The 57671-nt window shown below is 49.4% G+C and carries 49 protein-coding genes and 4 pseudogenes (2 of these 53 running past the window's edge); 24 read left to right on the forward strand and 29 right to left on the reverse strand.

Annotated features, from left to right (window positions below; translation table 11 throughout):
* The 3 genes in view from AC07P6_RS15415 to AC07P6_RS15425 are tightly spaced (at most 26 nt apart) and all read left to right on the forward strand, a layout consistent with a single transcriptional unit that may run on beyond the window.
* Nucleotides 1-480, forward strand: partial view of a fimbrial protein gene (locus AC07P6_RS15415; protein ID WP_478316895.1) — the 3' portion only. The gene continues 6 nt to the left of window position 1, outside the view; only the last 480 of its 486 coding nucleotides appear in the window; its start codon lies beyond the left edge, outside the window; the stop codon is at nucleotides 478-480.
* A complete protein-coding gene (locus tag AC07P6_RS15420) occupies nucleotides 481-1008 on the forward strand; it encodes a fimbrial protein (protein ID WP_478316897.1) in 528 nt (175 codons plus the stop codon).
* A 26-nt stretch (nucleotides 1009-1034) separates the two neighbouring features.
* Nucleotides 1035-1892 (forward strand): hypothetical protein, encoded by an 858-nt coding sequence (locus AC07P6_RS15425; protein ID WP_434663824.1) that lies wholly within the window; start codon nucleotides 1035-1037, stop codon nucleotides 1890-1892.
* A gap of 37 nt (nucleotides 1893-1929) precedes the next feature.
* Here the strand turns inward: AC07P6_RS15425 and ttrA are convergent, their stop codons facing one another.
* Genes ttrA through ttrB form a run of 3 tightly spaced genes read right to left on the reverse strand, consistent with a single transcriptional unit; the run spans nucleotide 1930 to nucleotide 6739 of the window.
* A complete protein-coding gene (gene ttrA / locus AC07P6_RS15430; protein ID WP_478316898.1) occupies nucleotides 1930-4995 on the reverse strand; it encodes a tetrathionate reductase subunit TtrA in 3066 nt (1021 codons plus the stop codon).
* Complete coding sequence (gene ttrC, locus AC07P6_RS15435; RefSeq protein ID WP_478316899.1) at nucleotides 4988-6010, reverse strand: tetrathionate reductase subunit TtrC; 1023 nt, start codon at nucleotides 6008-6010, stop codon at nucleotides 4988-4990. Before ttrC ends, ttrA begins: the two co-directional genes overlap by 8 nt.
* Entirely contained in the window at nucleotides 6011-6739 is a 729-nt protein-coding gene (ttrB, locus tag AC07P6_RS15440; RefSeq protein ID WP_478316901.1) for a tetrathionate reductase subunit TtrB, read from the reverse strand.
* Between the two features lie 161 nt (nucleotides 6740-6900).
* Here ttrB and ttrS point away from each other — a divergent pair, with 161 nt between their 5' ends.
* The 9 genes from ttrS (at nucleotide 6901) to AC07P6_RS15485 (ending at nucleotide 17561) form a co-directional block, all read left to right on the forward strand.
* Nucleotides 6901-8691 carry a tetrathionate respiration histidine kinase TtrS gene (gene ttrS, locus AC07P6_RS15445; protein WP_478316903.1) on the forward strand — a complete coding sequence of 597 codons (1791 nt, stop codon included), beginning with the start codon at nucleotides 6901-6903 and terminating at the stop codon, nucleotides 8689-8691.
* Complete coding sequence (gene ttrR, locus AC07P6_RS15450) at nucleotides 8666-9250, forward strand: tetrathionate respiration response regulator TtrR (RefSeq protein ID WP_478316904.1); 585 nt, start codon at nucleotides 8666-8668, stop codon at nucleotides 9248-9250. The genes ttrS and ttrR overlap by 26 nt, the downstream gene beginning before the upstream one ends.
* A 164-nt stretch (nucleotides 9251-9414) precedes the next feature.
* On the forward strand, nucleotides 9415-10473 hold the full coding sequence (yncE, locus tag AC07P6_RS15455; RefSeq protein ID WP_478316906.1) for a 7-bladed beta-propeller protein YncE: 1059 nt from the start codon (nucleotides 9415-9417) through the stop codon (nucleotides 10471-10473).
* Between the two features lie 28 nt (nucleotides 10474-10501).
* Entirely contained in the window at nucleotides 10502-12481 is a 1980-nt protein-coding gene (locus AC07P6_RS15460) for a TonB-dependent receptor domain-containing protein (RefSeq protein ID WP_478317021.1), read from the forward strand.
* A gap of 259 nt (nucleotides 12482-12740) precedes the next feature.
* Nucleotides 12741-13412, forward strand: coding sequence for a helix-turn-helix transcriptional regulator (locus AC07P6_RS15465; protein ID WP_478316907.1), 672 nt, complete (start codon nucleotides 12741-12743; stop codon nucleotides 13410-13412).
* Between the two features lie 15 nt (nucleotides 13413-13427).
* Nucleotides 13428-14507 (forward strand): alanine racemase, encoded by a 1080-nt coding sequence (locus AC07P6_RS15470; protein ID WP_478316908.1) that lies wholly within the window; start codon nucleotides 13428-13430, stop codon nucleotides 14505-14507.
* A gap of 18 nt (nucleotides 14508-14525) precedes the next feature.
* A complete protein-coding gene (locus AC07P6_RS15475; protein ID WP_478316909.1) occupies nucleotides 14526-15686 on the forward strand; it encodes a M20 family metallopeptidase in 1161 nt (386 codons plus the stop codon).
* A gap of 17 nt (nucleotides 15687-15703) precedes the next feature.
* Nucleotides 15704-16165, forward strand: coding sequence for a RidA family protein (locus AC07P6_RS15480; RefSeq protein WP_182238673.1), 462 nt, complete (start codon nucleotides 15704-15706; stop codon nucleotides 16163-16165).
* A gap of 115 nt (nucleotides 16166-16280) precedes the next feature.
* Nucleotides 16281-17561, forward strand: a complete 1281-nt coding sequence (locus AC07P6_RS15485; RefSeq protein WP_182238675.1) for an MFS transporter — start codon at nucleotides 16281-16283, stop codon at nucleotides 17559-17561.
* 87 nt (nucleotides 17562-17648) lie between these two features.
* On the opposite strand, the gene AC07P6_RS15490 is transcribed toward AC07P6_RS15485, so the two are convergent.
* From AC07P6_RS15490 to AC07P6_RS15515, 6 genes are all read right to left on the reverse strand, one after another.
* A complete protein-coding gene (locus AC07P6_RS15490; protein ID WP_478316911.1) occupies nucleotides 17649-18701 on the reverse strand; it encodes a tyrosine-protein phosphatase in 1053 nt (350 codons plus the stop codon).
* A gap of 11 nt (nucleotides 18702-18712) precedes the next feature.
* Nucleotides 18713-19564, reverse strand: coding sequence for a PTS system mannose/fructose/sorbose family transporter subunit IID (locus AC07P6_RS15495; protein ID WP_110274618.1), 852 nt, complete (start codon nucleotides 19562-19564; stop codon nucleotides 18713-18715).
* Nucleotides 19561-20355, reverse strand: a complete 795-nt coding sequence (locus tag AC07P6_RS15500; RefSeq protein ID WP_478316913.1) for a PTS mannose/fructose/sorbose/N-acetylgalactosamine transporter subunit IIC — start codon at nucleotides 20353-20355, stop codon at nucleotides 19561-19563. The genes AC07P6_RS15495 and AC07P6_RS15500 overlap by 4 nt, the downstream gene beginning before the upstream one ends.
* A gap of 42 nt (nucleotides 20356-20397) precedes the next feature.
* Complete coding sequence (locus AC07P6_RS15505) at nucleotides 20398-20868, reverse strand: PTS sugar transporter subunit IIB (protein ID WP_182238683.1); 471 nt, start codon at nucleotides 20866-20868, stop codon at nucleotides 20398-20400.
* An 11-nt stretch (nucleotides 20869-20879) separates the two neighbouring features.
* Complete coding sequence (locus AC07P6_RS15510; protein ID WP_478316914.1) at nucleotides 20880-21311, reverse strand: PTS sugar transporter subunit IIA; 432 nt, start codon at nucleotides 21309-21311, stop codon at nucleotides 20880-20882.
* Nucleotides 21312-21518: 207 nt separating this feature from the next.
* Nucleotides 21519-22370, reverse strand: coding sequence for a MurR/RpiR family transcriptional regulator (locus AC07P6_RS15515; protein ID WP_478316916.1), 852 nt, complete (start codon nucleotides 22368-22370; stop codon nucleotides 21519-21521).
* Nucleotides 22371-22553: 183 nt separating this feature from the next.
* Between AC07P6_RS15515 and AC07P6_RS15520 the strand changes: the two genes are divergently transcribed.
* Nucleotides 22554-23114, forward strand: coding sequence for a nucleotidyltransferase family protein (locus tag AC07P6_RS15520; protein ID WP_478316917.1), 561 nt, complete (start codon nucleotides 22554-22556; stop codon nucleotides 23112-23114).
* 135 nt (nucleotides 23115-23249) lie between these two features.
* Here AC07P6_RS15520 and AC07P6_RS15525 read toward each other — a convergent pair whose 3' ends face one another.
* From AC07P6_RS15525 to AC07P6_RS15565, 9 genes and pseudogenes are all read right to left on the reverse strand, one after another.
* On the reverse strand, nucleotides 23250-24566 hold the full coding sequence (locus tag AC07P6_RS15525; RefSeq protein WP_434663784.1) for a fimbrial protein: 1317 nt from the start codon (nucleotides 24564-24566) through the stop codon (nucleotides 23250-23252).
* 31 nt (nucleotides 24567-24597) lie between these two features.
* Complete coding sequence (locus AC07P6_RS15530) at nucleotides 24598-25362, reverse strand: fimbria/pilus periplasmic chaperone (protein ID WP_434663782.1); 765 nt, start codon at nucleotides 25360-25362, stop codon at nucleotides 24598-24600.
* 5 nt (nucleotides 25363-25367) lie between these two features.
* Complete coding sequence (locus tag AC07P6_RS15535; RefSeq protein WP_434664088.1) at nucleotides 25368-27884, reverse strand: fimbrial outer membrane usher protein; 2517 nt, start codon at nucleotides 27882-27884, stop codon at nucleotides 25368-25370.
* A gap of 43 nt (nucleotides 27885-27927) precedes the next feature.
* Entirely contained in the window at nucleotides 27928-28686 is a 759-nt protein-coding gene (locus AC07P6_RS15540; protein WP_434663780.1) for a fimbria/pilus periplasmic chaperone, read from the reverse strand.
* Nucleotides 28687-28741: 55 nt separating this feature from the next.
* Nucleotides 28742-29275 (reverse strand): fimbrial protein, encoded by a 534-nt coding sequence (locus AC07P6_RS15545; protein ID WP_434663777.1) that lies wholly within the window; start codon nucleotides 29273-29275, stop codon nucleotides 28742-28744.
* A 247-nt stretch (nucleotides 29276-29522) separates the two neighbouring features.
* Nucleotides 29523-30077: a helix-turn-helix transcriptional regulator gene (locus tag AC07P6_RS15550; protein ID WP_434663775.1), complete on the reverse strand. Its 555-nt coding sequence runs from the start codon at nucleotides 30075-30077 to the stop codon at nucleotides 29523-29525.
* Between the two features lie 836 nt (nucleotides 30078-30913).
* A pseudogene (locus AC07P6_RS15555) lies at nucleotides 30914-31072 on the reverse strand (4-hydroxyphenylacetate permease); the annotation flags it as partial.
* Nucleotides 31073-31098: 26 nt separating this feature from the next.
* A pseudogene (locus AC07P6_RS15560) lies at nucleotides 31099-32325 on the reverse strand (ISNCY family transposase); the annotation flags it as partial.
* Nucleotides 32326-32653: 328 nt separating this feature from the next.
* A complete protein-coding gene (locus AC07P6_RS15565) occupies nucleotides 32654-33268 on the reverse strand; it encodes a TIR domain-containing protein (protein WP_044715444.1) in 615 nt (204 codons plus the stop codon).
* A gap of 218 nt (nucleotides 33269-33486) precedes the next feature.
* On the opposite strand from AC07P6_RS15565, the gene AC07P6_RS15570 reads away from it, so the two are divergent.
* Complete coding sequence (locus tag AC07P6_RS15570) at nucleotides 33487-34680, forward strand: toll/interleukin-1 receptor domain-containing protein (protein WP_044715445.1); 1194 nt, start codon at nucleotides 33487-33489, stop codon at nucleotides 34678-34680.
* Nucleotides 34680-35492, forward strand: coding sequence for a hypothetical protein (locus AC07P6_RS15575; RefSeq protein ID WP_044715446.1), 813 nt, complete (start codon nucleotides 34680-34682; stop codon nucleotides 35490-35492). Before AC07P6_RS15570 ends, AC07P6_RS15575 begins: the two co-directional genes overlap by 1 nt.
* Before the next feature lie 38 nt (nucleotides 35493-35530).
* Here AC07P6_RS15575 and AC07P6_RS15580 read toward each other — a convergent pair whose 3' ends face one another.
* Both AC07P6_RS15580 and AC07P6_RS15585 read right to left on the reverse strand, forming a co-directional pair.
* Entirely contained in the window at nucleotides 35531-35926 is a 396-nt protein-coding gene (locus AC07P6_RS15580; protein WP_044715447.1) for a helix-turn-helix domain-containing protein, read from the reverse strand.
* 52 nt (nucleotides 35927-35978) lie between these two features.
* Nucleotides 35979-37376, reverse strand: a complete 1398-nt coding sequence (locus tag AC07P6_RS15585; RefSeq protein ID WP_044715449.1) for an ISNCY family transposase — start codon at nucleotides 37374-37376, stop codon at nucleotides 35979-35981.
* A gap of 343 nt (nucleotides 37377-37719) precedes the next feature.
* Here AC07P6_RS15585 and AC07P6_RS15590 point away from each other — a divergent pair, with 343 nt between their 5' ends.
* From AC07P6_RS15590 to AC07P6_RS15605, 4 genes and pseudogenes are all read left to right on the forward strand, one after another.
* Nucleotides 37720-39075, forward strand: a complete 1356-nt coding sequence (locus AC07P6_RS15590) for a site-specific integrase (RefSeq protein ID WP_478316921.1) — start codon at nucleotides 37720-37722, stop codon at nucleotides 39073-39075.
* Nucleotides 39035-39529, forward strand: a pseudogene (locus tag AC07P6_RS15595) (site-specific integrase); the annotation flags it as partial. The gene AC07P6_RS15590 and the pseudogene AC07P6_RS15595, both read left to right, overlap by 41 nt.
* Nucleotides 39513-41897, forward strand: a pseudogene (locus tag AC07P6_RS15600) (hypothetical protein). The pseudogenes AC07P6_RS15595 and AC07P6_RS15600, both read left to right, overlap by 17 nt.
* Nucleotides 41879-42313, forward strand: coding sequence for a hypothetical protein (locus AC07P6_RS15605; RefSeq protein ID WP_001214175.1), 435 nt, complete (start codon nucleotides 41879-41881; stop codon nucleotides 42311-42313). The pseudogene AC07P6_RS15600 and the gene AC07P6_RS15605 overlap by 19 nt, the downstream one beginning before the upstream one ends.
* 204 nt (nucleotides 42314-42517) lie before the next feature.
* On the opposite strand, the gene AC07P6_RS15610 is transcribed toward AC07P6_RS15605, so the two are convergent.
* Complete coding sequence (locus AC07P6_RS15610) at nucleotides 42518-42850, reverse strand: helix-turn-helix domain-containing protein (protein WP_024189840.1); 333 nt, start codon at nucleotides 42848-42850, stop codon at nucleotides 42518-42520.
* Nucleotides 42851-42947: 97 nt separating this feature from the next.
* Between AC07P6_RS15610 and AC07P6_RS15615 the strand changes: the two genes are divergently transcribed.
* On the forward strand, nucleotides 42948-43508 hold the full coding sequence (locus AC07P6_RS15615) for a hypothetical protein (protein ID WP_478316922.1): 561 nt from the start codon (nucleotides 42948-42950) through the stop codon (nucleotides 43506-43508).
* A gap of 308 nt (nucleotides 43509-43816) precedes the next feature.
* Complete coding sequence (locus AC07P6_RS15620) at nucleotides 43817-44083, forward strand: helix-turn-helix domain-containing protein (RefSeq protein ID WP_226489521.1); 267 nt, start codon at nucleotides 43817-43819, stop codon at nucleotides 44081-44083.
* Between the two features lie 137 nt (nucleotides 44084-44220).
* Here AC07P6_RS15620 and AC07P6_RS15625 read toward each other — a convergent pair whose 3' ends face one another.
* The 8 genes from AC07P6_RS15625 to AC07P6_RS15660 form a co-directional block, all read right to left on the reverse strand.
* Nucleotides 44221-44976: a M48 family metallopeptidase gene (locus tag AC07P6_RS15625; RefSeq protein ID WP_001459733.1), complete on the reverse strand. Its 756-nt coding sequence runs from the start codon at nucleotides 44974-44976 to the stop codon at nucleotides 44221-44223.
* Complete coding sequence (locus AC07P6_RS15630) at nucleotides 44973-48257, reverse strand: type I restriction endonuclease subunit R (RefSeq protein WP_001741679.1); 3285 nt, start codon at nucleotides 48255-48257, stop codon at nucleotides 44973-44975. The genes AC07P6_RS15625 and AC07P6_RS15630 overlap by 4 nt, the downstream gene beginning before the upstream one ends.
* Nucleotides 48258-48309: 52 nt before the next feature.
* Entirely contained in the window at nucleotides 48310-48993 is a 684-nt protein-coding gene (locus AC07P6_RS15635; protein ID WP_001752616.1) for a YecA/YgfB family protein, read from the reverse strand.
* Complete coding sequence (locus AC07P6_RS15640) at nucleotides 48990-50177, reverse strand: restriction endonuclease subunit S (RefSeq protein WP_048324215.1); 1188 nt, start codon at nucleotides 50175-50177, stop codon at nucleotides 48990-48992. The genes AC07P6_RS15635 and AC07P6_RS15640 overlap by 4 nt, the downstream gene beginning before the upstream one ends.
* Nucleotides 50167-51690: a type I restriction-modification system subunit M gene (locus AC07P6_RS15645; protein ID WP_097509507.1), complete on the reverse strand. Its 1524-nt coding sequence runs from the start codon at nucleotides 51688-51690 to the stop codon at nucleotides 50167-50169. Before AC07P6_RS15645 ends, AC07P6_RS15640 begins: the two co-directional genes overlap by 11 nt.
* A gap of 805 nt (nucleotides 51691-52495) precedes the next feature.
* Complete coding sequence (locus AC07P6_RS15650; protein ID WP_478316924.1) at nucleotides 52496-52735, reverse strand: hypothetical protein; 240 nt, start codon at nucleotides 52733-52735, stop codon at nucleotides 52496-52498.
* A gap of 227 nt (nucleotides 52736-52962) precedes the next feature.
* The gene (gene nqrE / locus AC07P6_RS15655; RefSeq protein ID WP_228725746.1) at nucleotides 52963-53574 is read right to left on the reverse strand and encodes an NADH:ubiquinone reductase (Na(+)-transporting) subunit E; all 612 of its coding nucleotides are present in this window, start codon (nucleotides 53572-53574) and stop codon (nucleotides 52963-52965) included.
* 133 nt (nucleotides 53575-53707) lie between these two features.
* A complete protein-coding gene (locus AC07P6_RS15660) occupies nucleotides 53708-55228 on the reverse strand; it encodes an EAL domain-containing protein (RefSeq protein WP_182238717.1) in 1521 nt (506 codons plus the stop codon).
* A 272-nt stretch (nucleotides 55229-55500) separates the two neighbouring features.
* Between AC07P6_RS15660 and AC07P6_RS15665 the strand changes: the two genes are divergently transcribed.
* From AC07P6_RS15665 to AC07P6_RS15675, 3 genes are all read left to right on the forward strand, one after another.
* Nucleotides 55501-56823, forward strand: a complete 1323-nt coding sequence (locus tag AC07P6_RS15665) for a glycoside hydrolase family 10-like protein (RefSeq protein ID WP_478317023.1) — start codon at nucleotides 55501-55503, stop codon at nucleotides 56821-56823.
* A gap of 54 nt (nucleotides 56824-56877) precedes the next feature.
* Nucleotides 56878-57330, forward strand: a complete 453-nt coding sequence (locus AC07P6_RS15670; RefSeq protein WP_182238719.1) for a nuclear transport factor 2 family protein — start codon at nucleotides 56878-56880, stop codon at nucleotides 57328-57330.
* A 125-nt stretch (nucleotides 57331-57455) separates the two neighbouring features.
* Nucleotides 57456-57671: the start of a hypothetical protein gene (locus AC07P6_RS15675; RefSeq protein WP_478316925.1), read on the forward strand. 222 nt of this gene lie beyond the right edge of the window; the window shows 216 of its 438 coding nt (coding positions 1-216); its start codon is at nucleotides 57456-57458; its stop codon lies off the right edge, out of view.

Raw genomic sequence — 57671 nt, forward strand, 5'->3', positions numbered from 1 at the left:
CCCTTAAGCCTGCGTAATGTGTTGCTTCCCATTGGTTTTTTAATCAGCACCAGCGTTCTGGCTGATGCAACAGTGAACTTCAGCGGTATGTTGATCGAAGCGCCGCCGTGCGTCGTGCATAACAACAACGTCATCACCGTCAACTTTGGTAACGAGGTTATGACGACCCGTATAGATGGAGCACAGTATCGAAAGCTCATCGACTTCGATTTAGATTGCTCCATGGCGGTATCGTCAAGTCAGAAAGTGCGGATATCAGGCACTCAGGCCAGCTTTGACAGTACGGCGCTTGCGGGTGGTAAGACCGGGCTGGGTATCGCGCTGTACAACGGTAACACCCGCCTTAATGTGGGTTCCTGGGTGAATTTCACCGACCCCAATATTCCGAACCTGTACGCCGTCCCGATTAAACAAAGCGGTGTGACCCTGAGCGGCGGGCCGTTCAGAGTCGTGGCCTCTCTGGTTGTGGAGTATCAGTAAATGACGCAGAGAAACAAGTTAGTGAAACGCAACAGAACAAGGTATGTCCCGATTCTGCTGGCAGGTTTGATGACCGGTCCAGCGTTCGTTCAGGCTGCAGACCCGGAAAATCTCGAGTTTATCGGCACCCTGGTGACACCGCCGGCCTGTTCTATTAGCGAAGGGGGACCGGTCTATGTGTCGTTCGGTGATGTGCGGATAAAGAAGGTGGTGGAGGGGAATTACCGTGAAACCGTACCGTTATCCCTGAAATGTGAGGACACCACGCCGGCATGGCAGTTGCAGCTCAGCGTACGCGGCAATGCGGCTAGTTTTGACGCCGATAATGCCACCGTAGTGACCCCTGAACAGGCGAATCTTGGCGTAAAAATTTACCAAAACGGCCAGCCGTTTAAGCTGGGCGAGGCAATAAATATCAACAGCGTAACGTTACCGGGCATTGAAGCCGTCCTTGTTCAGCGCACCGGGGTGGAGTTAGTGGAGGGATTATTCAGCGCCACTGCGACCTTGCGGGCGGAATATCAATAACGCGATTGATGCACAGGAGAGTGCAGGTGAAGAAAAAGTTATTTCTGGCCGCGTTAGCGGCAGCCATGATACTGCCAGTGTCTGTCCCCGTGTACAGTGAAAACTATCGGTGGAAAACGATTACCAATGTAAGGTTAGTCCCTTTTGGTACGGGTGGTGTTGAGTGGATTATCACCACAGGCGATATTACTGTTAATTCAGGCAGCGTTAGTCTGGATTCTACAGTGAATTTTTTTGGAAATCATGAGGGTTTAATGATTGCAAATGCACTGACCTCCCAAGGCTATTTTTGGGGAACAGCGGATGTTGCCTCAAGTTATCCTCAACCGGCCCTCAGTGGAACCTGGCGGGAGGTACTCAACGCTAGCGTCGGCAGAGTTCGAAACCAAATTTCCATACGAAATTATGGTGTCGACGGAGGTTCTTCCACCGTCTGTTTCGGATATACGGATTTTGATCGCGAACTTGGTATCGTTGATTTTTCAAAAATTATTTATCCACCAGGTGCCGGTGCAGGAATAAATTGCGTTTCTGTACCACCATTGAACGAGTGGTGTGCCATGACCGTGCCCCGGGTGACGCTGAGCTTTGGTACGCTGATGCTTGACCAGGCGGTGGGGAAAACAGCGGACACCACGGTGGGCGTGTCCTGTACCTCTTCCTCGGTTAGTTATGTGCTGAAGCTACAAACGGGCAATACTTATATCCCGCTTAGCAACGGCATGCGTGCAAATCTGGGTCTCGGGACGACCAACTCGGCTCCAGGTAATACCACCTATTCCGGCTCCCAGTCCTCTCTGCGGTTAAGAGGAACGCTGGCGGGCACCCCGACTTCCGCAGGAGCCTTCAACGGAAACGGAGTGATGATGGTAGTTTATAACTAAGTCGGCCTTACGTTCCGGTGAGATTGAGTCGGATGCTCTACACCCGCTCAATTCTCGCCGGTAGCCCCTGACGTACCGCAGCGCCACTGACCCAGTCCAGCCAGGTGTTGCTGACCTCGCGCGTCGGATCGGCAAATCCCAGATCGTTAAGGTTAATCCCGGATTTTATCTGCGCTGCAAACGGCAGCGCTTCGCCGTCAAGCGTGTGCTGCGCCGCGCCCATTTCCCGATGCCCGTAGCCGTGCTCAACGGCAATAACCCCGGGCATTACGCCGCTTAACAGACTGATTTCCGCTTCGACCTGGCCGCCGGGCGTTGAAATACGCACTCTGTCGCCATGACTCACCCCGTAACGGCTGCCATCCTGCGGATTCAGCGCCACCAGGTTTGTCGGCTTGAGGTGATGCAAGCGCGGGATCACCGTCGAGGCACTGGCCATGGTGTTGGATTTAAACGAGATCAGCTTTAGCGGCCACTGCTGCGCTGGAAAAAGTTCATCTACAGAACGCCCGTCCGACAATCTGGCCGGGTACCATGCCGGGCAGCCGCTGTAGCGCTCGCCGGTGATGGCGTGCCGATGCGCCGCCACCTGCGCATTCCAGATTTGCAGCGGCTTTTCCCACTGGTTGCCGACACGACCATCAGTCCGCCCGCTTTTGTCGGGGGCGAAGCGCCCGCCGCGCGAATAGATAAAGGCCACGCGGCTGACTTCGTCTGCTTTCAACGCCTGGCTGATAACGGGCAGGATGCGCTGCACGCCGCTGAGCGTAAGATCCTCCGTGACGGCTTCAGCAACCGGCGCTTTACCCATAAACGCAATATTGGCGGCTATACGCAGATAATAGTCTTCAGCCCGGTTTAGAGGGTAGCGGTTACCCTGAGCATCGGTGATGGCGTTTTCGCCAAACCCCGGTAGATTCAGGCGCTTTGCCACCGCGATGCAAAATGACTCCATCGCCACCGGCTCACCGTCAGCGGTTCTGGCGGTGGCGGAAGGGACTATCGGCCAGCGAGCGGTGGTGGCTTTACTGGCGACCCCGGCCCACGGGGCGCTGAACCCCCAGCTTTCGAAATTGTGAGTGTCCGGAACGATATAGTCGGCCAGCGCGGTGGTCTCATTCATGAAAGCATCGATGGCGATAAACAGCGGCAAGCGTTGCGGATCTTTCAGTTTTTCTTCCGCCACCGCGCGGAGTCCCGGAACGCCGTACAGCGGGTTGGTCATATTGGAGATCCACGCCTTCAGCGGATAGGGGTAGCCCTCCAGCGCGGAGGTGAGCAATTCGGTCAACTGCCCGGCAACGAACGGATACCACGGCGCTTTGGCCGGGAAGGGCGAAACGCCCGCCGCCACCTTGTTGCGATACTCTTCGGAAGATTCATACGCCGTTTTACTGCGCGCAATACTCAGCCCTTTGGGCTTCACTTTGCCGGGAAAGCTCTCCATGTTGTAACGCGGTCCGTCTGTCGCGCCGTTAAACTTGCCGCCGCCGACGAACACGCCGCCTTGCAGGCTGAGATTGCCGATCAGCGCGTTAAGCATCATCACCGCCCAGGCATTATAAAAACCGTTCCCGGCCATCATCCCGCCGTGGGTGATCACGGCGGCCCGGCGTCCGTGAACGGTGAACGCCTGCGCCAGGGCGACAATTTTCTTCTCCGGAACGCCGCACTGCTGGCTGTACTGTGCGAGGGTAAGCTTTTCAGCCGACTCTTTGAGCAGCTGGAAGCTGCTTTTGACCGTGACCGTTTGTCCACTGACGAGCATGAGCTGGCGGGTAACAAAGAGTGCAGCGCGGGGGCAGTCGCTGGCGGCGACAAGTTCACCGCTATCACTGACCACCATCGGTTCGCTGGCAGCGTTCGCGTTCAGGTGGGCAAGGGTTAAATGCTGTCCAACGAGCTCGGGCAGTTCATCGGTAATCACCAGATGGGTGGCGTTGCTCCAGCTTTTCTCCCCAGCCAGCTGCATTGCCTGCGCGCCCGGTATCGCCAGATAATCGGCGTTGTAACGCTGGTTTTCGATAATCCAGCGAATCATCGCCATCGCCAGCGCCGAATCGCTCCCGGGGATCACCGGCAGCCAGCGTCCGCGATCGTCCGCCATCACCGTGGTGAGCGGCAAGGCTGGCGCGACAACCACATACTGAAAGTCATCGCGCAGGCGGGCGCTGGCGAGCTGTCTGGCCTGACGCTTAAACGGGTTGCCGGATTGCGCGGGCGAGGTGCCCATAAATAGCGCAAACTCGACGTTATCCCAGTCGGGCTTCACGTGCGGGTTTTTATCCAGATCGCCCATTAACGCCCCAGAACCTGCGCGATAGGCCAGCCCACAGTACGAGCCGTGTGCGCCGAAGTTTTTGCTGCCGAAGCTGTTCAGCGCAAAACGACGCAGAAAGGTATCGCGCCCGTCGTCGCTGGTATTGGTGACCAGCAGCTGGTTGGATTTCGGGCCAAACCCCGGATGCTTAGGGTCGATGGGCGTCGTCAGAGAATAAATCGCCCGCAGGCCGTCAACGAGCCCTTCACCAAACAGATCGCCGCCTTCGACTACCTCTTTTACCAGCTGTTCAAAACTGATGCGCTGCCATTTCCCTTCGCCGCGTTTACCGACGCGCTTCATCGGTTCAAGAATACGCAGCGGGCTGTACAGCCCTTCCAGCAGCGTCGCCCCGCGGGCACAGGCGGTGGAGCGGCCATCCAGGCCATTTTCACCCGCCAGCTGTTCCATCGCGGTTGAAAAAGGCACCGCCGAGTCGATGTGATGTTCATGGGAAAGCGGATGATAGGGATTGCCCGCAATGCGCAGCACTTTGCCTTTCTCGCTATCCACTCTCACCCTTACGCCGCACTGCGTCCAGCAGCCAAAACATTGGGTCATCGAAATGACCTGTTGTGGATTTTGCCGCCAGCCCGTATTGGCATTAGCCTCCGGGATCAGGGCGTTGCCGAAGAGCCGGTCGCGAGTGATTTTACCGGAAGTGCCGTTGAGCAGGCCATCGATAGCTCGCTTCGCCACATCACGATAGCTCAGGGCGAAGGTGGCCATTCCGCCTGCGGCGAGGCCGACTTTAAGCCACTGACGACGGGTTAAATTAGCCATGTTGCATTCTCCTTGCGAGTCCGTTCACGGTTTCACTAACGATAATAAGCAGCGCTATCCACAGGCCAAACGTCCCGAGAATAGCCAGCCAGCCATCGGTCCCGGCGGGCAGAGTGTAAGGGTTGAACTGGGCGTTAAATTTCGGCAGGGTCTGTACCTGAATCAGCAGCGTCCAGCGCATTAACCAGCACAGCGCCATGGCACTGAGGACCAGCACACTGCGCAGCGGCAACCCCAACGGGCGGCGCAACGCCAGTGTGCAAAAGAGCAGCGAAATCAGCCAGAAGGCCAGCCAGCCGAGTGCGTAATGGCGGGCGGAAGGCGAGATCGCCAGCCATTGCCGTATCGCGGTGCCGGACAGGGTATCGCCGCTGACCCACATCGCCACCACCGCGGCCAGCAGAATCAGCGCCGAGAGTTGCCACCGCGCCAGGCGTCGCTGAAGGGGAAAATCATCGCGAGTTGCCACAATCAGCAGGGCGAAAAAGGTTTGCAGCGCGCTGAAGAACATCGCCAGTGGGAAGGCATAGCTGAACCAGACCGGGCGCGCCTGGACAACTGAAACTTCACGTCCGGTGTAGACCAGCAGGCCAACCGCCGTGAGGGCACTGGCAAGAGCAATCCATTTGGTGACGCCGTAACTTTTATTGAAGAGCTGTTTGACCCACTGCGCCACAAACCACAAGCCTAAAAACAACGTGAACAGCGGCAGGAACAGCGCGCCCCAGGGCATCCAGGACCAGGGCGTGGGATAGGCGTAGAAATGCCAGAAGCGAGCGGTCTGATGCAGATCCGCCGTCAGCGCCAGCGGGGCGGTAATGGCGCAGGTCAGGGCGATCAGCAGCGTCAGGTTTTCCAGCTTCGGGTTCTGATTTTTACGCCAGTGGAGCGCGCAGCCAAAGAGCGCAGCGCAGGCGGCAATGCCGATAAAAAAGAAATATTGCACCGCCCATGGTAACCAGCTCACCTCCTGCGGACGCGCCAGCACCTCTTCGATGATCAATGCGTGTGTCATTCAGACCTCCTGCCAGAGTGCGGGTTGGGCATGGCCCATCAGAGGCGTCACAAACGCCTCATCCAGCCCGAGATAGAAAACGTGGGGCAAGGTGCCGTTTTCCGGCTTCAGTACCTTGATGGCGTCATGGTGCAAGGCGAGCATCTGTGAGATGCGGCTCTGACTATCGTTGATATCACCGATGACGCGCGCACCGCCAACGCAGGACTCCACGCAGGCGGGAAGCAGCCCGGCTTCCAGACGGTGCACGCAGAAAGTGCATTTATCGGCGGTCTGCGTTTCATGGTTGATAAAACGCGCATCGTAGGGACAAGCCTGCACGCAGTAGGCGCAGCCCACGCAGCGGGTGTTATCCACTACCACAATGCCGTCTTCACGCTGAAAAGTGGCCTGTACCGGGCAGACCGGCACGCAGGGGGGATTGTCACAATGGTTACACAGTCGCGGGAGCAGAACGTTGGTCACCTCATCATCAAGCTGCACCTGATACTGATTGACGTGAGTGCGAAACTCCCCCTGCGGCGTCTGATTTTCTATCGCACAGCTGACGGTGCAGGCCTGGCAACCGATACAGCGACGCAGATCGACGAGCATCGCGTAGCGGTGGCGAGGGGAACCTTCACGGCGCTCCGGCGAAAAGGGGAATTTCGCCTGCGCCAGCGGCACCAGAGACGCGCCGGCGCTGAGAACGCCCAGCTGCGCCAGAAACTGTCGTTTACTGCTGTCCATTTTTTTCTCCCTCGCGCGGCAACAACTAAACATTTGTCACGTCGTTGGTTTGCGTGTGATGAATAAAGAATGTTGATGATTTACAGTGTAAAAATCGCGGCGGGGGCAGCTCTATTGTGGTTAACCACATACCCGGCGGGTTGTTGATCTAAAACAACATAATGAACAGGGATAATCGGGTGAGAGCAAAAAAACGGCGACGTCTGGCGCTGCTGGCATCGGCATTACTGCTGAATGCTCAGGCATGGGCGGACTCATGGAATATCGGCGTTCTGGCGATGCGGGGCGAGGTTTTTACCCGCAGCCACTGGCAGCCGCTGGAAGCCGCACTTAATCAACAGCTACCGGATCAGCAGTTTCATATTCAGCCGCTGGATCTACAGCAGATGCAGGAAGCGGTGAATAAGGGTTCCGTGCAGTTTGTGGTGACTAATCCGGCGCAGTTTGTGCAGTTGAATAGCCACTCTCCGCTGCGCTGGCTGGCCTCTTTACGCTCATCGCCCGGAACGGGCAACGTGATAGGTAGCGTGATTTTAACGCGTCGCAATAGCGGTATTTCGTCAGCAAGCGATCTTATCGGCAAGACGATAGGGGCTATCGATCCCCAGGCTTTCGGCGGTTATTTGCTGGGAATGAAGGCGCTGAGCGACGCCGGACTGAGGCCGGAGCGCGACCTCCATCTACGTTTTACCGGCTTTCCCGCCGATGCGCTGATCTATCTGCTGCGTGAACAGGTGGTGCATGCGGCGATTGTGCCGACCTGCCTGCTGGAAAAAATGGCCGACGAAGGGCTGGTGAATAAAGCCGATTTTGTGGCGGTTATTCGCCGTCCTGCGGTCATTCCTTGCCTGACCAGCACGCCGCTGTATCCCGACTGGTCGTTTGCCGCGCTGCCCGAAGTCAGCGATGCGCTGGCCGATCGGGTGACCCGCGCATTGTTTAATGCACCGGAGGATGCCGCCTTTCACTGGGGGGCGGCGGCCTCGACCAGCCAGGTAGAGGCGCTGTTGCGCGAAGTCCGGCAGCACCCCCAGCAGCGGCGGCTGTGGCTGGATGTCAAAAGCTGGCTGATCCAGCACCGGTTCATCATGGGCGGAACCGCGTTGGCCCTGTTGCTGCTGACGCTAAACTATATCTGGGTGATGCTGCTGGTGCGACGGCGCGGCAGGCAGTTGGAACGCAACGCCGTGCAGTTACGCGAGCAGGAGCAGGCCCTGGAAACGGCAAGGCAGATGAGCGTCCTGGGTGAGATGACCTCGGGCTTCGCCCACGAACTGAATCAACCGCTGTCAGCTATCCGCCATTATGCGCAGGGGTGTACGATCCGTTTGCAGAAACAGGATCGGCAGCATCCGTTGCTGCCCGCGCTGGAGCATATTGATCAGCAGGCCCAGCGCGGGGCGGATACGTTACGTAATCTGCGTCACTGGGTCAGTCAGGCGCAAGGGGAGCCCATGCAAGCGGATGAGTGGGAACAGATTAGCGTTCGCCAGGCGATTGACCATGTCTGGCAGTGGCTGCGTGTGCCGCAGCAATTTCCCCAACTGCTGCTGAACAGCGATGTTGATCGTTCGGTGACGCTCGTATTGCCGCCGGTACTGCTGGAGCAGGTGCTGGCGAATCTGATCCTCAACGCGGCGCAGGCGGGGGCGAAAATGCTGTGGATCAGCGCCGTCCGGAAACCCGGAGTCGTCAGTATCACCTTGCAGGACAACGGCGGCGGTATAGATGATGCGCAGCTGAGTCAGATGTTTCAGCCCTTTAAAACCCGTCGAAAAGAGGGGATGGGGCTGGGATTAGTGATTTGTCAGCGTCTGGTGCGCTTCGCCCGGGGGGAGATCAACATCATCAACCGCGCCGCACCTGACGGGCACAACGGCATCGCCGTCATGCTGAATTTTTCGCAACAAGAGGACAAGAGCAGCCATGGCGATAATTCATCTCCTGGATGATGATCTGGCGGTCACCAGCGCATGCGCATTTTTGCTGGAAAGTCTGGGTTATGAAACGTTGTGCTGGGAGGAGGGGGAAATATTTCTGGCACAGGCCGACCTCTATCAGACTGGCGTGGTGCTGTTGGATATGCGGATGCCGGTGCTTGACGGTCAGGGCGTTCATGAGGCGTTACGTCAGCGTGGCAGTACGCTGGCGGTGGTATTTCTGACCGGGCATGGCGACGTGCCGATGGCGGTAGAGCAGATGAAGTGCGGGGCGGTGGATTTTTTGCAAAAACCGGTTTCTGCCCAGCCGCTGCAAACCGCGCTGGATCGTGCGCTGGTGGTCTCCGGCGAGGCGTTTTCACGGCATCAAATCCTGACCAGCTATCAGCAACTGACGCCCAAAGAGCGTGAACTGGCTCTGCTGGTGGTGAAGGGACTGATGAATCGGGAGATTGCGGAGATGATGAACATTGCTGTACGCACGGTAGAGGTGCATCGGGCAAGAGTGATGGAGAAGATGCAGGCGGGGAGTCTGGCGGAATTAGTCCGGATATTACAGCAGGTTATGTAGTTAATCCTCTGCATGATCTGTAGCCATTTCAGCGTACGTGTAAACCGCTGCCGCTTCGATTACAACACAAAATTTGGTAGGGAGTATGGAGGACCATGCAATTGCAAATGATATTCATATTCATTATTGTTTGCATTCCGTAAGCTACTGTAAAGAAAAATTACATGTCTACAGCATCTGTAAAGAAAGCCACGCTCTGCGCACTGGCCATTTCATTATCTCTTCATGCTTTTTGCGCGTCGGCAAAGGATTTCAGCGAGAAGGATTTCCGCTCACAACCATTGGGTCATGGGGTTTATGAGCTGGCCTATGATAACGGTCAGAAGACGATCTTTGCCGCCTCGGCACCCTCCTTTGAGAAAGATAAAACGGCCGGCGTGGTGTTTCGCCTGGCCGCCGACTCTCTGCAGATTAATGAGAAGATAGCCACCGAGCGCCGTACCTTTGCGCTCTCTCTGGATGAAGAAAACCATATCCTGTATTTGGGTAACGCCCTGGACGGTTCAGTCACGCTTCTGGATACGCTGACCAACAAAGTGATTAAAACTATTCAGCTCAGCGATGATTCGGATCCTGATAAAAAGGCCCACGTTCGTGAAGTCGTGCTCGATAAGCAGAATCAGCGCCTGTACGTTTCCGGGATTGGAGGTAAAGACAAAGGCCTGCTTTGGGTCGTCGATACGCGTAAACAACAGTTGCTGGAAACAATCGGCAAAATCGAGCCGGTGGGTTTTGCTGTGGATGCTACGGGTGAGAAGGTTTATGTGGTCACCGGTAATGGGGAGCTGGTTACCCTTGATGGCAAAACATCAAAACTGCTTTCCCGTGTGAAGGTTGATCCGGCCGAAACTGAGCATTATTTCCTCAATATCGCCCTGAATAGCGCTGCGGGAGTCGGGTACATCGCTGATACCAATACCCGCGATGTGCTGGTGGTGCAACTGGATTCCGGCAAGCTGGTTCAGCGTATTGCCACGCCTAACTCGATTGCGGTGCTGTATAACGCCGCGCGCAATGAGATCTACGTTACCCATCGCAACGATCGCTCGATTAGCGTGATTGACGCGAAAACCAACGGTGTCAAACACACTATCAAAACGGCGGCCATGCCCAACAGCCTGGTGCTTTCTGCGGATGGCAGAACGCTTTATGCCAGCGTCAAACAGGACGAAAAAACCGACCAGGCTGACTACGTTCTCAAGATTGATCTAACTAAATTTTAAGGACTTTTTTGTGACGATTAAGACACGCATGGACGTGGCGATTGCGCTCGCCTTCGCCAATCTGCCAGCGGCCGTTTACGCAGCAGACAGCACGCCCGTCAACGAAGAGCAGATGGTGGTGACCGCCACCGGATTCAGCCAGGAGAGACGCGAGGCACCCGCGACGATCTCGGTACTCGATGAGAAAGCGCTGAATACCCGTTCGAATCAGAACGTGACGGAAGCCATCCGCGAAATGCCGGGTGTGCTGGTGGGCAACGGTCACGGCAGCCTGGCAACCGGCGATGTGCAGATGCGCGGTATGGATTCGTCGTATACCTCGTTCATGGTCAACGGCATCAAGCAGTCTACCCGCGAATCCCGGCCTTACGGACACCATATCGGGACTGAGGCGGCCTTTATGCCGCCGCTGGCCGCCATCGAACGGGTTGAGGTGATTCGCGGGCCGATGTCCTCGCTGTATGGTTCGGACTCCATCGGCGGTGTGGTTAACGTCATCACCAAAAAGGCTTACAACCTCGATAAATGGACGGGAGTGCTGGAGGATAATTACTTCCTGCAGGAGAAAAGCGAATACGGCAATACCAACCAGACCAACGCTTTCTTTATGGGGCCGGTGATCCCGGGCAAGCTCGGGGTGAGCGTGGGGGCGGATTACCTTGACCGCCGCGATGATGATAGCCCGACCAAAGAACGTTTTGTTAAACATCAGGCAGGGAATCTGGATGCAACGATTTCGATGTCGCCCACCGATACTCAGCTTTGGGATCTGAACGCTTCCAAAGGCAATCAGGAGAAAACCCACAACGATAAGCAGTGGTACTGGGGCTTTGACCGCGATGCGGCCTCGCTTTCACAGCACGCCTGGTACGGCGATGACCTCGTAGAAGTGAAGAACTTTATCAGCTACGAGAAAGCCCGCACGGAGTATCGCGTGCCCGGCATGGATTCGCAGTTTATTAAGCAGAATAACTTCGAAGCCAATAGTGCGAACACCTTTACGCTGGCCGATCACAAGTTAACGCTGGGCGTGAACTTTACGCGCAACGAACTGAACGACACCTTCGGCATAGAAGATAAACAGGCACCTGGCGTGACCCCGGTCAGCAAGATCACCCGCCACGGTTGGGCGGTATTTGCGGAAGATGCGTGGATGATGGTGCCGGACTTCACGCTGACAACCTCAGCGCGTCTGGATCATGACAGCTACTTTGGCTACCATGTGACGCCGAAGCTGTACGGTAACTGGACCATTGATGAAGCCTGGGCGCTGAAAGGGGGCGTTTCCGCGGGTTATAAGAAGCCGGACCTGCGTCAGAATAATGCCGGTTTTACCAGCGTCTATGGTGCTTATCCCTATTCTGAAATCGGTATTGGTAATGATGACCTGAAGCCGGAACAGAGTATCAACACCGAACTGGGCGTGTACTGGCAGAAAGATGCGCTGGCGCTGGATGCCACCATCTTCCATACCAAATTCAAGGACAAAATCAGCGATCACACCATCTGTACTTCCTCTGCTACCCAGCAGTGTCAATACAATGGCTATACCGCTGACACCGTGTCGCAATACATCAACGTGGGTGATGCGGAGATTTATGGTCTGGAGCTGAACGGCGACTGGCAGGCTACCGCTGCACTGAAAGCCAACGTGAACTACACCTATACGCACAGTGAGCAGAAAAGCGGTGACTATAAGGGTTACGCGCTGAGCGATTTCCCAAGCAGCATGGCCAACGTTTCACTGACCTGGAATACGACGAACGATCTGGAACTGTGGACCAAGGCAAGCTGGCGCAGCAATTCACCGGATATCGGCAAATCCAGTTCAACAGAGGCCTATGCGCTGGTTGATTTAGGTGCGCGTTATCACCTGAATAAGCACGTTACGCTGATGAGCGGTATCTACAATCTGTTTAATGTGAACCCGATTTACACCACGTCATATCGGCAAACGTCGATGCTGGAAGGGCGGCGTTATAATTTCGGCGGCCGCGTCGAGTTCTAAGTATGATGCAGGGGCCTGATGGCCTCTGCAGACCGCCTGGTGCTTTTATCTTCTCTCCGTTTCGCCATTTAGATTGCACTTCTCGCTTTCTGGTACGCCAAAATCTTACTAAAAGTATGAATCATGTCTTCTTACTAACAAAAAGTAAGAAATTAGCGTGCTATTGATCACTTTTCACCCAGATAGTTGTTGATGGATATCTGCCGATGCAGGTATACATTACAAAAAGTTTGATTGCCTAACATAAAATCAGGTTGATATGAAAAACATACAAGAGAACTTGAATTTCTTTATTCCGATGATGGAAGGGATAGCCAACCAGTTTGGTGAGAACTGCGAGGTGGTCTTACACGACCATTCTCTGGGGTTGGAGAGCAGTATCGTCGGGATCATTAATGGTCATGTCACTGGTCGAAAAGTAGGAGACCCCAGCAGTAACCTGGGCCTGGAGGTCCTTCGGGGCACTGACGTAAACGGCGACAGGCATAATTATGTCACCCGTACCCGTGATGGTAAGACGCTGCGATCAACCTCTGTTTACATTCGCGATGACAATAAACAGGTCATTGGCGCACTGTGTATCAATCTGGACATCAGCGATATTTTACTGGCTGAGAAAATACTGAATAAGATGGCCGGTCGTGGTGATTCCACGCCGGCAAAAAAAGAGGACATCAAGGAGGTCTTCGTCAAGGATGTCAATGAGCTGCTGGATTACCTGATTGCTGAATGTATGGCGCTTATTGATGTCCCGGTCAGCAATATGTCTAAACAGGATAAGCTTAACGCCATTAAATTTTTCGATGAGAAGGGCGTTTTCCTCATCAAAAAATCAGGAGAGAAAATCTGCGAGTTTCTGAATATTTCAAAATATACCCTTTATGCCTATCTGGGAGAGGTTCGAGGGGAGAACCCATCTATTGACGGTTAGCCGTCAGGAGGAAAAATGTTAACAACACCTTATGTTGCACTGGATATGGATATCATGGAGAAAAATATTATCGCTATGACGTCCGGACTGGCGCGGAATAATATTCAGCACTGGCCGCATATCAAAACCCATAAATCCGTGCGGCTGGCTAAGCTTGAGCAAGAGCTTGGAGCGAGTGGGATTACCTGTGCCAAACTATCAGAAGCGGAAGTGATGGCCGCTGGCGGGATTACCTCTATTCTGCTGGCTTATCCGCTGATTGGCGAGGATAAATGCCAGCGCTATGCTGAGCTTGCGCGTAAAGTCACTCTTCGTACTATTGTCGATAGCCTGCCTGGCGCTGAGGGATTATCGCGCGCAGCGGTGAGAAATAGCCTGACGTTTGACATCGATATCGCCATTGATTTCGGCGCACACCGGGAGGGGATTCAACCAGAACAACTGCTGGATTTCGCCCGCGCGGTGGCAGAGCTTCCAGGTTTAAGGGTAAACGGTGTATTCACCTATGCCGGTACCATTTATCAATATCGCAGTGAACCCGATATTCGTCGGGCAGCACGTGAAGAAGCCATGCTGTTAATCCAAAGTAGGGATATCCTTAACGCACACGGTTTTGCTATTGAAGTCTTATCCGGCGGCTCGACGCTTTCGTCATTTTATGCCGATGAGCTGAATGGAATTACAGAGTCACGAGCCGGGAATTTTATTTTCGGTGATATGAATGCCATTAATGGTGGAATTTATACCCCTGAAAACTGCGCCCTGACAATTTGTTCAACGATAGTCAGCATTCCACTACCTGGCTATGCCACACTGGATGCTGGTACCAAATCGCTGACCTCAGATCTCTCTGCAACAGCAGGGTCTTACGGGTTGATTCAGGAGCATCCGGATGTCGCTCTGGTGAAACTCAATGAAGAACATGGTTATTTGCGCTATGACCCGGAAAAAGTTTCGCTGACCATTGGCGAGCAGGTGCATATTATTCCCAACCACTGCTGCGTGGTGGCTAACCTGGTCGATGAAATATATGCATTCCGCAACGGAAAATTAAGCGAAACGATTGCTATAGACGCTCGCGGAAAAAGCTATTAATTAACTAAGAGTATTATCATGACTAATATTGAACTCACTGCTGGCGAACGGCAGGAACTCACTACGCTCCTTTGCCGGCTGATAAAGTTTCCTTCGGAAAATCCTCCGGGAAATGAAAAAGCGGTCGCACTATTTATCGCTGAGGTATTACGTGCTGAAGGAATTGACGTCGATATACAGGAAGTTGCGGCGGACCGACCGAACGTCATCGCGCGTCTCAAAGGCCAACAACCCGGCAAGCGGCTGATCCTTAACGGTCATTCAGATGTGGTGCCATGCGGCGAAGGGTGGTCGGTAGACCCGTTTGCTGCGGTCATTGATGGTGATCGTATTATTGGCCGAGGTGCGGCAGATATGAAATCCGGCGTGGCGGCCATGATGTTTGCTGCAATCCTGATGAAACGCCGTCAGTACGCCTTCAATGGTGAAATTGTTCTGCTGTTTAACGTTGATGAAGAGCGGATTAACCTGGGTATGGAGCACTTTGTTGCCCAGGGAGTGAAAGCAGATTATGCCATTATTGGCGAACCCACCTCGCTGGAGATTTGCGTGGCCCACAAGGGGGTGAGTCGCACCCGTTTGACCACTCACGGTACCGCCGGGCATGCAGCGAAAACCCGCAACCCGGATAGCGCCATCGACAAAATGGCGGGACTCCTTCCTGTATTACTTGAGGAATGCCGTCGGGTGAAGCTTAAGCATCATGAGCTGCTGGGCAATGCCTCTATGCTGGTGACCACCATTAACGGCGGCAGTGCGCCGAATATCGTGCCGCAATCATGCAGCATTGAAATCGATCGCCGCGTATTGCCGGGAGAAAGACGTAATGAGATCAATGACAGCTTGCAAAGGGCTCTCCATGGCATCGGTCTCAATCAGCAACAGGATTATTCGCTGGAGAACTACCTGTTCATTCCGGCATCGGCGATTGAAGAGTCTCACCCGTTGGTAGAAGCCGCCTGTCAGGTCGTAGACTCGGTAACCGGTGCAGCGAGAAAAACGATTTTTGATGCGACGTGTGAAGCGCCATTTTTCTCGGTCGGGTGTCAGATCCCGACGATTATTATGGGGCCAGGAGATTTAGCCCAAGCCCACGTCAAAGATGAATATGTAAAAATTGAGGAACTTCACCAGGCAGCACAAATATATACGTCGCTGGCATTATATTTGCTGAAATAAATCATCGGGGAACCACAATGAATATTGAAGCTCGTATTGTCGAACTGGGTATTACACTCAGCGAACCTACTGCACCTAAATTCTCTTATGTTCCGATTAAACAGACGGGAAATTTACTCTACTCTTCGGGAAACGACTGCCGGGTTAATGGCGAGTTAATTTATCAGGGAGCCCTTGGGAGAGATTTATCGATTGAACAAGGGCAGGCGGCGGCTCGCCAGTGTATTATCAATATTCTGTCGTCGCTGAAAGGATATCTTGGCGACCTCGATCGGGTCTCTGGTTGTATCAAAATGCTGGGTTTTGTACAAAGCGTCGAAGGTTTTAAAGAGCAGCCGCTAGTCATGAACAGCGCTTCCGATTTACTCATTGCGATATTTGGCGAATCGGGCAAACATGCTCGCTCGGCAATCGGTACCAATACATTACCTTTTGATACGCCTGTTGAAATTGAACTTATTTTTGAAATAAAAGATTAAACATAATTAGTATTTAGCATTAGAAAACCTCCGGGAATATATCCGGGTCTCTGTGACGTCACGATTCTGCTCTCAGCAGAATTGTGCCGTGGTTAACCTTACAAAAGGATAATATATGTCCAGTCAAGCAAGCCCTCGCCTGAAGCGTTTGCAAATTATGGCATTATTGTTTTTGCTCGTGGCGGGTATTATTAATTTCCTCGACAGAACCTCACTTTCTATTGCCAATACCACCATTCGTGAAGAGATGGGGCTGACGGCAACGGAAATGGGATTGCTGCTGTCGGTATTCTCATTCGGCTACGCCCTGTGCCAGCTGCCGATTGGCATGGTGATGGAACGCTACGGAATCAAAAAGGTCTACGGTTTCGGCATCTTCCTGTGGTCTGCGGCCCAGACCGCACTGGGGTTTGTCGGCTCTTTCAGCCAGATGATTGTCGCTCGTGTCGTACTGGGTATCGGGGAGTCTCCGCACCTGCCAACTGGCGTGAAGGTGGTGAATGACTGGTATAACATCCGTCAGCGCGGCGTGCCGATGGGGATTGTTAATATGTCATCCACTCTGGCGCAAGCGCTGGCGCCACCGCTGCTTATAGCGATGATGCTGGCTTTTGGTTGGCGCATGATGTTCATCATTATTGGGGTGAGCGGTATTATCCTTTCCGTTCTCTGGTTTGTGTTCTATCGCAATCGGGAAGATGCCGGACTGTCGGCGGAGGATATTGCACATCTGGAAGAAGAGACGCCACCATCCAGTAAGGAGAAGGTGACCCTGAAGGACTGGGCCGGGCTGTTTAAGCAGAAATCCATGTGGGGCATGATTATTGGGTTTAATGGCGTCGGCTACATGGTTTGGTTGTTTCTGACCTGGCTCCCTTCTTATCTGGAAATGTCACGCGGCCTGAGTCTGGAAAAAACGGGTTGGGTAGCGGCAATTCCCTTTCTGTTTGGTGCCGCCGGGATGCTGGTTAATGGCGCAGTCGCCGACTGGGTGATGAAACGTGGCGCGGATAAAATGAAAAGCCGCAAGTGGATGATCTGCCTCGGTCTTCTTTGCGCAGCAGGCTTTACGCTTCCGGCAGCATATACTGACAGCACCTTTATGGCCGTAGCCTGTATCAGTATGGCGCTATTCTCAATTCACTTTGCCGGGACATCGGCATGGGGATTGATTCTGGTATCGGTACCGTCGCGTCTGATAACGTCGGTCAGCGGTATCCAGAATTTCGGCGGCTTTATCGGCGGCTCTTTTGCACCGATTATTACCGGCATGATTCTGGACAACACCGGTTCGTTTACCCTGGCACTGGTCGCATCTTCCGTCATTGCTTTTATGGCATCACTGGTTTATTTCTTTATGGTGAATAAACCGATTGTTGACCCTGCCGCACTGTAATTGCTGCGAGTAACAAGCAAAGAGAAGCCTCCATGCTGGCGCTGGAGGCTTACTTATCCCTATATTTTCAATCAGCGCGTGATGGACTTATTCTAAATAATTTTCCTGCATTTTTTTAAAGTCAGCGTCGCTAAAACCCAGCTCAGTTTTAATATAATCATTAACGCTGCCGGACATCGCCTTCATGGCATTTAGCGCTTCAACAATAAACACTTCGCGGGTATCGATCAGCGTAAGCAAATAATCGAGTACATCCTGATTATCGGTAATCTGTCGATAGGCGGCCATTTTCACGTTGTTGCGCTCCAGACGGTTAACGCCGGTGAGCATATAGTCGGCAATAATGTCCTTCTCCGAAACGCCCAGCATGGAGAGAATCAGCAGGGCGCCATAGCCGGTGCGATCCTTGCCGCCGCGACAGTGCTGAATATTCGGCGTATTACCGGGGTCAAGCAGCACATTAATCATTGCCTTAAAAGCATTTTTTGACTTCTCACTGACCACGAAATTCCGATACTGCTCAATAACCTGGCCTCCCTGACCATTAATTAATTCACCAGGAATATCGCTTATCACGCTTTCTATCAGGGCACGATCCTCATTGCTCGGCTCAGCGGCAAACTGGGCGGCTAACTCAGCGGTTTGCGCTGTAGCATCCAGGTGAAAAGTTTGACGTTCACCGATAGAGCAATTGGGGCTCTTAGCGATTTCATTGGCACTGCGGTAATCGATAATAGTTTTAACGTGCAAGCCTTCCAGATAGGTCCGGGCCTGAGGATGCAGATTATGCAAATGGTTGGAGCGGTAGAACATGCCCCATTTAACCCTTTTCCCCTCCGCGCCGATATAGCCGCCCATGTCCCTGAAGTTATTGATGCCGGATACCGGTAGGGTTCTTTCGGCAAACAGCCAGGATTTTCCCGCATGCTCAAGAATAAAATAGATACGTTGCCCTGCCTGCAAAGGGTCATCCAAATACACCGCGTCGACAGCACAGTCGGTAATAAGCTGGCGCTCTGTTGCGTTGACATTATTTTCCCGCGCCCAGTAAAGCGCGGCGTTGTCCAGCGATGGTGAGAAGCGAATTTCAAGCTGCGTCAGGTTTTTGCGAATAACTGAAAACTGCAATATTTCATTCATGCTTAATCCCTTTAATTTAAGATTCCCAATGTCGAGAAGATCACCCCAATAACCATCATGCCGACGATAAGAGCGACGGTATGTTTACCTTTAAACTTTTTGACCAGGAAAAAGATACCCAGAGCAAATAGCAGGGTGAGCAGATTGGGAATAACTTTATCGAACATCTCTTGCACTTTGATCGACTGTTCACCAACAGCGATCACCAGCGGCGTTGATACTTTCACCGTGGTGGCAATTAGCGACCCCAGTACCATGACGCCGACCACGTTGGCAACGTTGGAAATACGCTGAATAATATTTGAGTTTTTCGACTGTTCGATTAAATCGACGCCTTTATTGTAACCGTAGTGGATAAAGAAATACTTTGAGCCGACGTTGACGATGTTAAACAGAAGAAACATCAGAATAGGGCCGATAATATTTCCCTGGAGCGCAAACGCCGCACCAATACTGCCGCAGATCGGCAACCAGGTAAATTTCAGCAAGCTGTCGCCCAAACCAGCAAGCGGCCCCATAAGCCCGGCTTTTACCGAAACAACGGCTTCTTTTTCTTCTTCAGTGGTTTTTTCTTCGAGCGCGGCGGTGACGCCCATGATCAGCGCGCCGGTATTCACCTGCGAGTTGTAAAACTCCAGATGGCGCTTCATGGCTTTAATACGCGTGGCCTGATCGGCATCGGCATAGAGTCGCTCGAGGACCGGGATCATGCAGTGGGCAAAGCCGATGGTCTGTAACTTCTCATAGTTAAAGGAGAATGACATTGACTGGATATTCCAGAAAATGCGGTTAAGGTCCTGCTTTGTCAGCTTTTTGTCCTGGGTTGAGGTGTCAACCACGCGATAAGAGGCGATGTCGCTCATAGATCATATCCTTCTTCAGACTCGGTATCGGGCTGTTTTTCTTTTTCCGCTGGTGGATTTGCGGCTTTATTACCATTGCTGTAGGCCATGTCATAAAGCACGGCAAAAGCCAGAGCGATAAAGGTGATAGGAATAATTGGCAACTTAAGGTAAGTCGTCAGCATGAAGCCGAGCAGGAAGAAGAACCACATCCGGCCTTTTAACAGCATTAAAAGCAGAATACATACGCCGATTGCGGGGATCATTTTGGCGGCGACCCCCATTCCGGTCAGAATGCTTTCCGGAATGGCGGCCAGAATCCGCCCCACCAGGTCACCGCCAAAATAGACGGCCAGGAAGCAGGGGACGGCGCGGATCAAAAACCACATCGGGGTGGAGAAATAGTGGATCTTGATCAGTTTGCTATAGTCACCATTCTGGATGGATTTCTCCGCCCAGACGTTCAGGAAGCTGGCGAAAGAACGCCAGACAATGAGAAGCTGCTGGCAGAGTATGGAAACCGGAACGGCGAGGGCGATGCCCGCGGCGATACCGCCCTTGGAAGAAATACCCAATGCGACGCCGATGATAGACCCGGCGATAACGTCAGGTGCTGAATACGCGCCGACGTTGCCAATTCCCATCCACATCAGTTCCAGCGTGGCGCCGATTGCCAGTCCCTGAACCATGTCGCCCATAATAATGCCGGCGACAGTTCCCGTCAGTAGAGGGCGTCGCAGCATCTGCGGCCCGACGTCGTCCAGTGAGCAGATACCTGCCCAGATGGCGACCAGAATAGCTTCAATTAACATAGCGTTACCCCTGGTTATTTAAAGTCGTCGTTCACGCTGGTGCTAAATTAACGTCCGTAGGTCCACTACCGGATCTTTTGGTACCATTTGTATTTCCACGGGAATATTTCTGGCGATAATGGATTTAAATGCCTGCTCTTCTTCTGGCGTCACGGAGACGGCGCGGGAGAGCGTTCTTCGGCCTTCCTGCATTCTCATTCCCCCGACGTTAAGTTTGTCGATTTTTATTCCGTTTTCCACCAATGTATTGACGTCAATACTGTTGGTAAAAAGCAGCATTGTGCGTCTTTTTATTTCCGTCTTTTGTAGGATTTCAATAAATTTCTGTACACCAAATACTTGTACTTTTAATTCCGGCGGTGCCGACATCGTTAAAACAGACTGCTGAATTTTATCGGCGGCAACTTTGTCGTTGATGATCAGCACTTGTTCGATATCATGGTTCTTGACCCAAGTGGTAATAACCTGTCCATGAATAAGGCGGTCGTCAATTCTTGCAAGATTAATAGGCATAATAATTTCTCCTACAGGTCGGTTGATTGTGTGCATTCTGCCTGTAACGTTTCCCCGACGTTAAAACAACTCCCCGGAAAAACTTCTTCGATAATTTCCCCAATCTCCTCAAGCGGCAAATCGCGGTTGCTGAGGACTTCCAGCAGCGTCGGAATATTGAACCCACAAAACAGTAAGATATCGTCGTAGGTGAGAAATAGCTCACTGGCTAAGTTGCAGGGTGAGCCACCCATCATGTCAACGAGAATAACGACACCGTTTCCCTTCTTGATCGCCTGGTAGGTTTCCAGCAGGGTGGCGCGAACGTCGTTGATGTTGCTCTCAGGTTGCAGCGATACCACAGCAACATTGTGCTGTTCGCCAATGAGCATCTCCGCACAGGAGAGTGCCCCCTGGGCAAAGGGGCCGTGACTGACCAGAATGACAGGAACCTCAGTTTGCATGTTTTCTCCCGATCTGATTTGTAAGTTACATTATTACTAAATTTCTTTTATATGTTAGTAATACTATTACTTTCAGATGCGCGAATACACAGGGCAAAAGCCCATTTATTCATTCTGCGAGAGTGATCACTCTTCAGGTATTCATCGCCGTATTGCGTTTACGACATCGCAACATGGCGAGGGAAAGGAGCTATAGCGCGGTATCTATCAGGATTTGTGATTTTGGTTGTAGAAACGCTGGGCACGGTTTTGGGCTTGTTTCAGCAGTCGATCATCGTATTGCTGAACAAAGAGGTTCGTGACCAGCATATTAATGACCGAGAGCTGCGACATTTTCGAACGGATGGGGATCAGTCGCGACACGCTCTCACTGGTGATGGTATGCAGAAGAATCGTGGCGAGACCCGAGATGCGACTTTGACCCATTTTGGTGATGGCTATTGACGGGACGCCAAGCTGTTGAGCCATGGTAAGCAACTTAACCCCTTCCAGATTTTTACCAGAATGGGAGATGATAATCACCAGGTCATGTTCATCGAGCGTGTTTACGATGCTGTACTGGATGCTGTAATCAGGATGACAACTGACGTCCTTTTTTATTTTGATCAGCTGATATTCCAGTTCTCTTCCTACCAGCCCGCTGCTGCCGGCACCATAAATAACGATCTTATTGCTTTTCCGGATGAGCTTAATCGCCTGGTCGAGCTGCTCGACGTTAACGATAGCGTGGGTCTCGTCAATAGATGACTTTTCAATCAGCTGAATTTTATGGTTTACGCTCTCGATAGAATCATCAATATTGATGTCTTCCTGCAAAATCTTTTCGTGATTGTGGCTACCTGAAGAGGTAATCAGGTCAATTTTGAGATCGCTGAAGCCCTGATAACCGAGTTTATGACAAAGGCGCAGTATGGTTGTCGTGCTCACATCGTTAGCCTTTGCCAGAGACTGAATGCTCATGCTCTTCAGCAGCGGTTTATTTGCCAGAATATAGTCAGCGACCAGGCGCTCTTTGGTGGACAGGCTATCGTTAATTTCTCTTAGCTTTAAATCAAGCATCTGACCACCTTTACTGGAGTAGAATTTTCGTTGCCGAACATCATACAAGTTGATGTTGAGCCAATCAATTACCGCCTGAATTAACGTAAGGTGAGGGTGTTGTCCAGGCAACCACGGTGCAGGTAATATTGCTATCATCAGGCAGATTTGAATATTCGTGACTATTTTTCTATCAGGGAAATTATGAAGTATCAGGACGCATTGCAAAGACTCTTGTTAAATGATCCGCTAAGGATGGACGCGCTTTATACCGTTCAGGAATTAAAACTCAATGATGGCTGGATCGGAGCCGGGTTCGTGCGCGATGCCGTTTGGGATTGCTTGCACGGATATGGGCAAAGGCCCGTTGCAGGTGATGTGGACGTTGTTTGGTTCAACTCAGAACATAGCGATCCCGTTCATGATAGCAGCCTTGAGGAGACGCTTAGTCTGCAATCATCAGGCTTTAACTGGTCGGTGAAGAATCAAGCCAGAATGCATCAACGCAACGGCAACGATCCTTATCTCTCTACAGAAAATGCGTTGCTGTACTGGCCCGAGACAGCGACAGCTGTCGCCGTCAGATTGGGGGAGACAAATCTTATTGAGATTATTGCGCCTTATGGGCTGGATGATCTGTTCGAATTACGTCTACGGCCGACACCCATATTTGAGCGTGAAAAGCTGAATATTTTCAGGCAACGTGCGGCGGCAAAACGGTGGCTGGAACGTTATCCCAGGTTGCAGTTTATCGCGACCACATAGCCAGGGCGAAAAAATACCCGGCACGTGTGTGTCCGGGCTTAACGTATGATTATTGCTGATGACATTAATCCGGTTCAGTTATTTAACTGACTGGGTCACCAGCATCCAGATGTTTTCATTCTAATGAGGATTGACCTACTGTAGTTCCATGATAATTTGCAGCTGTGCCTCGACGGTTCCGGGCTTCACCGTCTGGCCCGGAATGGCTTCCAGAGAAGCAATAAAATTGCCGGAAAAATTATTCAGCCCCGTCGTAGAATCGTAGCCATCATCACTGGACAGTAGATTTTTCAATAAGTACCAGCCACCGTTTTCTCCTGTTCCTACAACGGGGCCCGAGAGTAGATTGATCGGTTGTGACGAACTGTTGTAGATACGGATCCCCGTTCCGGATGAGACGCCATTAGCACCGTAATTATTATTCAGTAACCAGGTATATGCGCCTTCTGCCGTTGTCAATCCCAGCGCTGATGCCTTAGCTGCTGCCTGGGTGTTATTCACCATAAATCCCATGATCACCGTTGAACCTCCCATCATTGATGCCCACGACTCATCGCCGTTACACTCGGCACTCACTGAAAAAATGGCCTGACTGGTTGTGCCTGCGGCCAGATCCTGGGCCAAAATGGGAGGGATATTCACCACCGGCGAATAGTCTTTGACACGACAACCGCCATGCCCCCATGTGATGAACTTCGCATCAAGCCAGGAAGCAACCGGAACGATCGATGCGTAATCCACGCTCCTGCAGCTGTTGTTCCCTGGAGCCAGCGTCGAGTGATAGCCAGGCCCTTGAAAAACAACATAGCCAATGGGTACGCCTCCATGGGAATATATTCCGGCCCAGGACGTTCCGGATATTGCCCCCGCTTTGATTAAATCGACGGAAATACCGCTGAAGGCATTAGCTGGTACATAGATATAAGTACCATCATTAAATACATCCTCTGCGGGAATAGCTCGCCGCTTCCAGTAGGGGGTAAAATACTCTCCAGACTTCAGATTAGTCGCCCGATAAGCGAGATTTCTTATCTCGGTATAATAAGCCCCTGCGGCTTCAGGAACTTCACGACTACAAATCGCTGAAGACGAACGTGCGTCGCCAAAAGCATAATATTCGAAAATACTTCCCAGATCGGCAGCATCGCAACGATAAATAATATCATTTGGTGCAAGCCCGCCGGAGGCTGAAGGGTAGGAGGCATTGCCTCCACTGTACAGGACTCTACCATCGGCATAAGTCAGAGAACTGAATCTGAGCCTTTGCGGTATTCCTAAATCTCTTTGATTAAACGAAGACCCGATATTCGTGGCTTTTGTCACCGTGTATCCGGCATCCCGCGCTGCCTGAGAAAGCTGACTCGTCGATGTGGTGTTAATACAGATGGCGGAGCTAATGCCAGGCAACAGTGCAGGAATCAGAAAACTGCACAGATATAATCCATATTTCATTATTTTATTTTTCCTCTTTCTGTTCTGTGCTTTATCGGCCCTGTACCTGGGCGACATGCTTCAGACGATTACCATCGTCATTGATCACTTCATAGTTAACGGTCGCACATTCGGGTATATGCCCCTTAAATGGCAGGATGAGTCTGGTACCGGGCGCAATCAGTACCCCCGTCACCATTGTTTTACCGCAGGAGAGTGTTGCCAGCGTCATATGCCAGGGGGTCGGATTCCTGACGCTAAGTTGTGCCAGGGTTCCTTGCATCTGTCGTGCAAAAATGAGTTTTCCCCCCTCCTTCTCCGAGGGGGGAGCCACTCCTTCAGGACGAATAAACAACTTCATCCGGATACGCAGAGGCAGTATCACGCGCGACGTTGCCTTGTCGTCCTGAAGCGACGCTTTTTCATTTTGAACGGGAAGCGGGGGAACCTGGTAGATATTGAGCCAGTACAGCGCTTCTCGATCGGGGTGTAGAAGGGTTGGATTGGCCAGCAAAATTTTTACAGAACGCTCCTCTCCCGGTGACATGCGAAAAACGGGAGGCAGGATAACGACCGGCGTTTTAACCTTATCCGGTGATACGCCAGGATTGCCTTCATCAACCCAAACCTGTACCAGCATGGGCTGGTCTCCGGAGTTGTCCAGCGACAGGGGCACGCTTTTCTCTCCGGCATTGATGATTGCCCGGGTTATGTCAACGTTCACCACTGCTGGCGTTGCTGCGCTAAACAGCGTCGCAACAAGAATGACAATTGTATGAACAGTTCGCAGGGCACAAGATCCCGCTTTAATATTCATGATTTTTATTCCCGTTTACATGGCAGGGCTAGCTGATGAATACCCGTATCTGGCCGCTGAGCGGGCAACTGGTAGTAGACGCGGCATTGCTGAGAGGCTTTGGTTCCCCAACTAACATAAAGTACTCCGGACTGATCCGGTAAACGGGCGTAGATTTGCCCGGCCTGGCCGACCATCCCCAGCGATGCGCCTTTACTGTCCGCGACTTCAGCGCCCATCGGCGGCGCGCTGCCGTTCGTCAGAGTGGTATTGATCAGCACGGCCTGACCGCTGAGCGTGGCAAAAGTGACGCGGGTAATCGCTCCGGCATAAGGCACTACGCGTTTACTGCCCCCCTGTAACTCAACATCACCATTCATCTCACCCGTTTCCAGGCTGACGGTGTTGTAGCGATAGGGCGTCAGAGACGGCAGCAGGGCATAGCCGAAACGGTCTACTTTCGCACCCTGTCCGTTACGTATTGTTGCGCCCTTTGCGCCTGGAGCGGCAATCAGCGCAAAAGTATCGCTGGTATAGGGACCGACCGTCAGCCCGCCGCTGTGCACGAGTAGCGTGCCTGATGTTCCCAGACCATACTGGCGGTAGTCGTGGCCGCGCGAGGCTGTGCCACGTAATGCCCCGAACGATGTGCGTGTTTCCAGGCTTCCGCCAAAAGTGGTGCTATTGCTGTCCTGATCAGGTCGTTCCAGTCCCGTGTAAACCGACCAGGAGTATGCCTGGGCCTCCCCAGCCGTTCCGCTGGTGCTTGCCATTACATTATCGCCTGTACCACTTCGGTTAGCGCTCAGCATTAGCTGTGAGCTATTTTGCCCAAAATTGAGCGGCACTGAGACATTGAAGGAGAAGGTGTTTTCGGTGTAGCGGCGGCTGCGATCGTCAGTATCCAGGAAACTGCCATAATTGCGGCTGGTCTGGACGGTACGCTGACGGGCAAAATTAAGGTTAAAGCCGATATTGCGCCAGCTGTTACTGTATCCAAGCTGTATCTGAGTGAGACGTGAAGCGTCGCTGTAATAATCTGCTGTACTGGCATTCAGGCTAAGGATCCCCCAGCGATCCATAGACTGGTTGAGCGTTGCTGATAAATGGTTACGCTGATATAGAGTGTCGGAATGGTAAGTAATATGATCCCGATACTGCTGGCGCACACCCAGCACATCCTGAAGGTCACGATAGCCGCGGGTAGAATAGCGGTAAGCCGCCAGCATCAGGTTGGTCCCGGTAGAGAACGCCTTACCGTAGCTGGCTTCCAGTCGCCAACCCTGCTCATTGCGGCCGTGTTCGATCTGCGCGCGGGAATACACAGCATTAAGACCAAAGGCTCCGGCTGAAGTGGCAATGACGCCACCCAACAATCCGGCCTGATAGCCATCAGCAATGCGGATACCGGAGTTAGACGTCAGGTAATTATTTACCCCCCGCTTCAGGATACCCTCAACAAATTTATTGTTCTGGTCATAGTAATGGCGAACATATCCACCTGCCAGGCCATAACTCCAGTTGCCTGGCCGGACAGAATCCGGGACGGAAGAGTAGGGGACCGTGAAAGTGGATATCTGCCCGTCAGCTTCAATGACCCGAACATTCAGGTCACCCTGGTTGGTGGTGTTATACAAATCGTTGATAACAAAAGCTCCAGGGGAAACGGTGGTTTCATAAATCACCTTTCCCTGTTGCAGGACCTCCACCCGGGCAGTGGTGTTGGCCACTCCGCGCACTTCCGGCGCGTAACCCCGTTTACCCTGAGGCCACATTTGCGGATCGGTACGCAAACGAATGCCGTTAAACGACAAACTACCAAAGAGGCTGCTGTCGGTCGTCGCATCGCCAAGAGTGAGGACGCTGTTGATGCTCTGCAGTGGGCGCTGAAGCCAAACACGTGAGGAATTGTAGCGGTATTGTCCTCCGCTAATACTGTCGTCCGAGTAACGCAGGTTTCCCTGGTGGCGCAGCTGCCAGAGGCCGAAATTAAGACCGGTGTTGATATTGCTCCACAGATAATCATATCGGTAGCCCGATGAGGTGTTTTCCGTGCGATAGAGATTGGTATTATGTCTCAGAAAAAGCGCAGCGTTCCCCGCCTCCCACTCGGATGCGGGGATATATCCTCGTGGATCCCGATAAAGCTCTGCCTGAGGGACGCTGATGTTAAGACGAAGGGCGGCTGTATCAACCTCCCAGCGGATATTTTTCCCCAGCGCACTGATAAACCGACAGGCGGGTGGTGTTTCCGGTAAAACATGCGACCCTGCGGGCACGCGGATAGTGCTGATTTCAATCTGTACTGGCGTCAGGCAGGGTTCCGTGCGCCCTTTATTCTCGGGAGGCTCAGCAAAGGTGATGGTTTCCTGTCCCCGGAGCAACTGCCCGTTCAACCAGATATCCAGCACATAGTCTGCGGTTGGCAGCTCTTCATCGCTCTGATTGAAACGAGAAAGGTCCAAAGCGCTGTCGTAGCCGCTTCCCTGCAGTAAAGTGGGATCGAAATAATATTCTGCCGCCGCAGAGCCGGGCAACAGCATAAGCACCAACTGAGTGCCCGGGATCAGCAGCTGTTGCAGACTCTTACAACGGGTAATCTTCACTTATTCTCGCTCCCTGATCGTTAATCAGCGTAATGCGTACGCTTTTCATCCCTGCTGGTGCTTTCCCTGAAAAGGGGAAAAAGTGGTCACTAAAAGGCGGAATAACAACGTCCTTATCCCCGAAACGAACGGTCTTATTCCCTGACGGCGACACCGAAGAGGCGGTGACGTAAAACGGCTGGTTACTGGTCACTTTCACGCCGGTTTTGCCGTCCAGGACAGCATGACTGACCCGCAGGTTTTGTAGTATTTCCTGTGGATTACCGTCTATTCCTGCGGGACGATAAAGAAGCTTGACCCGGTTACGTAGCATCACCAGGATGCCATTCTGTTTACGTCCATCAGGGGCGTCAGCCACGTTGGCGGGTGGAACCTGCATGAAGTTGAACCAGAACAGCGACTCCCGGTCTTGCGGCAAAGGTTTCGCGCCCGTGTAGACAATTCGCAAAATCTGGCCTGCGCCGGACTGAATGCGAAAAACCGGAGGTGTGACAATGAAGGGGACGGATGCTGATTGTTCTGAACCGTTTTTCGGGTTGCCATCATCAACCCATGCTGTAATGACGTAAGGAAAATTATCGACATTCCGTAACTGCACGTCGGTGGATTTAGCCCCGCCATTATAAATGACACGGGTTCCCAGCATGGTGACACTGGCCTGCGCCGTACTGATGGCGGCAGAGGCCAGAAGAAATCCCAGAATGCCGGGAAGTACCGCTTTGTAATAAAGTTTTTTCATCCGACACGTCCATGACGATACGACGGGAGGAGCCCCCCGTCGCAATGACCGGTAATTACGGGTAAGTAACGGCGTACTGTAAGGAAGCCTGGACGGTACCTACAGTTGCTGCACCGGTGGCATAGTAACGAGCGGTGTAGGTGGCAGAAGCTTCGGTATCGCCGGCTGGCAGGAGCAGATCAGGGCTGGTGTAGCCGCCTGTCAGGTTAATCGGCGTCCCCGTCGTATTAAGCAATTGGATATCGACATTGTTCGCGGTACCGGTGTTGCCCAGACGACCCGCATCAGTCACATTGTTGCCTACGAAGACGGTCGAAACAGTCACGTCATCTTCAGAAACCGTGCAGTTTGAAATGCCCAGGTCAAAAGTGGTGTCTTTGTCTGTTGCACCGCTAATAGCCAGATCTGCCGCACGGGCCGTTGGGAGTAACACGACAGGGGCCACTTCGTTACCGTTAATAGTTACAGTACAGGTCTGGTCCGCAACAGCTCCCTTGAAAGTGATCGTGTTATCCGATAAAGCTAGTGCACTGGTAGATAACAGGGCAGAGGAAACAGCGGCAGCGATGAATAATTGATTTAATTTCATAAAAAAACAAACTCCGTTTTGCATTAAAAACACTGACGGATATTCCGTCAGCGGTGGTTAACCCGCCAGAATTATTCTGAGCGTCACAAGCAGTAACGACGGGCATATTCGAATTTCAGTTTTAAAAAACACACTATTACTATTAATGATTTAGGTTAGACCAGTTTTTTCCGCTACCCTAAAAGCATCGGCCCTGATTATATTAGTGCCAATTTGCCACCCTGAATGTTACAGCGGCTATTAAGCGCTATACGGCTCCACTTAGCGTGATTAAATCCCGACAGATCTGAATATTGACGGCATTGCAGTGCTGCAGTCCGTATTGCATTAAAGTTTTTCGTTTTAAGCGATAAAGATGCTTGGCACCGGTTTCCATTTTCATCTCCAACTGCTGCGGGGAATATCCGCGGCTGAGGTAACAAAACAGACGAATTTCCCGCACCGAAAGCCTCCTGTGAGTCAGGGGATAGTGGCTGATTTGACTGAGGCAGGCCATTAGGTCACTCATGCATGTACCGTGCGGAATCAGCCACGGGAAGCGTCCGTCATTGAAATAGCGATGACCATGATTCTCTTTTAACATAATAACTACTCTGCTGGTTGCCATGCCTGGAAGCATAGCAATCCTGCTCCGCTCTCCAGTATGTGATACATGAATAACCACCACATCCCCGAAAGAGGGAGAGAATTTACCCGGCGCATCGATAACAGGAATACAGTAAACATTCCCATCATAAATTTCATTATGGGCCTGAATACCTGATAAAAAAAATAGATTGTCAGATATAAAATAATAATCCATAAATTTCTTTTGCTGTCGGTTGTAGTTATTAAGGCAACTAGGCATTAATTCTTCCCTGTCAAGAAACAATATCTAATGCACTGTGACTGAATATCCATTAGCCACATCAATGTTCTTTTAAATAAACAATTCAGCAATCAATCTCATATGCAGGAGAAGTGTTGTCTGAGAAGTACTTACGTATAAAAGATATTTAAATTATTAACTGATAGTTTCAAATGATTACAATCGTTTAAAACGATCAATAGGAATTAATTTGATAGTTAGTGACTATCAAAGGGGTGTTTATTGATCGCTTAACTCGATTAAATAAATGTTAAATAATATGATGCCGATAAGTATTGCAGAGTAGCGTAGCCGTTAGATTTAATATAAATACGCAATGTTACTCGCCTTTAAAACCGAAGAAATACTGCAAATGTAAGACCAAATGACCATTTGGCGGAATAAACATCGATGACATATATATCAACCTGTTAATTAAATTATGTCATTAGGGGGAATAATCTTATAGAAGAAACGCGTGAATAAGGCAAAAAATGACTTGTCAGGCTGAATCTATGATGGACCAAAATGGCGGAAATAAGTATCAGAGCAGATCCCGTCATCGATTATTTTCAGATTTTTATAGCAATAAATATGTATCATTTCACTTGTAAATATTGAGTTAGTCAATGAATTATCCGTATGACAACCCACGACAGCTCAAGAGATAGTTTTATTGAGCGCTGGGATTTCTTCTCTGTGGGTTTCCTGCGCCGACGCGAGGGGCCATCTCCGGCAGGCAGTGCCTGAGAACGGTTAAGCGCGCGTTCCCTGCGCTGACCGATACTGCTTCACTGCCAGAAGGGCCGACGGCCGACGGGCTTATCGCAGTCGATTCTGGTCGCCGCCTGCACCCCGCCCATCGGTATATATGCCAGTACCAGCGCGCCGATAATCAGTAACCCAGCCATAAACCACAAGCTGGCATTAAAATTCCCGGTCATTTCCCTGTCCCAGCTTGAGGTTTGTTCGCTAGACGTAATAGATTAATAAATTCAAGTGTCCGCCCGAGTCGCTTATTGTCCACGATAGCCCCCTGGTCAATTTCCTGAAGACGATCATAGGTGGAGTAGGGAAGAGTAACCCCGTTAAACCGTAGCTCTTTCCCGCCATCCGGGTAGTGCCAGACCTCGATATATTTTCCGATTGCCTTGCGACTGATTTCATTGTCTTCAATCAGATAGAGCACTTTTTCATACTGAACCGTCAGTGATTTTGAAACTCGGCGCGGTTCCCGCCATGTGAAAAAAGCAGCCAGATCATCATCATGTTCAAGTGGCCGGTGAACATCAAAGTCATGCCGGGGCGCTTTAGCAAAGCGCCGGTTGTAATCGACCATAAACTCATCTGCAAAATCATTGGCAGCATCCACTGAAGAAATGCCCCTGAGCCGGAGCTCCTTTACGAGGCGATCCTGAAGCGTCAGATGAGCACGTTCCACGCGGCCTTTAGCAGAGCTTGTATTGGCGCAGATAGTCTGGATATTCAGTTCGTGCATCGCACGGCCAAACTGGGTATAGCCGTCGCCACCGGTGGCATTTTTATTGTTGATTCTGAAGACGCTGGCTTTGTCGCTGTACAACGCCAGTGGCTTGCCATGCTTTTCCAGATAGCCCCGGGTGGCTTCAAAATAAGTGAAGGTCGATTCCGATTTCACAAAGAGGAGTTGCATCAGGCTACTGGTTGCATCGTCAACGCAGACCAGTGCAGTACAGGCAGGCGCACGGTTCTCGAACCAGTGATGGTCGCAACCATCAATCTGTATCAGTTCGCCGCAGCAGGCCCGCCGATAGCGTGGCTGCTGAATTTTTGGCGCACGTTGTTTGCGGGGTATCCAGAGACCGGCTTTGACCATGAGTGAACGGACAGTCTCTTTGGACAGGTGAACATCGTGCAGTTCTGCGAGTTTCTCACACGCCAGCGTCGGCCCGAAGTCGGCATAGCGTTCGCGGATAATATTGAGTGCGTACCGGGCAAGACCATCAGGCAACTGATGGTTGCTGGGTTTTCCGCGACGACGGTTAGCCATACCAAGCGGGCCAGATTCGTGGTAACGCGACAGAAGGCGTCGGCACTGGCGATCGGAAATACCCAGGCGCTGCGCTGCCATTTGAGTTGTCAGACGGCGATCAACGACATCCTGAAGGATTTTGAGTCGATTAACTTCATCCAAAGTGAAAAACTCCGCTGCATGAGCCGCCATGGGGATCTTCCTGTTGATTATACATGACGGACATCTTAACTTAGCCTTAGCCCAAAGCGGACATTACAACTTTGCTGTTACATCCTCTGTCAAGGCTCAGTAGAAATGTCTAATCACTGGCTCGTTAGAAATGTCTATTGGGTGCCAAGTTTTAATATTATAAAAAAAGATTTAGATGTGATGACTGGGAATGTGCAACGAAGGTTAAGAGTTACCATTTTTTTCGTATCAGGATTTGATGCTTATATCAAGCTGGTAACTCTGAATCATTTAAACCAACAATTTGACAGGTTTTAAAATAATACTCTAAATTATTTACGCCCTACATCTAACCGTTACGCATCCTCATGGTTCGGGTCATATCATACGAGCATTTATCTCTGTCATTATATGTTAACTCTATGAGTTTTTCCAAATTTTCAGGATTCCAGCATATCTGATCCCAATTAACGACTGAAATGTAAGAATCCTTTTTCATAAAATTATCAATTATCCTTGCTGGCATATATGGAAATCTTTCTTCAAATGTTGATCTTTTATCAATGTTTGTCCATGAAGAGATTCCTGGGTGTATTTGCTCTTTTTCACTTTCCCCATGAGTAGACCTGATATAGGTCGTTCCTGTGCTCGGTAAATTGACAACTAATATGCCTGATTTTTTGTTTTTTGGGCTATCTCTCATACTGGAGAATACCTCCCAATCAATATGTTTTCTGTTTTTTGTTTCCAATCCAACAAGTAATATTAGAACCGAAGTATCTCTAAGGTAATCATCCCTAATTATTTCTCTTATTTTTTGAGCCTCTTCATCTTCGTCAATATCGCCAAGTGAGACTGAGCGATTTATGAATATATCATGCTCTTTATTCATTTCTTCTAAGCGATTTTTGTACAGCTGATCATTTGCATGATGATAGCTGATGAATACATTATGCTTCCCCATTACTTTTATCCTTTAGCTGTGTGTACCTCTTTCATTTTGCACCATAATCCATATCATATAACAGCACTTTTTTTGAGTACATCGTTTTGTCATGGCATTCGATTATGGCATACTAAAGAAGACCTAGACGCCTTAAAACCCCGTATCTTGCACCTCTATCTCGCTATACGTGTCCGGGTCACGCGCCCATAGCAGCAGTGGACTAAGGAGTATGTAATATGTCTGACCCAAGTCTAGCCAAGCCTTTTCTGGTTATTTATATTGTCTGGCACCCAATGTTTTCCGGTGGAGCTGCATTAGCAGAAACACTTCGTAGTCATTTTCGTCGTGAACTTTACAAGAATATTGCGGGTGGAACCGGTTTGAGTGTTATTTTTCGGTTTGAAGTATTGCCTGAAACAGGGAAGCCACTGGCAATTAACTTTTCTGAATCAGAAACGACGGCGGTTATCGTACTTGCCGAATCAAATATGGCAAAGGACCACGATTGGAACATTTGGCTTCATGAACTCTCGGCGGAGACAGTAAACGCTGGATTGGGCACTCACATTTTTCCTGTGGCGATTGAACATGAAGGATTATCAACTGGCCTTGAGGAACAGGCCGTACGTTGGGATCTTTGGCTTCAAGAAGATAGCAACGATGTAGCATCGATGCAGCTTCGATTAATCAGCACCCTAACTTATGAATTTTGTCGGATGTTGCGCCACTATCTTGAACATCTAAAGCAACCAGACAAATCTGATGATGAACTGCTTCAATACCTTCGAAAAGTCCAGATATTCCTTAGCCATTCTAAACATGATTCGGATGGTGAGCGGATTGCATACTTAATACGAGATCAATTGCACAAGGGGAATGGGCTTAGCTCATTTTTTGATGTCCATGACATCCCAGTCGGGCTTCGTTTTAATGAAGTACTGCTTAAGCAAGTTGCGCAAAGTGCTGTCGTCGCTATTCACACTGACACTTATTCTTCACGTGAGTGGTGTCGGAGAGAAATTATTGAAGCTAAGCGTTACAGCGTACCATTAGTTGTCGCAAACTGTATCAATGAGCTTGATGAGAGGGGGTTTCCCTATATGGGGAATGTACCAATCGTTCGGATGGACCCTCAACAAACAAATCGTATTAGTATAATTATTGCGCGTTTGTTGGATGAGGTTTTGAAGGATTTTCTATGGCGTTGCCGTGTTCAATTGGTTGATTGCAATGAATCTAATATTCGGTTCGTTCCACGAACGCCTGAATTAATTTCGCTTGCAGGCCTATCGTTTTCAGGGAATGGGCAACCGTTGATTATTTATCCTGATCCACCTTTAAGTGCTGAAGAGGAACGCTTATTTGAAGAAATTAAACCAGAAATTAAATTTCGCAGTTTTACTGAGTGGATGGCAGGAGGGATTGCATAATGGCTTATCGGGAAGCACTGAGTCAGCAAGTAATTGCAATTTCAATATCTGATAGCCCGGATATGCCGCTACTGGGGCTGAGTGAGCAACACTTATCTGATGCCATGACAGAAATATCAAGGCATCTTTTGGCGCTTGGATCCAGAATTGTGTATGGAGGAGATCTACGCATAAATGGTTTTACCTCATTATTGTTTGAACTGGTATCCCGACACCGTAGGGATGCGGATGAAGGAGATGAACGTCCGAGTGTATTGAATTATCTTGCATGGCCAGTTCATATGCAAAAAGATGAAGCTGAATTAATCGCCCTTAGTAATCATCTTAGTGGAATGGCGGAACTAGTTTTGTTTGACCGCGATGGTTCACAATTGCAACTGCAAGAACGAATACAGCGAGCAGTGGTAACTCCACTAGAAGATGACTGGAGAATAGGGCTGACTGCTATGCGTAATGCTATGTTACGTGATACGCATGCCAGAATAGTTCTAGGGGGACGCATTGAAGGTTACAAAGGAACAATGCCGGGTATTGCCGAGGAAGCGTTGATGTCAATTAAAGCGAAGCAGCCGCTTTTTATTATGGGTGGTTTTGGTGGATGTGCTAGAGATGTTGCTGAATCGCTCAACATTGCCTCCCCGATTAGTTCTGCTGAAAAACATTGGCCAGGCCGTGAAATGTTTAATGGCTTTACTTTTGACGATCTCAATAATGGTTTGTCACAAGAAGAAAATATTATACTAGCTCAGACACCCCATGTAGATCAGGGCATAACAATGATCTTGAGGGGACTTTTCCGTAAATACAGTTGAATATGCTTATAGTTTACAGCTACACAGAGACAACTTGATTATGAGGTTTTCGATGTTTGTTGCCATAATTTCTCTGCAAGCATCAATTGCCTTACCGTTTCGACTGACAGGTTGATACTCTCAGACGTTATCAGCATTCTTTGTGCCTGTGTCGGCCCCACGCTCTGGCACTCAGTTTTCAGAAAATGAATAACGCGGGCTTTAAGCTCTACCTGAAGCCGGTGATTACTGGGTTTTCCGCGCCGCTGGCTGACTAACCCGACAGGTCCTGCCTGTAGGTATTGCGCAATCAGACGGCGGCAGTGACGTGGCGTTATCTCCATTGACGCAGCCGCTTCCGTCAGACTTAATTCACTGGCCAGCACAGCCTCAATGAGTTCCAGTCGGTAGCGTTCCCTGAGAGACATCATCACTTTTTCATCTGTTTCTGGCATATTTGGCCTCTTTTTCAGGATTTTTTACTCGTTGTTGCTCGTTTGCCTCGGTTCATCTTTTACCAAAAATGGCCTCCGAGCTACCCTGAAGCTTTAACATGGCTTCAAGCATGTCATCTTCGTTCAGTGAACGCTGAGATTTGTTAATACTGGGTGCATGCCGTCTGCGGGAAGGTTCATCGCCAGCAGGTACCGACTGTGACCGGTTATTGTCACGTTTTCTCTGGACCTGCCTGGCAACGTCCAGCACATGGCCCAGTCTTTTATTATCTGCAATCGCGACGGGGTCAACTTCCGACAACCGGTCATAGGTGGAATAGGGGAGCAGCACATCATTCAGGCGCAGTTCCTTATGCCCGTCAGGATAATGCCAGACATCGATATACTTACCGATGGCCCGACGGCTGTACTCACTGTCTTCAATCAGATAAAGCAGTTTATCGTACTGTACTGTAAGGTTTTTTGAAACTCGCCGGGGTTCGCGCCAGGTAAATTCCGCATCAAGATCATCGGTTAATGTCAATGGCCGGTGAGCATTGAAATCATGCCGGGGGGCTTTGGCAAACCGCTTGTTGTAATCGGTCATGTATTCTTCGGCAAACGCATTTGCTGCTTCTATCGTACTGATCCCTTTTAACCTGAGCTCTTTAACCAGCCGGTCCTGAAGTGTCAGATGGGCGCGTTCAACGCGGCCTTTTGCCTGACTGGTTTCCGCGCACAGAGGGGTGATATTAAGGCAGCGCATGGCCCTGGCAAACTGGGTTTCACCGGGACCTGTGGTGGCGTGTTTATTATTGACTCTGAACACGCTGGCTTTATCGCTGTAGAGGATCATGGGTTTACCGTATTTCTCGATATAGCCACGGGTCGCTTCAAAATAGGTGAATGTGGATTCAGATTTCACAAACAGCAGGTGCATCAGGCGACTGGTGGCATCATCAACATAGACCAGAGCAGTACAGGGCCGACCCCGATTTTCAAACCAGTGATGGTCGCAGCCATCAATCTGGATCAGCTCGCCGGTACAGGGGCGTCGATAACGGGGCTGGTGAATTTTCGGCGGACGTTGTCTGCGGGGGATCCAGAGTCCGGATTTTATCATGAGGCGTCTGATGGTTTCCTTGCCAAGGACGAGACCGTGAACTTCTTCCAGCTTTTCCCGTGCCAGTGTCGGACCAAAATCAGAGTAGCGTTCCCGAATGATACTCAGCGCCAGCTCAGTCAGTGATGTGGGCAGCAGGCGGTTTCCGGTGCGACCGCGACTCTGGTTGTTCATACCAAGCGGTCCGGACTGACGATAACGTTTCAGCAGACGGCTGCAATGGCGTGGCGTGATGCCGAGCATCTCCGCAGCCTGGCCAGGACGCAGGTTGCGATCGATGACGTCCTGAAGGATTTTTAGGCGGTTAATTTCTTTCACGGTGAACATCCCGGCGTCATGTATAGCCATAGAAAACTCCTCATCAGGAAAAAGCGAGTCGTTGACTAGACATACAGGTCTGAAAACTATAGCCTGGACATTCCTAATGAGCCACAAATAGACATTAGCATTGAGCCCCTACATCCTCAGTGCGCATAATGTATATTATGTTAAATCACCTACTGTGGTAAATAAGTTCATATGACACTCCCACTAACTGATAAATCAATACGTTAGGATTTCTGATCTCCCTCTCGTTTCTTGCATTAGGTACAGAGTACATTCTCTTCATATCCATGATAATTTTGAGGTAAATATTGTGTATTCACTAAAGCAGTTGGTTATCTCAGGCCGTAAAAGGCGATGGATCCTGATGGACTTGGAAACCTCTCTGCCGTTGCTGTATCCCCTTAGGTACCATATTGACCATTTGGCTTTCCGCTCATTGTCCACACAGTCAGCTTCACTTCAATCTGTGAAGTTTTTTTACGAATTCTGGAGGCAAAAGTATGGTGTCTCGTTTTGCTACAGCTTCTATTCATCTGACCACAATCCAGACATTGCTGTCGGTGAAATGCCCGCATTTTGGATGTATCTAGAAAATGGCCACAACGTCCAGTCAAATGTGTTGTCTTTAACGAGAGTCACAAAAGCCAATAGCTTAACTCATACAGTTAGAGTTCGTGCTGTGATCCATTTCATTTCTTTTTTGATTAACACCTACATATCACCTGCATACCGGGATGACTCTCCCAAAGCATTATCACTTTTGGCTTCGCGTTTACACACCCGTTTACAGCTTTGCCGGGAGAATTATCGAACGCTTACATCAAACAAATTTTCGCAACATAGTCACAGCAGCCAAGGATTTCAGAGTTTGTCTGGGGCAATGGTGCTCAGCCTGTATGGAATAATAACCCCCTCTTCTGCCCAAAAGCATAACCCGCTAAATCCTTTCCCTTCCGGGCATCTTCAGTTCCGCAATTTTTTGATTATTCGTCTGTTGTTAAATTATGGTTTACGAACAGGTGAGCTATTGTTGTTAGAGTGCAGCTCAATTAAACCTAATTTAAAAGGTGATAAGTTTAGTTTGATTGTGACAACTGTCGACGAGGCATACGAACCAAGAAAGAATGCGCCATCTCTCAAAAATGCATGGGCTAATCGTGTGTTGGAGCTCGATAAGCAGGATTATATTTTTTTAAGCATTTATATAGCAAAGCTTCGACCAAAAACTGATAAACACGATTTCATCTTTACATCGAGTCAACAGTCAGCGAAGCCTTTGTCCTACACATCAGTTCATTCTATTTTTTCGAAAATAGATCAGGTCTTCACTAACCAATATCCAGAGTACAAATCACCGTTGTACTCTGACTCGTTGCAACGATTGACTCCGCATACAACCCGACATACTTGGGCCTTTTTGACATTGCAAAAAATATGGCATTTAAAATATTTGAAAAGCCAGCAAAATAAAACACACTTTATTGCTGAAGTCCCTTCCCTCTCAGGGATAATGGAAGAAGCCAAAGATGAACTACGACTGATGGGGGGATGGAGTCCGACAAGTCAAATGCCTGATCTATATGCAAAACGTTTCCTGTCTGAGCAGGCTAATGCTGCCAATGTCCAACGAATTATTCAAGACAATGCAGCGCTACATAATACGTTAGATACTATAATGGATAGCACATGTACTGGGGCACACCTCTCTTGCCGTAGCTAAATACTACATTATGGCAACTCCCGCGTTGGCCTTGATCCGTGCTAAAGCGCTTGGGTCGAATCCCGTTTGGCAAAATATGGTGGCTATGATGCTCACTGGGGAACTGGTCGACTCAGCACATTGGAAAGGCCATCCAGTGGTGGGACTCGTTGGTGACGAGTTGCATGATAAAATTGGTGGTTGCTCCAGGAACAGTAGTACATGCCCTTTCAGCGAAGTGCGTTCTTGTTACGGCTGTCTGTATTATCGCCCTTTTACGGATGGTGAACATCAGGCTCTACTTGAATGCGTCAAAAAAGAAGTCGATGAACTAATCGCTATTTCAGACGGTGTAGGTAATTCCCGAAATCCGCTCATTTTAATCCATGAAACCACACAGTTTGAAATTGAGTCTGTTATCGCCCGCTGCCGTTTTCATCAGGAACAGGTGAAGTCCAATGAAAAATCACTTTGAGCATTTTCAGGCTTTTATTGAAGAGCAAAAAAAATGGTTCGAACAGCACCTGTCTGCTGATTTTGCCCAAACATGGAATGATCATATCTGGGTAAGTGGTAACCAGGGAAGTGGATGGTTGCGAGGGAACGGCAGAAATACATTACGTTTTGATGAGATGAACAGATTCAAAGGTATTGTAGAACATCTGCCCATCGACAAAGAATATAGTCAGTTCATGAAAGCTATGCTGGTAGTGGTTTACCGACAGGGAAATAGGAGTATGTCGCCAGCGGTGGCAAAGGCAACTTTGATGATTCTGAAACGATGGTACCATGCGATGCTTTATGAGACAGGACAGACCCATCCATCTTACCTGAGCACAGTTGTCATTCAACGAGCGATGGATCTTCTCAGTAGCGTTTCATCTCCTAGTGACCCCAATACAGCTAACTATAAAGGGCGGTGCGTTAGCCTTCAAAAATTGGTCAATCACTTCACATTTACGTTGGTTAAACTGCAATACAACTCTGATGTGAAGTATACCAACAAAACCAACTTGACCCGCAAAGCCCGGGAAACCATGGCGCTGAAACAGCAGGCCAAGCTGTCTGATACCACTACCGATGGTGAAGATGCGTTGATTACCATTCGCGGATTTCTGAACATAGTTGCATTAATCCAGCGGGTGGAAAGTGATGCTGAGAAAATCGCGTTAAATTGCCTGTTGTTATTGGTTATTACCGGCTTTCGCTCCATTGAAGCGTTTAATCTCAGACAGGATGCCCTGTTTAAACGCCAGATTGATGATCCGGCAATCTGCAAACGATTTCAGGACAAGGGATTACCCGATTATTTTCTTGGTATCCGTTATGTTGGTGTCAAAGGTGCTGGGTAGCGAACGCATTGGGTAGAACCGCTGGCAGTACCGCTGGTCGAGAGTATATTCAGTACCGTTAAAATGTTGACCGCACCAATACGCAGCCATCTTACCTATCTACGGGCAAAATCTTTTGCTGATTACCTGCCACAGGCCATCAGCAACATGCCCGGTGAACGAGTCGAACTGGACGATGTGGTGAAGTACATCACCCAAACTACCTCAAGTTTTCGGGGCCGGGCAGGACAACGGGACAAAACATCCAAAGCCCTTAGCAAAAGAGGTGTGCTGCCCGTTCAAGAAATACCAGGCCCGAAAAACAGCAAATCTATCTATTATTCCAAGACTGCTCTCAATCATTACATTAAGACCGAATTTGGCCTGGCGAATGCCAACGAACCCTGTACACACGCCTGGATGGAAAATGGCAAACGCTACCAAGTTAACTACGAGGATCTGCTATTTCTACACGAGAAGGGTTCGCTGGCATTAAAGCGCACACTGGCTTTGCTGGCTACACCGATACCCTTCACTAACACACTTATGAATAAATTCTTAGGCAACGTTGAGCCTGATGGATCAGTATTCAGCAAATATCAATTACTGGAGGAGGATGGCACCTCGACGCGGATGCGTACCCACATTCCCCGGCACAACATCAATACCTTTCTTGCTATTGCGGATATCTCTGACCACTTACAGGCAATGTTGATGGGTCGAGTGGACATCACGCAGAATCAGCATTATCAACATCTGGCGCTTGCAGAACGGCGAAAAGCCGCCTCGTTGGTGCCCTTGCAGCCGATTTCGACAGCACTAACTGTCTCGCCCTCTTCGTCCTCCATTGCTACGCCACTGGATATCGTCAAACGGACCGGCCAACTGGCGGTCACGGAACACATGACTTTGGACAATACCATCAAAGCCAACCTGCATACTTTTGACGATCGGGATGATGTAGCCAGGTTTGTCGAGGCGTCATTTGCTAACGGCCTCTTTGAAGATGTTGCTGCCGCCTTTGAAGAAATCCGCGACGCAGAAGGACCAGAGCAAGCCTCTGACATGGTGGCAAGACATGCCGTGCTGTATCCGCTGAAATTTGGCTCCTGTATGCGGGAAGTTAACCTCTGGGGATGTCCTTATCGACTGAAATGCCAGAGTGCTGCCTTTTGTGAACATTTCACGCTGACAGGCCGGATAGATGAGCTACCAAATCTGATTGCCAAAAAACAGGCTTTACAGCAAGCACATTCGAAGTTGACCCAACTTACTCAACATCAGCCTGATTACCAGACCAGACTGGCCGACATCGAACGACGGTTACAGCAACTCGAGGCAATACAAGCACAATGGCATCGTCGTGCCAAGACTCAACAACTGGTTGCTGCTGAGAGTGTGTTGTCTGGTGGAGTAATCACCGAGGGCAAAGTCCGTACACTGGCCCAGCTTTTTGCACTTGAATACCAACAATTGATGCAGGAGAATGATCGATGCGCGGCAAGGAACTGAACACACTGATTGAGCACGAATTACAACTGATGCTGGTTGAAGGCTTTGACAAGTCCCCTATTTCCGCCAAGGCCCTGCATATTAGGCTCAAGGCAAAAGGTATCGTTAACGGTGGTTTAAGTACGCTGAGCAGCCTAGAGCGTAAACGCCTAATTGCTGCCTATGTTGACCAGCAACTTGGCCCATTGAATCTACGCCCAAAAGAAAAACAGCAATACGTCAACCGCAAAACCCGTCAGGCTTTGCTGGCCAGAAACCAGCAGTTGCAGGCTGAAGTCAGTGAATTGCGAGACCAATTAGCGCAAAATACCCTTTCGTTGATAGAAATTGTCAAAGCGGTAAAAATCAATTCGGTTATACCGGTGGAAAGCCTGTTGGCCAACCATATGATTCGGGAACTACATAAGTCGTCATAATTCTGACATGGAAGATTTAGCCGACAGCTTCCCGGTTGTCGGCAGAATGCTGGTTGTATTGATAAACATATATTTATGGCTCCCTCTTTTGAGTTTGTTATCTGAGAGGGCGTCTCCCACTGTAATGTCCTGCTTGGTTCATTGCATCAGTGTAATGCTACACTTTCGTTACCTTCAAAAAGTTCAGTCGCTTTATATGTAATATCATTTTTTGTCAGCATGCTTTTCGCCTGGATGCCTTTTGAGTGCTTCGATAAGATTACTTCGCTCTTCCTCTGTCATCCGGGATATGAGTAATGCAAGTTCAGCTGTGGTCTGATCATCACAAAAAAAGTAGTTCAACGGCACGTTTAACTCTGCCGCCATCCGTCGAAGCGTATCAATATCGGGGACATGGCGCCCTTTCTCATAATGATTCATACGACTGCTAGCCGAAGCGGGATCAAACCCAACAAGGAGGCCCAATGAGCGCTGTGATAAACCCGCCCTGCTTCTCGCTTCCTTAAGTCTTTCTGGTATCGGATTTTTTTCAGACACTGATTCATCTTCATTGGCCTCGAATGCTTAGATTGTCTAAGTATCTGCCATTGTTGTATACTTAGCAATCCTAAGTTAACTGCCTTGTTTTAGTCATATGAATAGTCGAGTATCCAACGCTGAGTCGTACATATTTTCCGCAATAATCTATATTGCTAAAGATAACTTCACCAGTAACGATGTGGCTCAAATTCTTATCGAGCGATTTTCACTTCCGAAAAGTTATTTTAAGGTAAAAGCTTTTGCTTATAACCAAATTCAGTGTTTAGTTAGAAAAGGATTATTGAGTAAAGTCAGAAAATCAGGCGCGTATCAATATGTATACTCAGTCACATCTGAATTCAATGTCGTAAAGAAAAGCGTAGAGTTAATTGAGGCACCCAAAAAAAATTCCAGTCAACTTGTTTTAAGTGCTACCAGTCATGAATACAGAAATGTAAATATTCAAATAAGAACTCTTATTGAAAAATACAGCAGCGAGTTGGAAAAAGTATCAGGAGCAAAGGAGATTTATGAAGAGTTGATAATTGCCGTGCCGAGCAGGGAAAATGAATTCAGAAAACTTTCTCTCGAGCAAGAGAAAAAGCAAATTAAGATAAATGAAAAAATAAACACATTGATTGGGATTTTTAATAAAACCATTGCAATAAGGCAATGACTTTTAAAAAACATTTAAAGTTAAATAAGTCCATGAAAGAGAGAGGGCAAAGCAGAGTCCGCCCTCTCCCTTCACACACTGATAAGCCTCATTACAAAGAGGATAACAGCGTGCACCACTATATGCTAGTCCTTAATAAATATAATATCAGTCAGCCCCAGATGCAACCTTTAAAATTTCAGCACTATTAGTTAAACAACGAGCTCATTCTTACACCTTATAAGGTGTAAAGTAATAAAACACCCTAAAGGCTGTTTTTTTTGCGAGGAGTGAACTTATTATAAAGCAATCGACATGGTCACCTACTTATGGATACTCTTTTTCCGGTTAGACTTCTTAGCCAGTTACGCCCGCTTTTAATTGGTTTTCGTAAATCAAAAGGATTAACTCAAAGAGAATTATCTGCCAGGTTGGGTGTAACTCAGCAGACTTATGCTCGCCTTGAGGCAAATCCTTCAAAAGCAAGTGATCCCTTCCCTGTAAACAGTGAGCGTTATAATTCTTGCCATTTCGACTATACGTCACCCAGGCCTGTAGACGTTGACACTATTCGCGAAAAAAAAGTGGTGCTTTAATGCGAAACATTCCGCTCGGGATGAAGCAATGCAAACATTCGGTAAAGGCCTTTTTTATTATCGGAGAGAAGCGTTAATTACGATAACCCTGAATAGTTAGCCATCACATGCAATTCATGGAACGGTAAGTAACCAAACTACATATCAGCCAACAGCATCCCGGCCATTCCATCCAGGCGTTTTTTTACCTTTTCCCATCCGGGCATAACCTGCCCCATCAGCCGGTAAAACTCCTCGCTGTGGTTGTGCTCAGCAACGTGGCATAGCTCATGGAGCAATACATAGTCGATGCATTCCGAGGAAGCCTTTACCAGCCACGGGTTAAGTGTCAGGCAGCCTTTTGCAGAACAGTTTCCCCATTGCGTCTGCATTGCTCGTAAACGTATCGGAGGACGCTCACTTACCCATAAGGTTTGCGGTATCAGTAAATCCAGTCTGCGTTGAAACACATTTCTTGCACGTTCCCGATACCACTCAGCCAGCACCGCCTTAACGCGTTCAGCGGATTTGTGTCTGACGGTGACTTCCAGACGGCCCCGCAACATTTTCACTTTTTGCGGGACAGCAGCATCTTCTGTTACTTTCAACTGGTATTGCTTGCCAAGGTAGTAATGGCTTTCGCCACTCACGTACTGGCGCGGGACGATATGTGTTTGTTGCTCCCTGAAGTCGCGCAGTTGCTGGTATATCCAACGCCCTCGTTTTTTCAGCGCAGACAGCACATCCTGCTCCGGCGTTCCGGATGGTACAGATGCGACTACCCGGCAGTCCGGATGAACCTTGATAAGTATCCTGCCTTTGACGACCTGCCGCAGAGCACACTGCACCACGATGGTTTCATCACCATAAACAAACCGTACAGCATTTATGGATAGTGACTTTTTCTCACTCATGATTTCATCAAACCAACGCGCAGGATCTGGATGATGGTTTCAACGATACGGTTTACCTGGTTCATTCCAGCACCGATCTCTCGACAGGCAGTAAACAGTCGCGGCAACAGGCTTGTCTTAACGGCTTTCTCAATATCCTGAGGATTGAGGGAATTTTCCGAAACCGCTTTGACAATAATAGTGTCCACTTCGAAAGCCAGCTTCGTCCATTTATCCTGAACCTGATCATCGTTTACCGCGAAAACCTCAGGTAGCTCTTTTTTAAATACTCCGTAGTATGCTTGCGCATGTTTGTTTACGGCCAGCGCATCCGGGATGTCGCTGAGTTTGCGGGTTTCCACCTGCGCCTCAAACTCGCGGAAAAGAAGATATTGCTTCAGCGGATGGTCGAACAGTTTTTCTGCTTCTTCGATAGCCATACGCAGAAGTTTGGAAAATGCCTCCTGAGCATACGGGTCATCACGCAGCTCCTGCTCAATCATCTTCGTCACGCGGGTTTTAATGATGTCGGTTTCATTGCGGGTTTTGTTGCTGTCCCACTCTTCGGGCTTTTCGCTCTTGCCCATTTTACCGACTTCATACACGCCATCCGGTTCACGAACCTCAACGCCGGTGACATGCTTATCCAGCAATTTTTTCACCTGCTCCGAGTAGTCGTCATAATTGACCTGCTCACCACTGACCTGCATCGCCCACTGGCGCAGGCTGGACATCTGTTTTACGGTTTCTTTATAGAGATTTCGGTCTTGTTCCGTAAAGCTCTTGTCGGTGAAGAAGGTGGCGGACTGCAGCGCTACTTTCAGGCATCCGGCAAAGGCCGTTAGCGCCTCGAAGAAATCATCACGGGTTTTCTGATGGATATCGACCATCTCTCCGTCACGTTCTTCCATTTTAGGCACCAGTACTGCACGTAACTGCTCAGTATCATTTTTGTTTTTAACACCGGCAAATATGGCCCACAACTGGTTATACAGATGCGGCAGACGTTTATATTCAGAACTCATGGCGCTGTACAACCCGTCAATATCTTTGATATCGTATCCGCCCTGAGTTCGGGAGGCGAGGTCCTGATATTTGCTGATAGTCGTGTCCAGCTCAGCCAGAATACCGCGATAATCAATCAGCAGACCGAACTTTTTTAGTGGATGCAGTCGGTTCACCCGCGCAATCGCCTGGATAAGGTTGTGGGACTTAAGCGGCTTGTCGATATACAGCACGGTATTCTTCGGCTCATCAAACCCGGTGAGCAGTTTATCAACGACTATCAGCAATTTGAGCTTCTCATCGGTATCGAAACGACTGATGATATTGCGGGTATACACAGACTCATCCTGCGTGCCGACGTTATCTTTCCACCATTTCGTCACTTCCGGCAGTTTGCTTTCATCCACCTCAGTATTCCCTTCCCGGGTATCCGGCGGGCTGATAACTACAGCTGACTCAAACAACCCGGCTTCATCAAGATACTTTTTATATTTGATGGCGGAAATCTTGCTGTCGCAGGCAAGCTGGCCTTTCAGTCCCTCATCAATATTCTTCGAGAAGTGCGTGGCGATATCGAGTGCGATCAGACGGATGCGATCATCTGCACTATAAACCTCACCTTTACGGGCATATTTACGCTTAAGGTCGGCTTTTTGCGCTTCGCTTAACCCATCGGTAATACGATCAAACCAGGCATCTATTGCCCGATCGTTAACCTCAAGGTCGGGAATACGTTCTTCATACAGCAAAGGTGTAACGGCTTTATCTTCTACCGCTCGCTGCATGGTATAAGCGTGGACAATCGGTCCGAATTTATTGGTGGTCTTATCTTCTTTTAGCAATGGCGTACCAGTAAATGCTACAAAGGCGGCGTTCGGCAGTGCCAGTTTCATTCGCACATGGTTCTCACCACCCTGGCTACGGTGTCCTTCATCAATCAGAACGATGATATCGGGGCTGGTATTGACGCATTCAGGAAGTTTTGTCGCTGAATTAAATTTCTGGATTAGGGTGAAAATGATGCGTTCTTTACCGGAGCCAATCTGTTTCGCCAGCATCTGCCCGGATGTCGCCATTGCATTGGCTTTGTCTTTTTTCCCGGCCAACTCGCCGCCGGATGCAAAGGTATTGCTGAGCTGTTCTTCAAGATCGATACGGTCCGTCACCACCACGATACGACACCGCTTCAGGCTGTCATGAAGAATCAGCGCCTTGCTGAGGAACACCATGGTGTAAGATTTACCTGACCCCGTGGTATGCCAGATCACCCCACCTTCCCTGCCCCCGTCTGGTCTGCGGGTACTGATGCGTTCCAGCAGTCTTTTTATCCCGAACACCTGCTGATAGCGGGCAACAATTTTTCCGGTTTTTTTATCAAACAGGGTGAAGAAGCGGGTCATCTCCAGCAGACGTTCCGGTGAAAGCAGACTGATGAGCAGCTTATCCTGCCCGCTGACTGCCAGTTCCCCCCCATCGATTAACTGTTGATACCATTTGAGATCGACTGAAGGACGATGATCAAACAACGCATGAATTTGTTCAGTCGATAACTTATGGTTGCGCAGCGCATACATCTGCGCGTAAGTAATATCTTCTTCGCGCCATGCCGCCCAGAATTTCATTGGTGTATGACAGGTACCGTAGCGCCCGTCATGCCCGTTAATCGACAGTAATATCTGGCTGTAAGCAAACAGCTGCGGGATTTCGTCGTTGAGCTGATTGCGGATACTCTGGGATATCCCTTCGTCAATGGTTGGCCCTTTCTTGCCGTGACCCGCCGGGCTTTTCGCTTCAATGACGGCCAGCGGGATACCATTCACAAAACACACAATATCCGGCCTGCGGGTTTCGACACCGCCTGACCGCAATACCGTAAATTCTTCGGTAAAATGGAACTGGTTATTTTCCGGATGTTCCCAGTCGATCAGCGCAATGGTGGGGTTCACCTTCTTGCCATCGACAAACTCCGTGACGGCGATACCGTAGAGCAGATGGTTATACATCCGTTCATTGGCTTTGAGCAGCCCTTCATTGAGCGCCGGAGAACAGACCTGTGATATCAGGTTATCCAGTGCTTTTTCCGATAACTGGCAGGTTTTGCCACCCGCCATAAAGGAACGCTTCGACAGCTCTTCACGCAGAACCGGACGCAGCACCACCTCATCCTGTTTATAGCCCCGGTAATCCATAATCTGTTTCGGAGATAAAAACGTCCAGCCGAGGCTGGTCAGTAACGTCAGTGCCGGAATTTTGGCGCTGTATTCTTCCTGGAATTTTGGCGTGTACGTCTGGTTCATCATTAATCCTTTTCTTTCTGGCGCTACTCGCTACTGGTCACATGAAGATTCATCAATGCAGACAGCACTTCTTAAATTTTTTACCGCTGCCACACGGACACGGGTCATTTCGCCCGGGCATGTTTTCTGCCCCCTTCACTGGAACAGGCCGGGATGATGCCTCTGACATTCTCACTGACAACCAGTACTGATAAAGTGCCAGTGCAGCAGGCTGAATAAGGGAAATACTTTTCTCAAACTGCTCTCCGGTCATTTTCTCAAGTACAGGAAAATTCTTCTCCACGCCATGAAGAGCGATCACTTCCAGAGAAGGCCGTAACTCACCGGGAAGACCAGACCAGTCATCCAGTGACTTTCCTTTCATATAACCAAAACACCACTCTTCCACAATGGTATATTTTTCCCCCTTTACCTCACGCTCATTGAAAATCGGTTCAAACTGTTCAGGGGCCTCATACAGGCAGCCAGCGATATCGTTCATATGCTGAAAACACAGCCCCACAAAACGCGTCATCTCTTTTTCAGTGGTCCAGCGAGGGTGGTAATCACCTCGCCCCCAGATAGCACTGAGCCAGGTATTAGGGGAAATCGTATTCGGGCCAGAGACAATCGCCGTCAGAAAGCCATCCAGCTCAGAGAAACAGAGCACAGAGTCATCATTGCCGTATTTCATCAACACCTCTTCCAGCCAGTCGATTTCCCGGTCAATCAGCGGCCCGCTTTTCGTCAGTTTCATTCGGCAACCGCCTCATCGACCTTAACACGACGTTTGCCAGTCAGTAGCTGTTGCATCAGGGCTTTTTTCTCATCTCTCAGGCAGGCGAGTTTTTTCTCAAGTGTGTAGATTTCGGCGTCGGCTGCGGACAGCACGGTGGCGATCTTTTGTTGCTCTTCGATACAGGGCAAATTAATGATATGCGTTTTAATGTTTCCGGTTATTTGTGGTTGACCGGAACCGGATATTAAATACTTCAGATCACTGCCATTCAGAGTATAGAATAGAAATTTTTTACTCACGTAGGAATAGTTATCCGTATTGATAACCATTGCATTTCCGGTAATCCACGATTTTGCTTGAGTCCAATTGACTATGCCGCATGTGCTACCCCGGCAAGTTACGGCTATTTGTTCAGTTTCGTGGTTAAACTCTTGATAAAATCCAATAACTCCATTTGCGCCATAAACTGGATACCCCGAATCAGACATCATAGACTGGGATATTGTTTTTGGTTGATAAACATCAGCTACATCTGAAAGAAGTTTTTTCTCCCATTTACCATTAAACCTCACCCCATTCTCATCCAGCAAGCGTTTCTTCCCGGTAAGCAATTGCTGCATCAGGGCTTTTTTCTGCTGCTGGCTGTTGGCGAGAAGCTTTTCCGTCACCGAAATCGCCTTATCCCAGGTGGACAGAATTTGGGCGATTCTCTTTTGTTCGGAGAGAGAGGGAACAAGCACTTTGAAGCGCTCAGTATCCTTAATCCCGAAAAAATTCATTGCACTGCCGGAATCTCGCTGTTGAATCTGTTTTTGAAAAAATGAGCCTCTTAAAAATTGGAACAGATACTCCTTGAGGATACAGTCATTACATCTCACGAGCGTTAACTGGGGACCAATGTTTGCAGTAGCTATATAATCAGGAACGATCGCTATGGTTCCAACATTCGCACCGCGATTTGTAAAAAGAATATCACCAGCTACTATTTGCGCTTTTTTTAACGATTGATGCTTTTCTTCTTTTATATAGTCAAACTTATCGGGATTAATAGTACCAATACCACCAATGACCTTTGAAGTTAAGAATGGGATGCCACTTGCTACAAATTCATCGGCCTTTGGATAATCGGCCCCATAATTTCCATCCTGAATTTTACTAGCAACATCCTTAAGATGCAGAACTTCCCACCCCTTAGGCACCATAACCCAACTCCTTCAGATAACCCGCCATCTCAACTTCCAGCTTCGCCAGTTCCACCTTCAGTTGCTCACGCTCTTTACGCACGGCCAGCAAATCGATCTCGTCCTCTTCCTCAAAGGTGTCGACATAGCGTGGAATATTAAGGTTATAGTCGTTATCCTGAATCTCCTTCAGGCTGGCGAGATAGGCGTATTTCTCAACGTTATCGCCTTCACGATAGGTTTTAACGATCTTCTGGATATTTTCTGTGCTGAGCTGGTTCTGATTTTTACCAGCCTTGTAATCACGGCTGGCGTCGATAAACAGCACCTTGTCATCCACTTTCTGCTTTTTGAAAATCAGAATCGCAGCCGGAATACCGGTACCGTAAAACAGTTTTTCCGGCAGACCAATCACTGCATCCAGCAGATTTTCATCAATCAATTTCTGGCGGATCTTGCCTTCGCTGGAGCCACGGAACAACACACCGTGTGGCACCACTACACCCATACGACCAGTTCCCGGTTTCAGGGTTTCAATCATATGCAGAATAAAGGCGTAATCCCCTTTGGTTTTCGGTGGCACGCCGCGACGGAAGCGACCAAACTTGTCGTGCTCGGCCTCATCATGGCCCCACTTATCCAGGCTAAACGGCGGGTTGGCGGTCACGATATCAAACAGCATCAGATCGCCATTTTTATCGAGTAGTTTCGGGTTACGAATGGTATCACCCCACTCGATTTTGTGGTTGTCTTCGCCGTGCAGGAACATGTTCATTTTCGCCAGCGACCAGGTGGAGCCAATCGCTTCCTGACCGAATAGCGCATAGTTACGGCTCTTATGCCCGGAGACGATTTTACGCCCGCACTTCATTAATAATGAGCCAGAACCACAGGCTGGGTCACAGATGGTGTCACCGGGTTGCGGATCAAGCAGTTCAGCAATCAGGTCTGAAACTTCTGGTGGGGTGTAGAATTCCCCAGCTTTCTGTCCACCGCTGGCAGCAAAATTTTTGATCAGATATTCATAGGCATTACCGATAATGTCCAGCATACCGACACGGCTTGGCTTCAGGTTAAGATCTTCACCGGCGAAGTCTTCCAGCAACTGCCGCAGAATAGTATTCTTCTGTTTTTCTTCACCCAGACGGTCGGTATTAAACGAGATATCCTGGAACACGCTTTTCCCGGCATCTTTCAGTTTGGTGCCGTTGGCTTCTTCAATGGCGTGTAACGCCTGGTCGATACGCTCACCGTTGCCCGGCTCATGACGGCGCTCATACAGTGCATAAAAACTAGCATTTTTCGGCAGCACGAAGCGTTCGTTAGCCATCATCGCTTCAATCAGCTCCGGCGCGTCACCATACTGCTTTTTATATTCGTCATAGTGATCCTGCCAGACATCCGAAATGTACTTAAGGAACAGCATGGTAAGGATAAAGTCTTTATAGGTATCGGCACTGATGGTGCCACGGAAGGTATCGCACGCGGCCCACAGGGCTTTGTTGATAGTGTCCTGATTGATTTTGTCGTTCATGAATCATCCTGCTATGAAGAAAACCTTACGATGTGTTGTATTCATCGTAGAAAATTTGGTGCAGATAATACCTTAAGGTGCGTCTTCAGGCACGTCAAAGCCGCATCGTGCGAAGTGGATTTTTCCTGAGGGGAATAGGACTCTTTTTGCCCGTAATGTGGTGGACTGGTCGATGAAACAAACACTAACGCGCGGCTTGGTACTGGATTGACCTGCTCCCCGTGATATCAATACACCCTACCCCAGTGACGGTAAAACGCATTTTACAACCTTTTATTACATTGGGAATGGTCCATGAACTGAAGCAGATTAAGCTGTCAGGAAATACTCATAAGAGGTGCATTTCCTGTTAGTTCATGAAGTTCTCTTGAAGTGATTTCATCTTTCTATTAAAAATATCTTTTAAAGCAATGAGATATGTACCATATGGTTTATGAACTGAACTCTCACACAACATAAGTTAAATGTCCTTCATAGTTCACTGGAGCAGCCACAGAAATCAGCATGTTGTGAATGTTGAGATACCTCCCTTTTATTGCATTAGGTCTGTCGTACATTTACTTCACTTCATTCTGATTGTTAGGTAATTGATATGAAATTCAGCAACGTAAGACTATTAGTCAAAAATTACCGCAAATGTTTTAACTTCTACACCCAGCAACTTGGTTTGGAAGCGGTCTGGGATATTGAAGATTGCTATGCCAGCTTCAAAGTAGCTGAAGGAATAGTACGTTGACCTCCCTCTCCCGCTTAAACCAGGATGATGCGCTGCAGGGCTTACTGAAGCGTGCACAATCCGCGGTCCTTAACTCAAAATGAACTTAAAAGCTGACGCCACTAAATACAGCAGACAAATATATTGTATCGTCTGCCATCCCCATCGGGCATAACGCCAGCGGTAACGTTCGCGGGCGTTAGCTTCAGCAATAGCCGGGGCGATATCCAGAACCGGTTTTTTCGCCTTCCGTTTTATAAAGCTCCAGACTCCCAGGGCAAGAAGTAAAATCATGATCGCTTTTGGCAGCAAAGATAGGGAGTCATGCATTTTGAATTAACATCCTGTTTTATCCATATGGACGTTCAGTCTACCGCGATTTGAATACAAATAAGTTATCTGGTTTAATATTTTACCCATAAAGATAAGCAGACACTTCATTCATAAACAAGAAATGGTGGATATGGGCGGGTTTATTGCTAACGCTAAGCCACCGAAATGCCAAAAGAAGCGGCCGATTTTATGGGGAGCGCCCCGCTCCCCGCACCAGAAATAGCTTACAACGAAATACCGGAAAACGACATAAAACCCAGCGACATTAACCCGGCGGTAATAAATACGCTGCCTAATCCGCGTAATGCTTTAGGCATATTTGCGTACTTAAGTTTTTCACGGATCCCGGCCAACGCCACAATCGCCAGCATCCAGCCGATACCGCATCCGGTGCCGTAGGTCAGCGACTCAAGGAAAGTGTACTCACGCTGGACCATAAAAATCGTCGCGCCAAAAATGGCGCAGTGAATGGTCAGCAGCGGCAGAAACGGACCGAGGGCGTGGTTTAACGCATGGAAGTATTTGTCGATAACCATTTCCAGAATCTGCACCAATGCAGCGAGAACGCCGATAAAAGTGATGAAATCGAGAAAGCTCAGGTCAACCCCATCGATCAGGGCATTCTCTTTTAAAAGGTAATTGTAAATGAGGTTGTTAATGGGCGTTGCTATCGCCAGCAAGGCCGTCACCGTCAGTCCGAGACGAAAAGCTACATCAATTTTTTTCGAAATAGCCAGAAAGGTACACATACCAAGGAAAAAATTGAGCGCCATATTTTCGACGAACACCGCGCGGATAAAAATATTCAGGTGAGTTTCGAACAAGACAACCTCCATGTTGTTGAGTTATTTCTTAATAGTGCCAAATTTTCAGCCAAAACAGGAAATTAAAACTCGGTTTTGCCGAGTTGATCACCTTTTAATTTCCTGTGTTTTGGTAGGAACAGAAGTCACTCATTCTCTTTCTTGCTTAGCGAAACGAGCGTGAAAGCATCTGAATGTACTCATTAACCGCTACCGGTTTCGAGAAGTAGTATCCCTGATAGATAGCGATCCCCATATCCTTAAGCACCTCAAGCTGGCCCTTATCCTCAACACCTTCCGCAATGACCTGACAGTTAAATTTCTTCGCCAGATTGACCATGTTCTTGACCACCAGCGCAGAGGCATTATTGGTCACAATGTTAAAAGTAAACACCTTATCAATTTTGATAATTTCAGGGTTAAACTGCTGAATGTAATTGTAATTAGCGTGCCCGGTACCGAAATCATCCAGCGAAAACTGTACGCCCATTTTTCTGAGCCGATCCGTCACTGCCGACGTTTGCAAGGTATTTTCAATCGATTCCCGTTCAGTAATTTCCAGCACCAGGCGTGCCTGTAAGTCTTTCAGTTGCTGAATAAACGTCTGACATAGCGCGACAATCTCGTCGTCCTGGAAGTTTACCGAGCTGGTGTTAAAACAGATAAACAGCCCTTTTGGGATCACTGACTGCTGGCGGCGAAACTGGCGAATGACCTCGGCGAAACAAATCGCCGTGATCTCTTTGATCAACCCGGTCTGCTCAGCGACAGAAATAAACTTATCTGGCGCAATAAACCCCAATTTTGGGTGCTCCCAACGCACCAGCACTTCCCCGCCAACCACCCTTCCCGTCTCATCGCTGACGATGGGCTGAATATACGGTTTGAGCTGTTTAAGTTCGATCGCTTGTCTGAGCTGATACTCAATCGTATTGCGGTAGCGCAGATAATTCCTGAATAAAAACGTGAGCAACAAGGAGGCCAGGATAATCGCGATCAACGTATGTTGCTCATAGCGAATAAACGCCCTCACCCCGGATGCCCAGGCACGATCGGCGATGACCGAGAAGTTAAACTGCTCTGACTTTAAGCTAACGGGGGCTTTGATATCTGGCGTGGCGATGACTTCCCCCTTACGCGTCATCACCCGATCGCCGACCTTTAGATACAAATGCGAGTCGCCATCAAGAACGGTCAGGATATTGTATAAATAATAACCATCAACACCGACAAGAACCGTATTTCCTTTATCATCCTGTTCGCTATACACCATCAATGGATGCATAGGCGTGATTTCATTACCGCTGAATAATTGCAGAGCACCTTGCGTATATTGAGTCCGATCGAATTGAAACTTCCGCCCCCCAAATACCGAGGTGCAGTATATTTCATTATTCTTACCAAAATTCACCGTCCGCACATCAGGAATGGTGGCAACCAGGGTGCGCAACTCTGTCAGGACATTCTCATCACAGTTTTTCCCCATAAAAGGTTCGGCCATATTAGCGGCCTGTTCCGCATGTGAAACCGTGACATCGAGACTCGCTATCGCCTGCTGAAGCCGCGAATGGACATCCTTATCGACTTTTTTTTGCATTTGCCAGTAGCAAAGTCCCGTACCCAGGCTCAGTACCGTAATCAGAAATAAGAATATCCACAGATGGCGGCGTAAAGATGAATATTTCATTGTGTTAATCCAGTTCGACTCACCATGAAAGACTGGTGGTCAATTGTTTGGTCAAATTTTAACAAACCCTGTTTAAACTTGCCCTGAACCAATCAAGTTTTAATGCATATCAATGATATACCATGGCAAACAGTTGCGTGATGCGAGGAAAAATTTATCGTTCTACGACTCACGCGTCTACGCGGTGACACATGCAGCTAAACTATTGACTTAATGTCGAATAATACGAAAATGACTCTTTTGCACGACGACCAGAAAAGCTGGCAAATATGATGATCCGCTCTCGTAGCTCTCTTTTGACTAAATTGAAAATATCCGGCGTAGTGATAGCCGCCGCTCTGTTACTGGCTCACTGTACCAGTAAGCCACCTGTTTCTCTGGTCACCCCGATACCGCCCGTAGCGAAGCAGCCAACGTTGCCCAAAAGCCATGAGCCGGTGCGCGGCGTCTGGTTAACGACCGTATCGCGCCTCGACTGGCCGCCGCTGGAATCTGTTAACGGCGGCATCGACGCCAGTCGCCGCATTCGCCTGCAGCAGGAAGCGCTGATCGCCAAGCTGGATAATCTGAAAAATCTCGGGATCAATACCGTGTTCTTCCAGGTGAAGCCGGACGGCACCGCGCTCTGGCCATCAAAGATTTTGCCGTGGTCCGACATGCTGACCGGGAAAATTGGCCAGGATCCTGGCTACGATCCGCTGAAGTTTATGCTCGATGAAGCGCATAAGCGTGGAATGCGCGTTCATGCGTGGTTTAATCCTTATCGCGTCTCCGTCAATACCCGTCCTAAAACCGTGACTGAGCTTAACAGCACGCTTTCGCAGGTTCCCGCCAGCGTCTATGTCCTGCACCCGGAATGGATCCGCACCTCTGGAGACCGCTTTGTCCTTGACCCGGGCATTCCGCAAGCGCGTGACTGGATAACCAGTATTGTTGCTGAAGTTGTTGAACGCTATCCGGTTGATGGCATACAGTTCGATGATTATTTCTACACTGAATCGCCGGGATCGGCGCTTAACGACAACCGGACATTCCAGCAGTATGGTCAGGGTTTTGCCTCGAAGGCAGACTGGCGGCGGCACAATACCCAACTGCTGATTGAACAGGTGTCCCGTACCATCAAACAGCTTAATCCCGACGTGGAATTCGGCGTCAGTCCGGCGGGCGTCTGGCGCAATCTGTCGCACGACCCGGCGGGTTCCAACACCCGAGGCGCTGCGGCCTACGATGAGTCTTATGCCGATACCCGTCTGTGGGTTCAGAAGGGTTGGCTGGATTATATCGCCCCGCAAATTTACTGGCCCTTCGCTCGCGACGCGGCTCGCTACGATGTACTGGCAAAGTGGTGGGCTGACGTGGTGAAGCCCACCAATACCCGTCTCTACATCGGCGTAGCGCTCTACAAAGTAGGCGAACCGTCAAAGAACGAGCCCGACTGGATGGTCAGCGGCGGCATGCCTGAACTGAAAAAGCAGCTTGATCTGAATGAATCAATGCCGCAAATTCAGGGCACGATTTTGTTCAGAGAGAACTATCTGAATCAACCACAAACCCAGCAGGCCGTTAACTACCTGAAAAGCCGTTGGGGCGGTTGATTACTTCACCTGACAGGCTAGATGCCTGATACCACAACCATCGCTGGAGGTTTTATGCTTAAGAAATCGCTCATTGCTCTGTCTCTGTTTTGCGCGCTGTCGCCCGCTGCTTTTGCGGGCAATAGCGAAAGTGAACAGTTAAACAAAAAGAACGTTATTGAGTTTTATAACAAAGCGTTAAACGACAAAGATTTTGCTGCCGCGAAGCCCTACCTCGGCGATCGTTACATTCAACACAACCCGATGGCGAAAGATGGCGAGGAGGGTTTTCAGCAGTTTATCGCTTTCCTGAAGAACAAATATCCCGACTCGCACAGCGAAATTAAGCAGGCGTTTGTCGACGGGGATCACGTGATCCTGCACGTCGAGGTTACCGGGCGTGAACCGGGCGTCACGCGTGCAATCATCGATATTTTCCGCGTCGACGAGCAGCATAAAATCATCGAACACTGGGATGTGACCCAAACCGTTCCAGAAAAGACCGCCAGCGGCAATAGCATGTTTTGACCCACCAGCCAGCGGAGCACCTCTCGTTGGCCTTCCCTCTTCCCAAAGCCTCTTTGATCGTATTGAGGGCTTGTTTAAACAATTTATTTACTTTACTGTAAAGTAAATAAATTAATGGGGAGAAAATGATGTTCAGCGGCAAAAAGTGGGCAAAGCTGTTTTTTTTCATTGGATTATCACTTTTTCCATGTTTGTTAAGCGCCTCGTTGCTGAAACCAGTTCCCAGCGAGGCGCATCTACTGGAGGCGTGCTCACCCGAACAGGATCCGGCACAGGCTAAACTTTGCCGCATCCTCTTCATCTATGAATATGCGCAGAAACGGCAACACGATCTGCGCGTT

It is taken from the genome of Klebsiella sp. GFKo11, from assembly GCF_056490265.1.

Coding starts and splice junctions, on each gene's coding strand:
- yncE (WP_478316906.1), top strand. CDS start 9,415: ATGTCTACAGCATCTGTAAAGAAAGCCACGCTCTGCGCACTGGCCATT.
- AC07P6_RS15665 (WP_478317023.1), top strand. CDS start 55,501: ATGATCCGCTCTCGTAGCTCTCTTTTGACTAAATTGAAAATATCCGGC.
- AC07P6_RS15420 (WP_478316897.1), top strand. CDS start 481: ATGACGCAGAGAAACAAGTTAGTGAAACGCAACAGAACAAGGTATGTC.
- AC07P6_RS15625 (WP_001459733.1), bottom strand. CDS start 44,976: ATGAGTGAGAAAAAGTCACTATCCATAAATGCTGTACGGTTTGTTTAT.
- AC07P6_RS15565 (WP_044715444.1), bottom strand. CDS start 33,268: ATGGGGAAGCATAATGTATTCATCAGCTATCATCATGCAAATGATCAG.
- AC07P6_RS15530 (WP_434663782.1), bottom strand. CDS start 25,362: ATGAATATTAAAGCGGGATCTTGTGCCCTGCGAACTGTTCATACAATT.
- ttrA (WP_478316898.1), bottom strand. CDS start 4,995: ATGGCTAATTTAACCCGTCGTCAGTGGCTTAAAGTCGGCCTCGCCGCA.
- AC07P6_RS15580 (WP_044715447.1), bottom strand. CDS start 35,926: ATGCCAGAAACAGATGAAAAAGTGATGATGTCTCTCAGGGAACGCTAC.
- AC07P6_RS15510 (WP_478316914.1), bottom strand. CDS start 21,311: ATGCAAACTGAGGTTCCTGTCATTCTGGTCAGTCACGGCCCCTTTGCC.
- AC07P6_RS15480 (WP_182238673.1), top strand. CDS start 15,704: ATGAATATTGAAGCTCGTATTGTCGAACTGGGTATTACACTCAGCGAA.
- AC07P6_RS15495 (WP_110274618.1), bottom strand. CDS start 19,564: ATGAGCGACATCGCCTCTTATCGCGTGGTTGACACCTCAACCCAGGAC.
- AC07P6_RS15475 (WP_478316909.1), top strand. CDS start 14,526: ATGACTAATATTGAACTCACTGCTGGCGAACGGCAGGAACTCACTACG.
- AC07P6_RS15470 (WP_478316908.1), top strand. CDS start 13,428: ATGTTAACAACACCTTATGTTGCACTGGATATGGATATCATGGAGAAA.
- AC07P6_RS15650 (WP_478316924.1), bottom strand. CDS start 52,735: ATGCATGACTCCCTATCTTTGCTGCCAAAAGCGATCATGATTTTACTT.
- ttrC (WP_478316899.1), bottom strand. CDS start 6,010: ATGACACACGCATTGATCATCGAAGAGGTGCTGGCGCGTCCGCAGGAG.
- AC07P6_RS15550 (WP_434663775.1), bottom strand. CDS start 30,077: ATGGATTATTATTTTATATCTGACAATCTATTTTTTTTATCAGGTATT.
- ttrR (WP_478316904.1), top strand. CDS start 8,666: ATGGCGATAATTCATCTCCTGGATGATGATCTGGCGGTCACCAGCGCA.
- AC07P6_RS15540 (WP_434663780.1), bottom strand. CDS start 28,686: ATGAAAAAACTTTATTACAAAGCGGTACTTCCCGGCATTCTGGGATTT.
- AC07P6_RS15620 (WP_226489521.1), top strand. CDS start 43,817: ATGGATACTCTTTTTCCGGTTAGACTTCTTAGCCAGTTACGCCCGCTT.
- AC07P6_RS15605 (WP_001214175.1), top strand. CDS start 41,879: ATGCGCGGCAAGGAACTGAACACACTGATTGAGCACGAATTACAACTG.
- AC07P6_RS15520 (WP_478316917.1), top strand. CDS start 22,554: ATGAAGTATCAGGACGCATTGCAAAGACTCTTGTTAAATGATCCGCTA.
- AC07P6_RS15500 (WP_478316913.1), bottom strand. CDS start 20,355: ATGTTAATTGAAGCTATTCTGGTCGCCATCTGGGCAGGTATCTGCTCA.
- AC07P6_RS15645 (WP_097509507.1), bottom strand. CDS start 51,690: ATGAACGACAAAATCAATCAGGACACTATCAACAAAGCCCTGTGGGCC.
- AC07P6_RS15635 (WP_001752616.1), bottom strand. CDS start 48,993: ATGAAACTGACGAAAAGCGGGCCGCTGATTGACCGGGAAATCGACTGG.
- AC07P6_RS15660 (WP_182238717.1), bottom strand. CDS start 55,228: ATGAAATATTCATCTTTACGCCGCCATCTGTGGATATTCTTATTTCTG.
- AC07P6_RS15515 (WP_478316916.1), bottom strand. CDS start 22,370: ATGCTTGATTTAAAGCTAAGAGAAATTAACGATAGCCTGTCCACCAAA.
- AC07P6_RS15575 (WP_044715446.1), top strand. CDS start 34,680: ATGGCTTATCGGGAAGCACTGAGTCAGCAAGTAATTGCAATTTCAATA.
- AC07P6_RS15570 (WP_044715445.1), top strand. CDS start 33,487: ATGTCTGACCCAAGTCTAGCCAAGCCTTTTCTGGTTATTTATATTGTC.
- AC07P6_RS15615 (WP_478316922.1), top strand. CDS start 42,948: ATGAATAGTCGAGTATCCAACGCTGAGTCGTACATATTTTCCGCAATA.
- AC07P6_RS15465 (WP_478316907.1), top strand. CDS start 12,741: ATGAAAAACATACAAGAGAACTTGAATTTCTTTATTCCGATGATGGAA.
- AC07P6_RS15670 (WP_182238719.1), top strand. CDS start 56,878: ATGCTTAAGAAATCGCTCATTGCTCTGTCTCTGTTTTGCGCGCTGTCG.
- AC07P6_RS15505 (WP_182238683.1), bottom strand. CDS start 20,868: ATGCCTATTAATCTTGCAAGAATTGACGACCGCCTTATTCATGGACAG.
- AC07P6_RS15535 (WP_434664088.1), bottom strand. CDS start 27,884: ATGCTGTTGCCCGGCTCTGCGGCGGCAGAATATTATTTCGATCCCACT.
- nqrE (WP_228725746.1), bottom strand. CDS start 53,574: ATGGAGGTTGTCTTGTTCGAAACTCACCTGAATATTTTTATCCGCGCG.
- AC07P6_RS15490 (WP_478316911.1), bottom strand. CDS start 18,701: ATGAATGAAATATTGCAGTTTTCAGTTATTCGCAAAAACCTGACGCAG.
- AC07P6_RS15545 (WP_434663777.1), bottom strand. CDS start 29,275: ATGAAATTAAATCAATTATTCATCGCTGCCGCTGTTTCCTCTGCCCTG.
- AC07P6_RS15640 (WP_048324215.1), bottom strand. CDS start 50,177: ATGGTGCCTAAGGGGTGGGAAGTTCTGCATCTTAAGGATGTTGCTAGT.
- AC07P6_RS15590 (WP_478316921.1), top strand. CDS start 37,720: ATGGACTTGGAAACCTCTCTGCCGTTGCTGTATCCCCTTAGGTACCAT.
- AC07P6_RS15485 (WP_182238675.1), top strand. CDS start 16,281: ATGTCCAGTCAAGCAAGCCCTCGCCTGAAGCGTTTGCAAATTATGGCA.
- ttrB (WP_478316901.1), bottom strand. CDS start 6,739: ATGGACAGCAGTAAACGACAGTTTCTGGCGCAGCTGGGCGTTCTCAGC.
- ttrS (WP_478316903.1), top strand. CDS start 6,901: ATGAACAGGGATAATCGGGTGAGAGCAAAAAAACGGCGACGTCTGGCG.
- AC07P6_RS15525 (WP_434663784.1), bottom strand. CDS start 24,566: ATGAAATATGGATTATATCTGTGCAGTTTTCTGATTCCTGCACTGTTG.
- AC07P6_RS15630 (WP_001741679.1), bottom strand. CDS start 48,257: ATGAACCAGACGTACACGCCAAAATTCCAGGAAGAATACAGCGCCAAA.
- AC07P6_RS15585 (WP_044715449.1), bottom strand. CDS start 37,376: ATGGCTATACATGACGCCGGGATGTTCACCGTGAAAGAAATTAACCGC.
- AC07P6_RS15460 (WP_478317021.1), top strand. CDS start 10,502: ATGGACGTGGCGATTGCGCTCGCCTTCGCCAATCTGCCAGCGGCCGTT.